This window comes from Isoptericola dokdonensis DS-3, from assembly GCF_001636295.1.
Classification (GTDB): domain Bacteria; phylum Actinomycetota; class Actinomycetes; order Actinomycetales; family Cellulomonadaceae; genus Isoptericola; species Isoptericola dokdonensis.
Genome location: NZ_CP014209.1, coordinates 2,854,173 through 2,911,843 on the forward strand (window position 1 = coordinate 2,854,173; position 57,671 = coordinate 2,911,843).

Sequence of the window (57,671 nt, forward strand, 5' to 3'; positions counted from 1 at the left end):
GGCTGGCCAACCCCGCGCAGGACGTGCGGGTGCTGCTCGAGGTCGACGAGACCTCGTACGGCATGGGCAACCACGGCACCAGCCACCCCGTGACGTGGTGCCAGGAGATCGACGAGGGTCGGTCCTGGTACACCGGCATGGGCCACGAGGGCGGGGCCTACTCCGAGGCCCCGATGCTCGCCCAGATGCGCAACGGCCTCGCGTACTCCGCGGGTCTGGTCACCGCCGACTGCTCACCGCCCACGAAGGACGCGCAGGGCTCCTGGAGCGACGTGACCCCGTGGCCGCTGGTGCCGATCAACGCGGCGCTGACCTCCGACGGTCGCGTCCAGTCGTTCGGCAGCGTCTCCTCGGGCTGCACCGACAGCACGCCGTACGACTTCGGCGGGAACTCGTGCGTCACGCAGGGCGGCCAGATGGAGATCGACGTCTGGGACCCCGCGGAGCAGCGCACCATCGACAACGTCGCCGACTCCGTCGTGCCGAACCACACCTACACCGACCTGTTCTGCTCGATGCAGGTCCAGCTGCCCCACCGCGAGGCCACCCTGACGGTGGGCGGTGACGACGGCCTCGGCGGCAACGCGCCGAACGACGCGGCCCTCGGTGTCACCAGCTACACCACCAACCAGGGCCTGCGGGACGAGGCGCCGATGCACTACCCGCGCTGGTACCCCACGGGGACCACGCTGCCCGACGGCTCCGTCGTCGTGCAGGGCGGCAGCCTCAAGGGCGGCCCCGGCGGCCCGGGCGTGCTCACCCCGGAGATCTACACCCCGGACGAGGGCAGCTCGTGGAAGCTCCTCACCGGCGCCACCAGCGCGGCGGCGTACGGCGACGGCGGCAACGGCAACGGGCCGGACGAGAACCGCTGGTGGTACCCGCGCGCCTTCGTGGCACCGGGCAACGGCAACGTCTTCAACATCACCGGCACCCAGATGTACGAGCTCGACGCGTCCGGTGACGGCGAGGTGATCCTGCGGGGCACGCTGCCCGCGGCGGTCGCGAGCCAGGGCGGCCTCGGCAACCCGGTGGGCGCCACGTCCACCGCGACGATGTACCGGCCGGGCAAGATCCTCCAGGTCGGTGGCGGCTGGTGGGCCAACGGCGGGGGCCCGGCGGGCGCCCGTGCGGGCTTCACCGTCGACATCACCGGCGGCACCGACGCCCCCGTGGTCGAGGCGACCCAGCCGATGACCCACGCCCGGCACTGGGCGACGTCCACCGTGCTGCCCGACGGCGACGTCATCGTCACCGGCGGCTCGCGGGACAACAACGGCAACGGCGGCTACGTCACCAACGCCGAGATCTGGGACCCGGAGACGGGCGAGTGGACGGTCGTGGACGTGCCCTACGAGCACGCCCGCCTCTACCACTCGACCGCGCTGCTCCTGCCGGACGGTCGCGTCATGGTGGGCGGCGGCGGCACGCCGGGCCCGCGCAACTACACCGACGTCGAGTTCTACTCCCCGGCGTACCTGTTCGACGGCGACGAGCCGGCCGTGCGCCCGGAGGTCACGGGGGTCCCGCGGTCCGTCGGCTACGACGGCGTCGTGGACGTGCAGGCCGACGTCGACGTCTCGCGCGTCACGCTGGTCCGCAACGGCTCGGTGACGCACGGGTTCAACAACGACCAGAACTTCCAGGACCTGGCGTTCAGCCAGGACGGCGACACCCTGAGCATCGAGACCCCGGTCGACGGCACCTACGCCCCGCCCGGCGCCTACATGCTGTTCGTGTTCGACGCCGACGGCACGCCGTCGGTGGCGGACATCGTCCAGATCGACCCGGAGGTCGAGATGGACGTCCGGGCCGCGCACCTGGTCGACCAGTTCGAGTACCCGCGCCTGCCCGCCGAGTGGCGGTCGGCGAACCCGCCGGCGGTCGTCGACGTGGCGCCCGGCAACGGGCGGATGTCCCCGTGGGAGATCGACGACGCGGTCCAGCTGGTCCGTGCCGCCGCGCCCAGCCAGGGCGGTCTCGGTCTGACGGGCTACCACCTCGCCGTCGGCGCCGACGGCAGCCTGACGCGCACGGTCAAGGGTCTCGACCCGGGCCGTGAGTACCGCGTCTCGCTGCGCTACGCGCGGGACAGCCGGTCCGCCGGCACCGCTCCGGGCACCGCGCAGCTCACGGTGGGCGACCTGTCGGCCACCCTGAGCGCGGGCGGCGACCTGTCGTCGCAGACCCGGTTCGGCTCGTACGTCGGGACCTTCGTCGCGGACGGCCGGTCGCAGGACCTGACGTTCGCGGCCGGGGACTCCGGCGCGGGCGTCATGATCGACGACCTCGTGATCGTGGGCGTCGACCCGGGCGCCTCCGACGTGCCGGTGCGGTACGAGTTCGAGGAGGGCTCCGGCACGACGGCCGCCAACACCGGCACGGACGGGTCGGTGGGCGCCGCGACGCTCACGGGCGGGACCGGCTGGAGCGCCGACGGCGTGCACGGCGGTGCGGTGAACCTCGCCGGCGGCGGCAACGCCAACGCCGTCGACCTGCCGGACGACCTGCTGCTCGGCGCCGAGGACTTCACCACGTCGTTCTGGGTGAAGCCCGACACGAAGGGCAACTGGATCGGCCTGTTCCACGTCGGGGACGGGCTGGCGGACGCCGGGAGCTTCTTCCAGCTCCAGATGCAGACGCAGGCGTCGGGTGCCACCGGGCTCGCGGCGACGTTCAAGGCCAAGGGCAGCCCCGTGCAGGAGCGCGTCTACGCGACGCCTGTGCAGGACGTCACGGCCGGGGAGTGGAACCACGTCGTGTTCACGCGGCAGGGTGCCACCGGCACGCTCTACCTCGACGGTGAGCCTGTCGCGTCCCGGGACGACCTGACGATCGACATGACCGACGTCGGGCCGACCGCGAACAACTGGCTGGGTCGCAACGGCTACCCGGACCCGGCCCTCGACGGCCTGATGGACGACGTGCGCGTCTACACGACGGCCCTGACGGACGCCGACGTCGCCGCCCTGCACGCCGACGGCACCGCGCTCGCCACGACCACCACGGTCGCCGTCGAGCCGGGCTCCCCGTCACCGTTCGGCGAGCCGGTCACCGTCTCGGCCGAGATCGCCGCCGCGTCCGGCGCCGCCCCCACGGGTGTCGCCGAGCTGTGGACGGACGGCTCCCGCGTGGGCGGGCAGGTCGACGTCTCCGGCGGCGCGGTGCTGTTCACCGACGTGGCGCTCTCCCCGGGCGACCACGAGGTCGAGGTGCGGTTCCTCGCCGACGAGGGGTGGCGCGACTCCGCGCAGACCGTGGAGCACACGGTCGAGCGGCCGCCGCCCGGCGAGGGCACGCCGATCCACTACACCTTCGACGAAGGTCAGGGGTCGACGGCCGCCAACACCGGGCTGGACAGCTCCGTCGGGGCGGCGACGCTCACCGGGGCGACCGGCTGGGTGGCCGAGGGCCGGTTCGGCCCCGCGCTGAACCTGCCGGGCGGGGCGTCGGGCACGGGCAACCACGTCCGGCTGCCGGACGACATCGAGGCGGGGATGGACGACCAGTTCAGCGTCTCGTTGTGGGCCCGTCCGGACGCGCTGCCCATGTGGGTGCCGCTGCTCCAGATCGGCAGCAGCACGGACACGTTCTTCCTGCTGCAGTCCAACACCCAGGCGAGCGGCGCCACCGGCTTCGCGGCGACGTTCAAGGCTCCAGGCACCCCGGGCAGCGCCCAGGAACGTCTGGTGCTCGGCCAGGGCGAGGACCTGCCGCTCAACGAGTGGACGCACGTCGTGTTCACCCAGAGCGGGTCCGTCGGAAAGATCTACTTCGACGGCGAGCTCCAGGCGACGCGCGACGACTTCACCCTCGACATCGGTGACGTCGGCGTCGACGGCCGGACGACGATGAACCTCGTCGGCGGCACGAGCTGGCCGGACGGACGCTGGGACGGTGCCGTCGACGACTTCCGGATGTTCGGCTACGAGCTGACGTCGGAGCAGGTCGCCGACCTCCACGCCGGTCCGCCGGCGAACGCGGCACCCGTGGGTGCCGCCGACGCCTACGGGACCCTCGAGGGCGAGGCCCTGACGGTCGAGGCGCCGGGTCTGCTGGCGAACGACACCGACCTCGACGGGGACGACCTGACGGCGACGGGGCTCACCCAGCCCGCCGGCGGGACGGTCGCCCTGGAGGAGGACGGCGGGTTCACCTACACGCCCGACGACGGGTTCTTCGGGACCGACACCTTCACCTACACGGCGTCGGACGGCACGGCGACGTCGGCCCCCACGACCGTGACGATCACGGTGACGGAGGCCGAGCAGCCGCCGGTCAACGCGGTGCCGGTGGCCCTCGACGACGCGTACGACGCCGTGGGTGGCGAACCGCTCACCCTGCCGGCGCCGGGCGTGCTCGCCAACGACACCGACGCCGACGGCCAGGTCCTGACGGTCGTCGGGGTCCGGCAGCCCGCCAACGGCGAGGTCGTGGTCGGGGCGGACGGGTCGTTCACCTACACCCCCGACGCCGGGTTCTCCGGCAAGGACGTCTTCACCTACCGCGCCACGGACGGTGCGGACAGGTCCTCGCGGGCGTCGGTGACGATCACGGTGAAGTCGCCGGCGGTCACGGCCGTCGCCGGGGTCGCCCTGCCGATCACCTACGGCACGGCGGGCACGGTCTCGGTGGCGGTGTCGCCGGACACGGCCACGGGCGTCGTCCAGCTGCGCGACGGCTCGACGACGATCGCGAAGACCCGGATCGCGGACGGGGTGGGGACCATCGTGCTCCCGGCGGGGTCGATCCTGCCGGGCGTCCACGACCTCGTCCTGCGCTACCGCGGCGACGACGACCACCAGCCGTCGACGTCGACGGTGCGGGTCGTCGTGGAGAAGGTGGTGCCGACCCTCGAGGTCTCGGCCACCAAGGTGAAGAACACCGCGGTCGTCGACGTGGTGCTCACCGCGCCGTACGACGTGCCGGTCACGGGTGAGGTGCGGGTCGCCGTCGACGGCGGGCCGACCCTCGTCGGCACCGTCGCGGACGGCCGGGTGTCCTTCACGCTGCCCCGTCAGGGGCGTGACCTGACCCTCACGGCGTCCTACCTGGGCAGCGACACCGTCCTGGCGTCGCAGACCCGGACGACCGTCCGGGTGCAGTGAGAAACGGCGTGGGCCCGCAGGATCGCTCCTGCGGGCCCACGCCGCTGTCCGCCGTCCGGCCGGCCACCCTCGCAGGTGGCCGGCCGGGCGGCTCAGTCGTCGGCGAGCGACGCGACGACGCCGGCGCGGCTGTCGTCCTCGCTGGCCAGCACGCCGCCGTTGGCGACGATGTCGGGGGTGATCTCGCTGAAGACCATGCGGACGTCCTGGCGGCGGGCGCCCAGGATGTCGACGGCGCTGTCGGCGACGGCCTGGGCGAACTCGCGGCGCTGCTCGAGGGTGCGACCGCGCAGCAGCTCGACGGTGATGTTGGGCATGTCTGTCCTCCGGTGATGGCCGCCCGTCACTCCGATGTTCACGGGTGCGACCGTGGTTCATTGACCTGAACCACAGTACGCGGCCCGCGGCCCTCAGTCCATGTTTCCGACCTCAGTTCACACTCTTGACATCCGCTCGGCCGGCTGGTTCGGTGGGCGGACCGCCTCGCACCACTCGGGAGACTCGATGAAGAGCACGACCGTCGTCCGCCGCGCGACCCTGACGGGGATCGCCGCCACCGGGCTCCTGGCCCTCGGGGCGGCCCCCGCCCTCGCCCACGTGACCATCACGCCGTCGACCACCTCCCCGGGCGCCACCACCGTGCTCCGGGTCGAGGTTCCGCACGGCTGCGACGGCTCCGCGACCACCGGGATCTCCGTCCGCCTGCCCGCCGGCGTCACCGACGCCAACGCGGCCAGCACCGACCGCTGGGCGGCCGAGGTGTCCTCCGACGCCGTCACCTTCACCACCGACGACCCCCTGCCCGACGGCGAGACCGCCGTCGTCGAGCTCAACGTGAACCTGCCCGACGAGCCCGGCACCACCCTCGTGCTCCCCGTCGTCCAGACCTGCGAGGAGGGCGAGGCGGCCTGGACCGAGATCGCCGAGGACGGGCAGGACCCGGAGGAGCTCGACCATCCCGCACCCGTCGTCGTCGTGGCCGGCACCGCCACCACCGGTGGCGCGGACGCCGCGGGCACGACCGACGATGACGCGTCCGGTGAGCCGGACGTCGCGGCGGAGGCCGATGAGCACGCGGGTCACGCCGGGCACGGTGCGGGCGACGGTGCGGGCGACGGCGCGGCCGGTGACGCCGAAGCCGCGGCCGCCACGGGCGACGACGGTGCGATCGGGCCATGGGTGGTCGTCGGCGCGGTCGGCGTCCTCGTCGTCGGCGGTGTGGTGGGCCGCGTCGTCCTGCAGCGCCGCCGCACGTCGGCGCCGTGAGCGCGGTGGGCACCGCCCGTCCGCCGGGTGCGGCGCGCTCGCTCGTCGCCGCGACGTGCGGCGGGCCGGGCGTCGTGCACCGCGCCCGAGCGCTCCTGGCGCTGCTCCTGCTGGCCGTCGCGCTCGTCGTCGGCACGGGCGGCAGCGCCGCGGCGCACGCGACGCTCGTGGGCACCGACCCCGCCGAGGGTGCCGTGCTCGAGGTCGCCCCCGAACGGGTCACGTTCACGTTCGACGAGTCGGTGATCGGCGTGCCGGCCGGCATCACGGTGTTCGACGCGACCGGCGCGGAGGTGCCGTCGGAGGCGTCGGTGGACGGCTCCCGGCTGTTCGTCGACCTCACCGGGGACGTCCCGGACGGCACGCTCGTCGTCCTGTGGCGGCTGGTGTCCGAGGACGGCCACCCGATCGGCGGGTCCCTGAGCTTCGCCGTCGGCGCCCCGAGCGCCGTGGTGGACGTCCCGACCGCCGAGGCCGAGGTCGCCTCCGAGCCGCCCGCCCTGCTCGGCGCGGTGCGCGGCCTCGGGTACGTCGGCCTGCTGGCGGCCGTGGGCGTGGCCGTCTTCGTCGTGCTGTTCCTCCCGGCGGGCCCGGTCGCCGACCGGTCCCGCGCCCGGCTGAGGGTGGCGGCCCGGGTCGCCGCCGTGGCGGGTGCGCTCGGCTGGCTGCTCGCGGTGCCGCTCGTCGCGCTCTACCAGCTCGGTCGGCCCGCGAGCGCCCTCGGCGAGCCTGCGACCTGGTCGGCGCTCGCCCGCGCCGAGCTCGTCGTGCCGGCCGTCGTCGTCGGCGGCCTGGCCCTGGCGGCCGGCGCCCTGCCCCGGTCGGGTGCTCCCGGTCGCGCGCGCACGGCCCTGGTGCTCGGCTGCTGCGCCCTGGCGGTCACCGCACCGGCCTTCACCGGGCACACGCGGGCGGCGACCCCCGAGGCGCTCGTGATCGCCGTGGACGTGGCGCACCTGGCCGCCGGCTCCGTGTGGCTCGGTGGCGTGCTCGCGCTCGGGCTGGTGCTGGGCGACCTCGCCCGCGGCGACACGGGCGCCGCCGTCGTCGCACGGTTCTCGGCCGTGGCCGCCGGGCTCCTGGCGGTGCTCGTCGTGGCCGGGGCGGTCCTCGCGTGGCGGATCGCCGGGAGCTGGGAGGCGCTGACGTCGACCTCCTACGGCACCGGCCTGCTGGTCAAGGTGCTCATCGCGCTCGCCGCCGTCGGCGTCGCCGCGTGGAACCGGTTCGTGCTGCTCCCGCGCCTGCGCACGGCTGCCGCCTCGGCCGGCCGGCGCTCGCCGTCCGAGCTGCTGGTCCGCACGACCCGCGTGGAGGCGGGGCTGCTCGTCGCGGTGCTGCTCGTCACCGGCTTCCTCGTGGACCGCAGCCCCGAGCCCGTCGCGGCGGCGAGCACCGCCGAGGTCGCGGGCCAGGAGGTGCAGCTCGACGCGATCACCGCGGAGGTCGTCCTGACGCCCCTCGCCGTCGGACCCGCCACCCTCACGATCGAGATGACCGACGCCGCCGGGGCACCCGCCGAGGGGTACGAGGCGCCGCGGCTCAGCCTCACGTCGGGGGACGTGGACCTCGGGGCCGTGCCGCTCGTCTCCCTCGGTCCGGGCGTCTACTCCGGCGAGGTCCTCATCCCCACCACGGGGGAGTGGGACGTGCAGGTCTCGCTGCGCACCACCGAGTTCGACAACCCCGTGCGGACGGCGACGTTCGACGTCCCCTGACGTCAGGCGCCGAGCAGCCCCCGGCGGGTGGCCACCGCGACGGCCTCGGCCCGCCCGGACACGGCGAGCTTCGCGAGGATGTTCGACACGTGCACGCTCGCCGTCTTGGTCGAGATGAACAGGCGCTCGCCGATCTGCCGGTTGGACAGGCCCTTCGCGACCAGCGCGAGGACCTCCTCCTCCCGCTCGGTGAGCGCCGACGACGTCCGCCGGGCACCCGGCAGCGCGACGCGGGCTCGGCGTGCCCAGGCCTGCGCGGCCTCGGCCAGCGGCCGGGCGCCCGTCCGCTCGGCCTCCGCGAGGGCCTCCAGCGTCTCGCGGGCTCCCGCCTCGACGTCCCCGGCGGCATGCAGCGCCTGCGCCCACCGCAGCCGGGACCGGGCGACCTCGTACCGGTAGCCGTAGCCGAACGCCGCCACGGTGGTCTCCCACACGACGGGGTCGGCCTGCTTGCCGCCCGTCGCCGCCACGACTCTGGCATGCTCGGCCTCCGCCCGGCACAGCCAGGCCTGCCCCTCCGGGCCGAGCGACCCACCACGGGGGCGGCCCCGCTCCGCGGTGGCCCGCGCGACCTCCAGCAGCTCGTCGGCGCGGTGGCGGCGGTCCACCTGCACGACGGCGCCGTCCGCGGCGTGCGACTCCTCCGCGGCGCCCGCCAGGGCGGCCAGGGCGAGCGCCGAGATCCAGATGCGGCCCAGGAAGTACGTGCTCCAGATGGCGCCCAGGTGGTCCACCACCGCGGCCGCCACCTCGACGGCCTCGTCGTGCCGGCCCGCCCAGGTCAGCGCGTCGACCTGGCAGCCCCCGGCGACGAGCGCGACGAAGCCGTCGACCTCCCACCGGTCGCGCAGCGCGGCGGCACGGTCCAGGACGTCGTCGTCGCCGCGCGCCACCGCCGCGTACTGCTGGGCGGCGGCGATCATCGTCGCGTCGGCGGCGGGGACGCCCGCGGGCACCTCGGTGGGGCGCAGGTCGCCGGTCGTGTACCGCAGGATCGCGTCGAGCTGCTGCATCCAGATGCCGTGCATGCTGCGGATCGTGGCGGTCTCGCGGGCGCGGGCGAGCCCCTGGCCGAGCACCTCGCACGCCTGGGCGAGCCGGCCCGCGTAGTAGTGCGTCATCGCGAGGTTCGACCAGCAGCGGATCTCGGTGCTGAGGTCGCCCACCTCGCGCGCCCGCTCCAGCGCGGTGCGGACCAGGCGCGCCGCCGTGTCCGGGTCGTCGACCTCGATGATCGCCAGCGACGCCAGCGCGTCCGTCTCGGCCTGCGGGGCGTCCACCTCGTGCGCGACGGCGACGGCGCGCTCCAGGTACTCGCGGGCGCGGTCGTCCTCGTCGCGGTTCAGCTCGACCCGGCCGCGCACGGCCAGCGCGACCGCCAGGTCGGCCGACGGCCCCGGTCCGTCGTCGGCGTCCAGGACGGCGAACGCGAGGTCCGACTCGGCGGCGGCGGCGTCGATCTCGTCGAGCTCCATGAGGTAGCGCGCGAGGACGACCCGCACGGACGCCTGCCGCCCGGGGTCGCCGTCGAGGGCGGCCACGGCCCGCCGGGCGAGCTGCACGGCACGGGCGGCGCGGCCGTGCCGGGAGGCTGCCCCGGCCGCCGCCAGCGCCACCGCGACCCGGTCCGTCCCGACCCGCTGCTCGGCGTCCGGGACGGACTCCCACAGGGACAGCACCTGCTCCAGGTGCCGGAGCTGCTCCGCGGGGGCCAGGAGGTCCTGGGCGGCAGCCGCGGCGTCGTACGACGCCGACAGCGCGGTGGACAGGTCGTGGCCCTGGAGCGCGTGGTGCGCCCGCTCGGCGGGCGACCCGAGGGCCGGGTCGTCCTGGAGCGCGGCGAGGTACGCGCGGTGCGTGGACGCCCGCTCGCCGGGCAGCAGGTCGAGGTACAGGGCCTCGGCGAGCAGCGCGTGCCGGAACGCCAGGTTCGCCTGCTCGACGCCGAGCACCTGCTGGGCGACCGCGTCGCGCAGGGCGTCGACGGCGCCGCCGTCGTCGAGGCCGGGGGTGCGGGCGGCGGCGGCGAGCAGGAGGTCCTCGCGGACCTGGCGGCCCCCGACCGACGCGAGCCGGACGACCTGCCGGACGGGATCGGGCAGCCGTTCGAGCCGTGCGTGCAGGATGTCCGCCAGTGACCACGGCAGCGTGCCCGCGGGGCCGGCGGCCAGCAGCTCCTCGGCGAAGAACGCGTTGCCCTCGGACCGGCGCAGGACGGCGGCGAACTCCGCCTCGTCCAGCGGCCCGTCGTTGACCGCGGTGGTGAACTCCCGCAGCTCGTCCGGCGTGAACGTGCCGAGCTCGACGTGCTCCACCCGCTCCAGCCGGTGCAGCTCCGCCAGCAGCGGGCGCAGCGGGTGGCGGCGGTCGACGTCGTCGCTGCGGTACGTGCCGACCAGCAGCAGGTGCTCGGAGCGCAGCCGGGTCGCGAGGAACCGCAGCACGTCGCGGGTGGACGGGTCGGCCCAGTGCAGGTCCTCGACGACCAGCACCAGCGGCGCACCGGACCGCCCGGCCGACGCCAGGGCCCCGGCGACGCCGTCCAGGAGCGGGAGCCGCTCGGCGTGGTCGTCGCGGCCCGCCGACGGCGTGCGGTTCGGGTCGAGGAGCCGGGCGAGCGCGGGGCGCTCCGCGACGGCCTGCGCGACGTCGGGCTCGTCGCGCAGCAGCCCGAGCGCCTCGGTGAACGGCAGGTACGGGATGCCCACCTCGCCGAGGTCCACGCAGTGCGCGACGACGGACCGCCCCCCGGCCTCGGTCGCGAGGGCCGCGAGGTGGTTCACCAGCCGGGTCTTGCCGACACCGGCGTCACCGCCCAGCAGGAGGACGCCCGGTTCGCCGGCGGCCGCGTCGTCGAACGCGCGACGGAACCGGGCGACCTCCTGGGTCCTGGCGACGAGCGGGATCTGGGACGAACGTCGCACCCGTGCATCGTCCCACCCGCCCCCGACAGGGGCACGGTCTTTCCCGCGCCTGCACAGCGAGCTCGCCATGCGCACCCCGTTGGAGGTCGAGCAGGCCTACTACGCTGCACACGAATTAGACCAGCCGGTACCTGCCGGCCAAGGATGCCGATAGAAACGAATCCCAGGCCGATTCAAGGACTAGATCCTCACGGTTCAGGTGTCAACCAAACTCGGGGCAGATCCGGGTGGCCTCGACCTCGACGTGCTCGTCGGTGACGAACAGGGCCTCGGTTCTGGCCTTCTGTGTCCGTCAGGAGATCGGCGCCAGTGTGCAGGTTCCGCCGCGGAGTCTTCGATCGGACCCGCAATGCCGGTGTGCTCGCGTCGCACCCCGACCGTCGCGCCGCCTTTCGTCAGGTCCCCGGTCTAGTCCAGCACGAGCATCGCACGGGCGTCGCCGAGGGTGATCGATCACGTAGCCCCGCACGTCGTTCCGTGCGCCGTCGGCATCCCAGGCCGCCCCGCCCACCAACTGCTGCAACCCGTGCGGCGAAGAGTGCCCGACATGCTTAGTGATCGTCCAGCAGTTCTTCCGCTCCAACGGCACCTATGACAGAATCGCGCCATGTCAACGAAGCGTAACATTTTACGGGTGACTGGACTTGCTGTTGCAGTCGGGGTCGTCGTAACAGCTTGCTCAGACCCGCTCGACGACACCACCGTGTGTGGGACTGTGGGCTTCAACGAAGTACAGGCAATTATAGACCCTGCCTCAACCGCGGGTGGCTTGGATGTGTTGCGGGCTAGCGGTGTCCAGATCGAAATGATCGATGACGTGCAGGATGCCCCGGAATATGTCGAACGCGTTATCGCCCTCGAATATGAGAGCGGATCCGACGGCACCGAGACGGCATACTTCCTTGCGTCCGCCCCGGACGGTGAAGTTGTTATACCTATAAACGAATCGGCGCGGTCCGACTTCAATGAGACCCGGCATTCTCCCGAGGAGCTTTCCGAGGCGACTTCTTGGTTCGAATCCACGGAGTATGATCTACTTTCGGCCGCCGATGGCTGCTTCCTTGACTATTAGTTCATAATCGACCCTGGGGTGTACGGAATCGTGCTACCGTGCAACCCGGGAGTTCGATGTTGTCATGTCTCGCCATTGGGAACTTCTCGCCATCCTGGTAGGCAATTCCCCAGTCGGTCCACTCGTAGCCGTCCAACGGTGCTGAGTCTCCAGGCGCTTCAGCGCTCCAGCCGTCGCCTCGGCCGCGGGTCACAGGCTCTTCGTTGGTTGTACTCCTCGACTGGCGAGGGCACGGGGCTGCCGGACTCCTCGCCAGCCATGCGCGAGTGGAGGCTCCGCCATCGTGCCGGTTCCCCCGGTTGGGGCGCCCCGTGGTCGAGCATCTACGCAGGTCTTGTCCTGCGGTGCCCGCCCGGTGCGGCGGCTCGCGCTGCGGCAGCTCGGGTCCGCAGCCGCCGCCAGAGCGACGGGCGGGCGTAGGCGGCGTCGAGGAGCTCGCGGTGGTAGGCGAGCTCCGCCTCGAGCGCCGGGCCGAACAGGGGCTGCGACATGATCCGTCTCCTTCGTGGTGTCCTGCGTCCACGATGTCGCTGAGGCGCCGGCGCGCGGATCGTCCGGTCGCCCAGTTCTCCCGGTACCGGGTACCTCAGATCGACCCGCCGGGCGGCTGAGGTACCCACCTCACGGTCCGATGTCGAGAACGCGCGCCGTGCTCCGTCCCCCGGGTGCAGGCACAGTAGGGACGACGAGAGGGAACCGACATGGCCAAGTACCTGTTGCTCAAGCACTACCGCGGCGGCCCGGAGCAGCGCCCGTCCGCCCAGGAGCCGATGGAGTCGTGGACGCCGCAGGAGGTGTCCGACCACATCGCGTTCATGCAGCGCGTCGCGGACGACCTCGCCGAGCGCGGGGAGTTCGTCGACGCCCAGGCGCTCGCCCCGACGGGCACGTTCGTCCGGTACGACGGCGAGGGTCGACCCCCGGTGACCGACGGCCCGTTCGCGGAGACCAAGGACGTCATCGCGGGGTGGATGATCATCGACGTCGACTCGGTCGAGCGGGCGCACGAGGCCGCCGCCCACCTGTCCTCGGCGCCGGGGGCCGGCGGGAAGCCGCTGGAGGAGTGGATCGAGGTCCGCCCGTTCCTCACGGAGCTGCCGACGGAGGTGCAGTGACCGGACCGGTCGACCGTCGCGCCGACCGTCGCGACGGCGCGCCGCAGGGTCCGGGAGCCGGCGCGGTGGAGGACCTCCTCCGCCGCGCCGGCCCGCGGGCGCTCGCGGCGGTCGTCCGGCGGGGGGCGGGCTTCGCCGACGCCGAGGACGCCGTGCAGGAGGCGCTGCTGGAGGCCGGCACCCGATGGCCCGCCGACGGGGAGCCCGACGACCCCGTCGCCTGGCTCGTCACCGTGGCCTGGAGGCGCTTCCTCGACGCGCGGCGCGCGCACGAGGCGCGGCAGCGCCGCGAGGAACGGCACGAACGGCTGGTCCCGCCGGGCCCGACCGAGCAGGACGACGACACCCTGCTGCTGCTCAGCCGGTGCTGCCACGCGTCGCTCAGCGCGGCCTCGGCCGTCGCGCTCACCCTGCGCGCCGTCGCCGGGCTGACGACGGCGCAGGTGGCCCGTGCGTACCTGGTGCCGGAGGCGACGATGGCGCAGCGCATCAGCCGCGCCAAGCGGACGCTCGCCGGCGCGACCTTCGACCGGCCGGGGGACGTCGGCGCCGTGCTCAAGGTGCTCTACGTGATGTTCTCCGAGGGGCACTCCGGCGAGATCGACCTCGCGCTCGAGGCGATCCGGCTGACCCGGCAGCTCGCCGCGGCCACCGACGACCCGGAGGTCGACGGACTGCTCGCCCTCATGCTCCTCACCGAGGCCCGCCGCGGGGCCCGGTGGACCGACGGCGGCGCGCTGGTGGCGCTCGCGGACCAGGACCGCTCGCGCTGGGACACCACGCTGATCGCCGAGGGGGTCGCCCTGGTGCAGGGCGCGCTGGCCCGGGACCGCCTCGGCGAGTACCAGGTGCAGGCGGCGATCGCGGCACTGCACGACGACGCGGCGGCGCCTGCGGAGACGGACTGGCCGCAGGTCCTCGAGTGGTACGACGAGCTGCTGCGGCTGACGCCGTCGCCGGTGGTGGCCCTGAACCGGGCGGTCGCGGTGGGGGAGGTGGACGGCCCGCGGGCGGGTCTGGCGGTGCTGGACGGGCTCGACCCGGCGCTGCCCCGCCTCGACGCGGTGGCGGCCTACCTGACGGAGCGGGCGGGCGACCTGGCGGACGCGGCACGCCGGTACGCGCGGGCCGCGGCGACGGCGACGTCGGTGCCGGAGCGCGACCACCTGCTGCGGCAGGCGGCACGTCTGAACGCGGCTGCCCGGCGGGACTCCACGGGCGCCCCGACCGGCGTTCGAGACGAGGGTAGGCATACCTAAGAACCGGTGCTACGGTGACGCCAGGTCCTGACACGTTGTCACGACAGTCCGTCATGTCGCGCCCTGGGAGGTCGCCCCATGTCCGCTCTCGCCCCCGAGGCCACGCTCTCCACGCTGCTGCGCGAGGGCACCCGCGCCGAGCACCAGCAGGCCGAGAGCGAGGGCTTCGTCTCCCGCCTGATGTCCGGCGGGCTCGACGTCGCGGCCTACGCGGACCTCGCCGCCCAGCAGCTCGTGGTCTACACCGCGCTGGAGGAGGCGAGCGCCGCCGTCCGCCCCGACCTGCGCGGCGCCACGCTGGTGTTCGACGAGCTGACCCGGGTGCCCGCGATCGAGCGGGACCTCGCCCACCTCCACGGCGAGTCCTGGGCGGCCGCGATCGAGATCCTGCCGTCGACGCAGGCGTACGCGGCGCGGCTGCGCGAGGTCGGCGGGCTGCTGCCGCAGTACGCCGCGCACGCCTACACCCGCTACCTCGGCGACCTGTCGGGCGGGCAGATCATCCAGCGCATGATGCAGCGCCACTACGGCATGGGCGCCGCCGGGCTCGAGTTCTACGACTTCCCCGAGATCCCGAAGGCCAAGCCGTTCAAGGACCTCTACCGCGAGCGCCTGGACGGGCTCGCGCTGACCGCCGCCGAGGTCGACGTCGCCGTCGCCGAGGCGCAGGAGGCCTTCCGCCTCAACCGGGCGATGTTCGTGGAGCTCGGTCTGCGGCACCCGGGCGCCTGACGCCCCTCGCCCCGGCCACCCGTCCGTGGCGGAGGCGGCCTGCGACCGGTCGCGTGTGACCGGGGGCACAGGATTCCGCGCGCCCTCGTCCTTGCTCGATCAGGCAAGCCTCATCTAACTTAGGCAAGGCACACCTCAGCCTTGCGCACCACGTCAGGAGCTCGACGCATGACCCCGGCCGCCCGCCTGCGATCCGTCGCCGCTCTCGTCGCCGCCTCCGCCGTCCTGCTCGCCGGCTGCGGCGCGGCCGGCCACGGCAGCACCGGCACCGCCGTCGCCTCCGGCCCCACGCTCACCGAGCTCGCCACCAGCGACGACCTGCTCGCCGACCCCCGCGAGTGGACCGGCGAGGTCGTGCTGGAGGCCGCCGAGCAGCCCGTCGAGCCCGTCGTCGCCGACGCGCAGCCGCAGCTCCCCGCCACCGTCACCGACACCCAGGGCACCGAGGTCACCGTCACCGACGTCAGCCGCGTCCTCGCGCTCGACCTCTACGGGACGCTGTCGCGGACGGTGTTCGAGCTGGGCCTGGGGGAGAACGTCGTCGGCCGGGACACCTCCTCGACGTTCCCCGAGATCCTCGACCTGCCCGAGGTCACGTCCAACGGGCACGAGCTCACCGCCGAGGCGATCCTCGAGCTGGCGCCGACCGTCATCCTCACCGACACCACGCTCGGTCCGTGGGACGTGGTCCTCCAGATGCGCGACGCCGGCATCCCCGTCGTCGTCATGGACCCGCACCGCTCCACCGAGAACGCCGACGACCTGACCCGGGCCGTCGCCGCCGCCCTCGGTGTGCCGGAGGCCGGCGAGCAGCTCGCCGAGCGCACGCAGGCGCAGATCGACGCGACCGTCGCCGAGGTGGCGGCGCTCGCGCCCACCGCCGACGACGAGAAGCTGCGCGTCGTGTTCCTCTACGTGCGCGGCCAGTCGGGCGTCTACTACATGTTTGGCGACGGCTCGGGGGCCGACTCCCTCATCGAGGCGCTGGGCGCCGTCGACGTCGCCGGGGAGATCGGCTGGAAGGGCATGCGCCCCGTCAACGACGAGGGCCTGGTCGCCGCGCAGCCGGACGTCGTCCTCATGATGAGCAAGGGCCTGGAGTCCGTCGGCGGCGTCGACGGCCTGCTGGAGCGGCTGCCGGCGATCGCGCAGACCCCCGCCGGGCAGAGCCGGCGCATCCTCGCCATGCCGGACAGCCAGGTGCTCGCGTTCGGGCCGTCGACCACCGGCGTCCTCGACGCCCTGGCCCGCGGCCTCTACGCGCCCGGGAGCCTCGGATGACGGCCCCCGCCGACGCGCCCGAGGCGCGCACGTCCCGGCCGCTCGCCGCGGGCACCCCGCTGCCCCCGGCACGCACCGCCCGCGTCACCGCGCTGTTCGTGGGCCTCGCCGTCGCCCTCGTCGTGCTCGCCGTCGTCTCCGCCGGGTCCGGCCAGCTCCACGTGCCGCCCGCCGAGGTGCTCGGCGCGCTCGCGCACGGCCTCGGCCTCGACCTCGGCCCCGAGCCGACCCACCCCAACGGGTACACGGCCCTGTGGACGATCCGCTTCCCGCGCGTCGTCATGGCCGTGCTCGTCGGCGCCGCGCTCGCCGCGGCGGGCGCCGTCATGCAGGGGGTGTTCGGCAACCCGCTCGCCGAGCCCGGCGTCGTCGGCGTCTCGTCCGGTGCCGCCGTGGCCGCCGCCGCGACCATCGCGCTCGGCCTCACCGCGCTCGGCCCGTGGACGACGGCGGCCGCGGCGTTCGTCGGCGGCCTGATCGCGACGTTCGCCGTGTACGCGATGGCCCGCGCCGGCGGCCGCACGGAGGTCGTCACGCTGGTCCTGACCGGCGTCGCCGTCAACGCGATCTGCGGCGCGGGGCTCGCCCTGTTCACCTTCCTCGGCGACACGCAGGCCCGCGAGGAGATCGTGTTCTGGCAGCTCGGCTCCCTCAACGGCACCCGCTGGGTGTACGTCGGGATCGTCGCGCCGTTCGTCGTCGCCGGGCTCGTCGGGTCGCTGCTGCTGGCCCGCCGCCTCGACCTGCTCGCCCTCGGGGAGCGGTCCGCACGGCACCTCGGCGTGGACGTCGAGCGGCTGCGCGTCGTGGCGGTCGTCGTGGTCGCGCTGCTCACCGCCGCCGCGGTGGCGTTCTGCGGGATCATCGCGTTCGTCGGTCTGGTCGTGCCGCACCTCGTGCGCATGGCCGTCGGCCCCGGCCACCGGGTCCTCGTGCCGGCCAGCGCGCTCGGCGGGGCCGTCCTGCTGCTCGCCGCCGACCTCGTCGCGCGCACCGCCGTCCCCTACGCGGAGCTGCCCATCGGCATGCTCACCGCCCTCGTCGGCGGGCCGTTCTTCCTGTGGCTCGTGTACCGCACGCGCCGGCAGGCCGGGGGCTGGGCATGAGCGCGAGGAGCCCGCGCGCAGGGACGCCGAGGGACGAGGTGTACCCGGAGCGGGGCACCGCAGCGGTCGTGCCAGGCGAACACGGCATGAGCGCAGGGACGCCGCTGGTGGAGGTCCGCGGCGCGGGTGTGCGGATCGGGGACGCGACGCTGCTGGACGGCGTGGACGTCGACGTCCGCACGGGCGAGATCCTCGTCGTCGTCGGCCCGAACGGTGCGGGCAAGTCCACCCTGCTGGCGGTGCTGTCCGGCGACCGCGTGCCGGACGCGGGCACGGTGGCGTGGGAGGGCGAGCCGCTGGCGTCGCTGCGCCCGCGCGAGCTCGCCCGGCGCCGGGCGGTGCTGCTCCAGGAGAACCACGTGAGCTTCCCGTTCCGGGTGGTCGACGTGGTGCGGATGGGCCGCGCGCCCTGGGAGGGCACGTCGTCGGCCGACGCGGACGACGCGGTGGTGGCGGCCGCGCTGGCCGCGGCGGACGTGGCGCACCTCGCCGACCGCCGCTACCCGACGCTGTCCGGCGGGGAGAAGGCCCGTGCCTCCCTGGCGCGGGTGCTCGCGCAGGAGCCGCGGCTGCTGCTGCTGGACGAGCCGACCGCCGCGCTCGACGTCAAGCACCAGACGCAGGTGCTGGCCCTGGCGCGGCGGCACGCCGACGCCGGTGGCGCGGCCGTCGTGGTGCTGCACGACCTGCCGCTGGCGGCGGCGTGGGCGGACCGCGTGGTCGTCGTCGCGCGGGGCGGGATCGCCGCGGACGGCGCCCCCGCCGACGTCCTCACCTCGGATCTCCTGTCGACCGTGTACGACCACCCGGTCGACGTCCTCACCCACCCCGTCACGGGCGCGCTGCTGGTGCTGCCCCGGCACGGGACGACCGTCCAGGAGGTGGCCGCGCCGTGAGAAGGCCCGCCGCACTGCTCGCCCTGCTGCTCACCGCCGTGCTCGCCACGACCCTCGCCGTGCCCGCGCTCGTGCCGGGTGCCGCGGCCCCCGCGCAGGCGGCGGCGAACGTGTCGGTGTCCGGCGTCGACGGCGCCGCGCGCGCCTCGGCGGACGGCGCGACGACGCTGCGGCTGTCCGGCTCGGGCTTCCAGTCGGTCGCGAAGGGTTTCGGCGGGATCTACGTGCTGTTCGGCTGGGTGTCGGGCAGCGGGTGGGCACCGAGCCAGGGCGGTGCGACGGGCCAGACCCTGCGCTACGTCCCGGACGCGGAGACCGGCGCGAACGCCGGCTACCAGCGGTTCGTCGCGTTCCCCGGCTCGGACACCGCGTCGGAGGCCAACGGCGGGCTCGTCGCGAAGGACGGCACCTGGTCGGCGGAGCTGATCGTGCCCGGCCCGGTGTTCACGGCGCAGGACCGGGCGGGCAGCCCGGTCGAGGTGAACTGCCTGGAGGTGACGTGCGGCGTCATCACGATCGGCGCGCACGGCGTCGCCAACGCGAGCAACGAGACGTTCACGCCGGTCGAGTTCGTCGGGGCCGCCTCGGACGACGCCGCGTCGGGTGCGGGTGGCCGTGCCGACGGCGGGGCGGGCTCCACCGACGACACCGAGGACGCCGAGGGCACCGGGGACTCCGCCACCGACGACACGACCGGTGGCGCCACGGATGCCACGGGTGGTTCCCCGGACGCCACCGGCGGGCAGGCCGCCGCGGGCACCCCGTCGCCGTCGGCCTCCGCGGAGGCGGGGCCGGCCACCCTCGGCTTCGACCAGGCCACGGCGGTCGCGGGGCGGGTGCTGAGCTTCGCGGGCCAGGGCTTCCAGCCGGGCGAGCAGGTCGTGGTGGTGCTCGACGACGGCGCGATCGCCGTCGGGCCCCTCACCGCCGGGACGCACGGGGAGATCGCAGGGCTCATGGAGCTGCCCGGCGACCTGCGCCTCGGCACCCACGTGCTCAAGGTGACCGCCGCGTCGTCGGGCAAGCAGCCGGAGGTCGAGGTCGTCGTGACCCGCGACCCGGCGGAGGCCGAGGCGCAGGACGCGCTCGTCGCGTCGGCCGCCGGGGCGGGTGCCGCGACGACCGGTGCGTGGGGGAGCGGCTGGTCGTGGGGCGAGCTCGCCGCGGGCGCCGGGCTGCTCGTCCTGCTGCTCGTCGTGCTGTCGTCGGCCATCACCGCGACCCGTCGGCGGCGCGCCGCCCGCGCGGCCACGGCCCCCGCGCCTGCGACCCCGCAGGACCGGCCATGAGGACGGCACGTCGCGGCACCGCCGTCCGCGCCGGGCTCGTCGCGTTCGTCGCCGCCCTGACGCTCGGTGCGGTCGTCCCCGGCGCCGCCGCGGACGACGAGCTGCCGCCGCCCGTGCGCGTCGGCGGCGACGTCGAGGTCGAGGTGACGATCCCCGACGTCGGGCAGGGCGAGCCCACGCCCCCGCCCACGACGGGTGCCGCCGAGCTGACGGACGCCGAGCTGCGCTGGGGGATCAACGCGGAGTCGGGCACCGGCTCGCACCTCGCCGGTGCCTGCAACTTCGTGATGGCGGGCGTGCCCGGCACGACCGGCGACGCGGGCGGCAGCCGTCTGTGGTCGGCCTCCGACGCCGACCTCTACCGCGCCGCGCAGGGGGACGTCGAGATCCTCGTCCCCACCGCGGACGGTCGCGGCGAGCGCCGCCCCACGTACGCGACGCGCTGCCAGGACCCGCAGGGCGACCCGGTGGTGCGGGGGACGACGACGAGCGGGGCGGAGGTCGTCCTCGACGGCGGCACCGGCACCCGCGCGCAGGACGGCAGCGTCGACATCTCCTGGACCGGCACCTTCACCGTGGTCTTCTACGGCGGCCTCACCTACTGGTGGGCGTCCGACCCGCACCTGGTGCTGGACGAGCACGGCGACGGTGCGCTCACCGCGACGGTCGGCGGGTACGGCACGTCCCGCGAGGACATGACGAAGTGGTCGCGGCTGACGGAGCGCGAGGTCGAGCTGGCGAGGTTCGACGACGGCCGGTTCGGTGCGACGTCGGGCGTGCTCGAGCCCGAGTGGTGCGGCGTGGACGTCCGCGGGCTCGTCGAGGACCAGTCGCTCGCGAGGGTGCAGGGCGCGGCCTGCGGCGGGTCCTTCCCCCGGTCGTTCGTGAGGTTCCAGCAGGTGACCGGGCAGGCGCCGTTCTGGTACTCCACGACGCCCGAGGCCGGGAACGCGGCCAAGGTGCCCTACCCGATGACCGTCAGCTTCGACGCGCGGGACAGCGGCGGGCGCACCGACGTCCCGGACCTCCCCGACGACGCCGGCTCCGACGAGCCCGGCAGCACGCCGTTCGTCCCGCAGGACCTCCCGAGCGTCGACGGTACGACGGGCACGCCGTCGGGCTCCGGCTCCGGTTCCGGCCCGGGCGCCGGTGCGGCGCCCGGTCGTGCCCCGACCACCCTCGGGGCGCCCGTGCGCGCGGCGGTCCCCGCGGCGGGCGCCCTACCGGTCGTGTTCCCCGCGACGGCCGCCGGCACCCTCGGCCTCGGTGCCGACGACCTCGTCCCCTCCCTGACCTCCACCGAGCGCGCACCGGGCGACCTGCTGCCCTGGGGCGTCGCCGTCCTCGCGTTCGGTGCCTCCGCGAGCGTCGTCGGCTTCCGCCGCGGCTGGCTCGTCCTGCCGTTCACCTGAGCGGCACCACAGACCCCCAACCCCCGCCTCATCCCACTCATGGAAGGCATTGAACTGATGACCACCACCACTCGTCGGGCCGCCGCCGGGCTCGGCGTGCTCGCCCTCGGGCTGGGCACCGCCCTCGTGACGGTCGCCCCGGCCCAGGCCGCCGAGTCCCGCGACGTCGTCGCGGAGTCCGGCTCCGTCTCCTGGGGTTTCCGGGAGAGCTTCCGCCGCTACGTCGGCCTCCAGACGGCGGCGCTGCCGCCGGTCGGCGCGATCCCCGTCGGCGAGCGCATCACGCTCCGGGCCCCGGCCGAGTTCGACCTCGACGGCACCCCCGCCGCGACGGTCGACACCACCCCGCCGAACGAGACCCTCCCGTACCTGCTGCCCGTCGCGGGCGGCAGCGTCACCGACGCCGAGAACCTGTCGGTCACCTCCACCGGCGGCGCCGTCTTCGCGTTCCCGTCGCACGCCTTCACCGTCACGGTGGAGAACGTCGGCATCGAGGTCACCGGTGGCACGGGCCAGGTCGTCGGCGACCTCAGCGTCGTCATCCCGGAGAACAACCTCGGCTACGACGCCGGCACCTACGGCGGCGACGACGTCGTCCTCGGCGACGTCGCCACCACGACCGTCGCGGTCGAGGGCGACGAGGTCTCCGTCACCGCGGACGGCGTCACGCTCACCGCCGACGGCGCCGCCGCCCTGCAGGACTTCCTGCAGGCGGGTGCCGAGCTCGACGACCTCACTCTCACCGCCGAGCTCGACGGCGCGCCGGTGCAGGAGTGGAACCCGGCCGTCCAGGTCTCGCAGACCTCCGGCTTCGACCCGTCGGCCACCTCGACGGTCACCGTGACCGGCTCGGGCTTCGACCCGCTGGCCAACGTCAACGCCGGCGGTCGCCCGCCGGTCGCGAAGGACCAGCCGACCGGCGTCTACGTCGTGTTCGGCAAGTTCGCCGCCGACTGGCGCCCGTCCGACGGCGCCGCGTCGTCGGCCCGCACGGTCGTCTCCCAGAAGTGGGCGCTGCCGGAGCCGTCGTACTCGCAGGTGAAGGCCGCGTTCCCGAACGTCGCCGGCCAGCTCGTGCTCATGAACGAGGACGGCTCGTTCTCCGCCGACCTCGAGGTCGCGACCGACGACTCCGCCTCGGGCGTCTACGGCGTGTACACCTACGCGGCGGGCGGCGCGGCCGCCAACGCGGCGCAGGAGCTCGCCACCCCGGTCACGTTCGTGGCGCCGGGCGCCTCGGGCGAGGGCGACGTGGGCGTCGACGTCGACGTGCCCGAGTACGTCGAGCCGGTCGACCCGGGCGCGTTCTCGTGGACGATCAGCGGCACCGGCGCGGTCAGCCTCGGCACCGCCGCGCAGGGCGAGAACGCCTTCACGGCGACCGGCTCGCTGCACGCCGTGACCGTGTCCGACACGCGCCCCGAGGGCACGTGGACGATCAACGGCCAGGTCACCGACTTCGTCGGCGGGTCGTCGTCGTTCTCCGGTGCGGCGCTCGGCTGGGCCCCGGAGGTCACCTCCGGCGACGCCCTCGCCGGCTCGGCCGTGGCGGCCGGCTCGGACCCGGGCCTCACCGCGACGTCGGCGCTCGCCTCGGGCAGCGGCGAGAACGGTCAGGCCGACGCCGTCCTCGGCGCCGACCTGACCCTCTCCATCCCGCTGGACACCCCGGCCGGTGACTACGCGGGCGTGCTCACGCTCACCGCGGTGGGCTGACGCACCCGTGCGCACCCGCCTCACCCGCGCGCTCGCCCTGGCGGCCCTCGTGGCCGCCGGGGCGGGCGCCGCCTCCGCCCTCCCGGCCGCCGCCTCCGCCGTGGCTGCCGTCGTCGTGCCCGCGGCCGCCGCCGACGACCTCACCTGGGCCCTCGCCCCGGGTGCGGGGCCGCGTCCCGACGCCGCCGCCGTCGGCGCCACCGGACGGGACCGCGCCAACTACGCCTACGTCGTCGACCCCGGTGACGAGGTGCGCGACACCCTGGTCGTCACCAACCGGTCCACGACGCCGCTGGACCTCACCGCCTACGCGACCGACGCGCTGACCACCCGCGACGGCGGCCTCGACCTGCTGCCCGCCGGCACCGAGCCCACCGACCTCGGCTCCTGGCTCACGCTCGACGTCCCCGGCGGCGAGCTCTTGATCCCCGCGGGCGCGTCCGTGCGCGTCCCGTTCGTGCTCGCCGTGCCCGACGACGCGAGCCCCGGCGACCACGCCGGCGGCGTCGTCACCTCCCTCACGCAGACCGTCGGCGACGGTGCGCTCGCTGTGGACCGGCGCCTCGCGCTGCGCGTCCACGCCCGCGTCTCCGGCGCGCTCAGCCCGGGTCTCGAGGTCCGCGACGTCACGGTGCGGTCCACCACCGGGGTGAACCCGCTCGCCCCTGCCACCACGACCGTCACCTACACGCTCGCCAACACCGGCGACGCGCGGATCGTCGCGACCGAGGCCGTCACCGTGGCGGGCCCCGGCGGCAGCGCGCCGCAGCAGGCCGCCGCCGAGCTCGGGGAGCTCCTGCCCGGCGCCGAGGTCGACCGCACCGTCGAGGTGGCCGGGGTGCGACCCCTGCTCCGCGTCGCCGCGGACGTCCGCGTCGACGGCGCCGTCGTCGGCATCGGCGGCGGCGGAGCCACCAGCGCCGCGGGCACCGACGCCGGGTGGTCCGTGCCGTGGGCCGCGCTCGCCGTCCTCGTCCTCGTCGTGGCAGGCGTGGTGACCTGGTTCGTGCGCCGTCCGCTCGCGCCGGAGCCCGCGCCCGCGGCGGCCGCGGAACCGCCGGCGGGAAGCACGGGCAGCGTCGGCGAGCACGGGTCGACGACGTCCTCCGCGCGAGCCTGACCGGCGCGGAGCGCGGCCGCCGGTCTCGTCAGACGTCTCGGCGTCGGACGACGACGCACGCCAGGGCGACCGTGGCGGCGGTCCAGCCCACGACGGCGACGACGCTCCACACGAGCGCTCCCGGACCGCTCGCGACGTCCGGCACCTCCAGCACCGAGGACTCGGGCCCCGGCAGCGTGCGGGCGAACCACCCGACCGCGGCGACGGGGATCGCCTGCAGCAGCGCGGGGACGACGAAGACGAACCCGAGGGTCGCCGCGACCCCCGCGATGCTCGAGCGCAGCAGGAGACCGGCGGAGAGCGCGATCGCGGCGACCGCTGCCTGGAACAGTGCCGTCCCGGCGAGCACCCGCGCCACGGCGGGGTCGGTCAGCCCGACGGGCGGGTCGCCGCCCATCAGCACCGAGCCGAGCAGGAACGAGACCAGTCCCGAGGCGAGCGAGATGAGGAACGCTGTCACGACGACCACCACGACCTTCGCCAGCACGACCGGCGTCCGGCGCGGCACGACGGCGAACGTCGTGGTGGCCGCGCCCCGCTCGTACTCGGCGGTGCCGACGAGCGTGCCGAACGACACGAGCAGGAGCAGCGGCACGTAGTTGGTGTCCGCCACCGCGCCGAGCACCGTGGCCAGCGCCTCGGTGTGGTTCGTGACGTCGGGGCGCCTGGTGAGCACGGTGATGACCGCGATGCCGACCGGCAGCAGGAACGCGAGCCCGACGAGCCACCGCGTCGAGCGCAGGCTCGAGGCCTTGAGAACCTCGGACGCCAGGAGGCCGCCGAACGTGAGCCGTCCGTGGACGACCTCGGGGGCAGAGGAAACGGTCGGGACGGTCATGACGCCTCCGGTGCGGTGTACTCGACGGCGTCCTTCGTGAGGGCGAAGAACGCCTGCTCCAGCGACGCCTGCTGCGGGACGAGCTCGGCGAGCACGGTGCCCGTGCGCAGCGCCAGGGCACCGACGTGCTCGCTCGGCACACCGGTCACGGTGAGCACGTCGTCGTCGGCCCGGTCGACGCCCGCGCCGGCCTCGGCGAGGGCGTCGGTCAAGGGGCCCGGATCGTCGGCGGTGCGGACGCGCACGCTCCCTGTGGTCGCGCTCGCCACGACCTGGTCCAGCGGCCCGGCCGCGACGAGCCGCCCACGCCCCAGGACGACGAGGTCGTCCGCGGTCTGCGCCATCTCGCTCATCAGGTGGCTCGAGACGAGCACCGTGGTGCCCTCCGAGGCCAGGGACCGCACGAGCTCGCGCACCCAGTGCACGCCGTCCGGGTCGAGCCCGTTGACGGGCTCGTCGAGCACGAGCGTGCGCGGCGTGCCCAGCAGGGCCGCCGCGATGCCCAGGCGCTGGCCCATGCCGAGGGAGTAGGTCCCGATCCTCCGGTTCGCCACCGTGGTCAGGCCCGTGAGCTCGAGCACCTCGTCCACACGTCGCGCCGGCAGCCGGTGCGTCAGCGCGATCGACCGGAGGTGGGCGCGCGCGCTCCGCCCCGGGTGGACGGCGTGCGCGTCGAGCATCGCTCCGATCGCCGTCAGCGGGGCAGGGTCGTCGGTGAACGGACGCCCGTCGACCCGGACCGTGCCGCTGGTCGGCCGGTGCAGGCCGAGGATCATGCGCATGGTCGTCGACTTGCCTGCGCCGTTGGGGCCGAGCAGTCCGGTGACCCTGCTCGTGCGGACGGTGAAGCTGAGGTCCTCCACCGCGACCTTGCCGCCGTACCGCTTCGTGACGTTCTCCAGCTCGATCACGAGTCGTGCCGGCGGGTCGTTCTCTTCTCGACCGCCATGCGAGCTCCTCACCGTCGGGTGCGTCCCGCCCGTGCGGCGAACGCCCAGGCGCAACCTACCGAGCGTGACCAGACTCCGCGCGACGGGGTGCGGCGACATCGGCGCACGGGCCTCGGTAGGGTGCGACCCATGCTCGCGACCGGACGGCTGACCGCCGCTGCCCTGACCTGTGGTGCGGCGATCCTGCTGTTCGCGGTGCACGAGCGCCCGCTCGGCTACGTCCCGCTCGTGCTGGGGGTGCTGCTCGGGCTGCTCGTCGACCGGAGGCTGGGCCGCGACCTCGGGCTGATCGCGCTGGGCATGGGGATCGTCTCCGCCATCCCGTTGAAGGCCGACCTGACGGACGCCGGGATGCTGCGGTTCACCGTCGCGCTGTCGCTGGCGGTGCTCGTGCCGTGGGCCCTGTCCAAGTACGTGTTCAAGGACGACGACGGCGCCGGTGCGGTGCGGTTCCCCGTGGCGACGGGCAACCCGTGGACGCGCGGGCAGTGGATCTACCTGGGCGTCGTGGTGCTCATCGGGTACCTGCTGCTGCCCTGGTACTTCCTGTCGTCCGGGGCGTACCTCAACTGGCCTTCCCTGGAGAACGACGGCGACATCGCCCGCCTGTTCGTGGGCGTCAACGCCGTCGGCATCTGGGACGAGCTGTTCTTCATCTGCACCGTGTTCGCGCTGCTGCGCCGCCACTTCGGGCTCCAGGTCGCGAACGTGCTCCAGGCCGTGGTGTTCGTGTCGTTCCTGTGGGAGCTCGGCTACCGCGAGTGGGGGCCGGCGCTGACGATCCCGTTCGCGCTCGTGCAGGGCTGGATCTTCGCGCGCTACAAGTCTCTGCCCTACGTCGTGGCGGTGCACCTGCTGTTCGACGCCGTCGTGTTCGCCGTGCTCGTGCACGGCCACCACCCCGAGCTGTTCGACATCTTCGTCACCGCCCCCTGAACCGGCCGCCGGCGGTCGAGCGTCTCTGTTCGTGCCTCATCAGCCGGTGATGGGGCACGAACAGAGACGCTCGATCACGCGGGATGCCGGGTGGCTCACGGTCAGAGCCCGGCGAGCAGGTCCTGCATGCGCCCGATCTCCGCCTGCTGGCCGGCGCCGATGTCGGTGGCGAGCTCGTCCGCCCGCTCGTCGGTGCCCTCGTTCAGCACGGTCACCGACATCTCCACGGCGCCCTCGTGGTGCTGGATCATGCCCTCCAGGTAGAGGCGGTCGAACTCCGCCCCCGACGCCGCCGCGAGCTCCGCCATCTGCTCGTCCGTCAGCATGCCCGGCATCGACATGGCGCCGTGGTCGTGCTCCGCCGCGCCGTCGGGCAGGCGCGGCCCGGAGCCGTCGCCCTGCTCCAGCTCCACCGGCACCGGCAGCTCCCGCTCCTGGAGCCACGCCGCCAGGCCGTGGATCTCCGCCGCCTGGACGTCGCGGATGCGGTCCGCGAGCGCCAGCACCTCCGGGTCCTGCGCGCGGTCCGGCGCGAGGTCCGACATCTCCAGGGCCTGGAGGTGGTGGTGGATCATGTCGGCGAAGTAGTCCATGTCGACCTGGTTGTGCGTCGCGGACTCGACGCCGGGCTCGAAGTCCTCGGGCGCCACGGTGGACGCCGTCTCGCCGGGCCGGCCGGGCTGCACGACGGTGCTCTGCGGCGGCGTCACGGCGGGGTCGTCCGACCCGGTGCAGGCCGCCGTCGTCACGGTCGCCGCGAGCAGCGCGAGGGTCGCGACCGTGCGGCGGGCCGCACGGCCACGAGGCCCGGCCACCCCCCGACCCGTGCCGGTGGACTGCCTGAACGTCGCCTTGACCTGCATTGTCACCACCCTGTTAATTCCCTGCGTGCCCACTGGTGAGGAAGGTCACAGTAGGTGAGAGTGGGGGCACACTACCAAGGAGGTGTGACGCCTGTGCGTCCAAAGACATCGCAGCAGAGCCGTCGTGCACTCGGGGCTGGAGCGCTCGCCGGTGTGATCGCCGTCGGCTCAATCGCCCTCGCCGCGCCCGGCTACGCCGAGCCGTCGGACGGCACCGAGCTGCCCGCCCAGAGCATCGTCGCTCTGGACGACTCGGCCGTGCCGGACTCGCTCAGCGTGCCGGGCACGTCGGACGACTACCGCATGGACCTGCTCGCGAACATCCCCAAGAACGGGGACTTCGCGGCGGAGAACGCCTACAGCTCGGACCTCGCCTTCCAGGGGAAGTACGCGTTCGCGGGCAACTACAACGGCTTCACGATCTACGACATCAGCAAGCCGAAGTCGCCGAAGCAGGTCGTGCAGGTCCTCTGCCCGGGCTCGCAGAACGACATCTCGGTCTACGACGACATCCTCGTGCTGTCCACGGACTCCTCCCGCAGCGACGACTCGTGCGCCAGCACGGCCCAGTCCGCCACGGTCAAGGACTCGTGGGAGGGCCTGAAGATCTTCGACATCTCCGACGTGCGCAACCCGGAGTACGTCGCCGCCGTCGAGACGGCCTGCGGCTCCCACACCCACTCCCTCGCGCCGTCGAAGAACGGCCGCGACGTGTACGCGTACGTGTCCTCGTACAGCCCGAACGGGGCGTTCCCCGACTGCCAGCCGCCGCACGACCTCATCTCGATCGTCAAGATCCCGCTGCGGGCGCCCGCGCAGGCCGCGGTCGTGTCCACCCCGGTGCTGTTCCCCGAGGGCGGCTACACCAACACCTCCGGCTGCCACGACATCACGACCTACGTGAAGCTCGACCTGGCGGCCGGCGCGTGCATGGGCGACGGCATCCTCATGGACATCTCCGACCGGGAGAACCCGGTGGTCGTCGACACGGTGCGCGACACGGAGAACTTCGCGTTCTGGCACTCGGCGACGTTCAACAACGACGGCACCAAGGTCGTGTTCACCGACGAGCTCGGCGGCGGCGGCGCGGCGACCTGCAACCCGGACGTCGGCCCGACGCGCGGCGCCAACGGCATCTACGACATCGTCGTCGACCGTGACGGGCCGAAGGCGAAGAAGCCCGGAAAGGGCCACGGCCACGGCCACGGTCACGGGAAGCCGCAGATCGAGGACCTCGAGCTGGAGTTCGCGAGCTACTACAAGATCCCGCGCACCAACACGAACTTCGAGAACTGCGTCGCGCACAACGGCTCGCTCATCCCGGTCAAGGGCAAGGACATCATGGTCCAGGCCTGGTACCAGGGCGGCATCTCCGTGTACGACTTCACCGACTCGGAGAACCCGAAGGAGATCGCCTGGTTCGACCGTGGACCCCTGTCCGCGGAGCGGCTGATCCTCGGCGGGTCGTGGTCGGCGTACTACTACAACGGGTACGTCTTCTCGAACGACATCCAGCAGGGCTTCGACGTCCTGGAGATCAGCGACCGTGCGGTCGGCAAGCAGAAGACCCACACCTACCGCGAGTTCAACCCGCAGCAGCAGATCAGCTTCCGCTGACCTCCTGCACCGCCCGGTGACCCGGGCACGGCGGCCCGTCCTGCGACGCAGGGCGGGCCGCCGTCGTGCGCGCCCCACCCTCCCGGGTGGGGGCCGTGAGACGGGCGGCGGGCCAGCGGGCCGCGCTCGTAGGCTGCGGGCATGAGCACAGGGACGCGGGACGTGCGGGTGTGCTTCGTGGGCGACTCGTTCGTGGCGGGCGTGGGCGACCCGTCCGGGCTCGGCTGGGTGGGGCGGGTCGTGGCCGCCTCCGCGGCGCGCGGCCTGCCGCTGACCGCCTACAACCTCGGGGTGCGTCGGCAGACGTCGGTCGAGGTCGCGGCGCGGCTGCCGGTGGAGGTCCCGCCGCGGCTCGCGGCGGCCGGCGAGCCGCGCGTCGTGCTCTCGTTCGGCGTCAACGACACCGTCATGGAGGACGGCGCACCGCGCGTCGACCCGGGTGCCACGGTCGAGGCGCTGCACGCCGCGGTCCGGGCCGTCGCGCCGGTCCCCGTGCTGCTCGTGGGGCCGCCCGCCGTGGTCGACCCGGCCCAGGACGCCCGGGTGCGGCACCTGACCGCCGCCCTGCGGAGCGTGTGCGCCGAGACCGGTGTGCCGTTCGTCGACGCCCACGCCGCGACGGCGGCCGCCCACCGGTGGCACCGGGAGGTCGTCGCCGGCGACGGCGCACACCCGGGAGCCGACGGCTACGCGCTGCTCGCCGACGCCGTGGCGGGGCCGATCCTGGACTGGCTGGGCGCGCCGGTCAGCGACGTCGGCGCAGCCGGGACTCCAGCAGCGGCACCGTGACGGCGACCAGCGTGAGCGCGGCACCCGCGTAGGTCGCCGGGCCCGGGGGCGTCGCGCCCGGGGTCAGCAGGTCCAGCACGAGCGCACCCGTGACCTGCCCGGCGATCATCCCCAGGCCCAGCAGCAGCACCCCGATCCGGTGCACCACCGCCGCCTGGACGGCGATGAACACGATCCCCAGCAGCCCGCCCGACCACAGCACGAGGTCCGCGGGCAGGTCGGTCGGCAGCGTGCCCGTCGGTGGCCCGGCCACCAGCACCGACACCCCGAACGCGACCGTCAGGACGGCGGTGCCGACGAGGAAGTTGCCGAACGTCGCCGCCGCGACCCCCGCGAACGGCGCGGAGCCCGGCTCCTCGGCGGCGGCGCGCACCGTGCCGTTCACCGCCTGCTGCCACGCCTGGAGGGCCCCGGCCACCGCGGGGACGACGGCGAGCCACAGCCCGTCGACGCGCCCGACCGCCCCGGACACCGCGACGGCGACCGCGACGATCGTCAGCACCGGGCCCAGCGCACGACCCAGCGTGACCAGCCGGACGCCGCCCGGCGCGATCCCCAGCCGGTCCACCAGCAGCGAGCTCGTGGACTGGCCGGCCACGACCGCCACCATGAACAGCGCCACGCCGAGCGTCGCCACCGTGAGTCCCTGCGCGGCGACGTAGCAGGCGCCTGCGGCGCCGCCCAGCACCTCCCACCAGCGCAGCCGGCGCGCCCGCAGGGCTCCCACGACCTGGCCGACGGCGGCCCGCGCGGCGGGCCAGCAGACGACGGTCAGCGCGAGCAGCACCAGGCCCGAGCCGAACGAGATGACCGCCGCCCCGAACCCGGATCCCACGTGGACCGCCAGCGTGCCGTTGACCCGGGTCTGGAGCGCCGCGCCCACGCCGCCCCCGACGGCGGCGGTGACGCCGACGACGGTCGACCGGGCTGCGTTGCTCACCGGGGGAGTGTAGGCACCGCCGGCTCCCGCGTCGGCGACCCGCCCGGCCAGCCGCCGCCGGGGCGTCCCGCGCCGGTGGCAGCATGCGGTGCGTGAGCACCGACACGCGCGCCGCCCGCCACGCCCGCACCGACGAGGTGCCGGTGGGGCACGGTCACGCGCACTCCCACGGCGGCCCGGTGCCGCCCGCGCCGTGGCGCACCCGCGTCGTGCTGGCGCTCCTGGTGATCCCTGCCGTCGTGGCGACCGCCCTCGGCCTGTGGGCGCTCTGGCCCTCCGCGGCCGCCGTGCCCGACCGGGTGCCCGTGGTGGTCGAGGGCAGCGAGATGGTCGTGGCGACCGTCGTCGGGCCGCTCGCGGAGAGCAACGGCGACACCTGGCCCACGACGGAGGACGCCACCGCCGGGGACGTGGAGATCCGGCTGGCCGACGGCTCGACGTCAGGGATGCAGGCGGACGCGCGGTTCGGGCTGGAGCCGGGCGACCGGGTGACCGCGCTGTTCATCGGCGACTTCGCCGAGACCGTCTCGCCGTACGTGTTCATGGACCATCAGCGGGACGTGCCGTTCGGCCTGCTCGCGGGCGCGTACGTGCTGGTCGTGCTGCTGGTGGCGCGCTGGCGGGGACTCGCCGCGCTGGTCGGGCTCGCCGCCGCGTTCGCCGTGTTCGTCGGGTTCACGTTCCCCGCGCTGCTCGCCGGCGAGGACGCGATGGGGGTCGCCCTGGTGACGTCCGCGGCGGTGATGCTCGTGGTCCTCTACCTGGCGCACGGGTTGACGGCCCGGACCACGGTGGCGCTGCTCGGCACCCTCGCGGGGCTCGCGCTCACCGCGGGGATCGGCGCGTGGGCGACCGGCGCCGCCCGGATCACGGGGGCGTCCGACGAGATGGCGCAGAACCTGCCCCTCATCGCCCCGGGGGTCGACCTGCGGGGCATCGCGCTGTGCGGGCTCGTCCTGGCGGGCATGGGTGTGCTCAACGACGTCACCATCACCCAGGCGTCGGCCGTGTGGGAGCTGCGCGCGATGGCGCCGCACGCGCCGCGGCGCGTGCTGTTCGCCCGGGCGATGCGGATCGGGCGTGACCACATCGCCTCGACCGTCTATACGATCGCCTTCGCCTACGTCGGCGCCGCGCTGCCGCTGCTGCTCACCGTGTGGCTGCTCGACCAGACGCCGCTGATGTCCCTGACGTCGGGCGAGATCGCCGAGGAGGTCGTGCGCACCCTGGTCGGGTCCATCGGCCTCGTGCTCGCCATCCCCATCACGACGGCGATCGCCGCCGTCGTCGTGCCCGGCCATCTCTCCGGGCACGACGACGCCGGTGCGGACGTCGGGTCCGACCTCGGCGAACCGCCGGTGACGTCGTCCGGCGACCGGGAGCCGCGCCTCAGGTGAGGTGGTCGAAGTCGCCCCGCACCCAGGCGGCGTGGCGCTCGGCGGAACGCAGGACGACGGCGCGGGCGTCCTGCGCGATCACCCCGTCGAAGTTGTTGTAGAGCCGTTCGAACGGCCACCGGGCGACGTGCTCGGCGACGCGCAGCGCGACGGCCCCCGACAGTGGCAGCCGGTTGGGGTAGCTGCGCATGAAGCTCACCGTGGTGCGGTCCGGATTGGCCATGATCGTGTCGCCGCTGAGCAGCACGCCGCGCCCGTCGGCGCCGCCCGCCCAGTGCACGACGACCGATCCGGGGAAGTGCCCGCCGGGCTGGCTGAGGGTGACCCCGGGGAGGATCTCGCGCTCGCCGGACCACGCCTCGACCTGGGGTCCGGTGCGCGCGACCCACCCGGCGTCGGCGGCGCTGACGAGCACGGGGACGGGGGAGCCGGGCGCGCCGAGCCGCCGGCTCCACTCGACCTGCACCCCGTACATGTGCGGGTGGCTGGCCACCACGGCGACGACGCCGGGCGGTCCGGCGATCTCGCGGACGGCTGCGACGGCCGCGTCGTCGACGTAGCCGAGCGGGTCCCACAGCAGCGACCCGGCGTCGGTGCGCAGGAGCTTGGCCTGCTGCCCGATGCCGACGCCGGGCTGGGTGGCCAGGGCGTGGAGGTCGGGCTCGAGCTCGGTGATCTCGATGCTGCGGCCGGCGGCGAGCTCGTCGAGGGTGGCCCAGGCCGTGCCGGTGGCGGGCACCCACTGGCGTTCGTCGGCGCAGATCGCGCAGGTCTCGGGACGGTCGGCGTGTTCGACGCCGCAGGTGAGGCAGATCCAGAACTGCTCCGTGCTGGTCATGCGGACAGCGTGGCACGGGCGTCGGACACCGGCCGCCGGGATGGGTTGAAAATGATTCTCATGCATGACAGGCTCGCTCACGCAATTGCGACTGGTTCTCATTCGCTGCGCGACGCCGTCGCGCCCACGAGACGGAAAGACACCCGATGACACCCCGCACCCGCGCCGCCGCGTCCCTGGCGCTCGCCCTGCCGATCGCCCTCCTCGCCGCCTGCGCCGACGAGACCGAGCCCGCCGCCACCCCGGCCGATGCGAGCGCCGACGCCACCGACACGGCCGAGGAGCCCGCCGCCGGCGAGGTCGCCACGCAGACGGCCCGCCTCGCCCTCACCCACGACGCCGGCATCGTCGTCCTCGACGCCCAGACCCTCGAGCAGGTCGGCGACGTCGACCTGCCCGGCTTCAACCGCCTCAACCCGGTCGGCGACGGCCGCCACCTCGCCGTCTCCACCACCGGCGGGTTCCAGGTCCTCGACCTCGGCACCTGGGGCCAGGGCCACGACGACCACTTCCACTGGTTCACCGCCGACCCCGTCCTCACCGACGTCACCTACGACGCCACCACCCCCGGCCACGTCGTCGTGCACGACGGCGTCACCGCGTTCTTCGACGACGGCACCGGCACCGTGCAGCTCGTCGACGCCGCCGAGGCCGCGACCGGCGCCGCCGGCGAGACCGTCGAGCTGCCCGTCCACCACGGTGTCGCCGTGCCGCTCGCCGACGGGACCCTGGTCGTGACCGACGGCACCGAGGAGGAGCGCTCCGGCGTCCGCCTCCTCGCCGCCGACGGCACCGAGCTCGCGGCCACCGACCAGTGCCCGGGCGTGCACGGCGAGGCCGTCGCCGCCGACGACGCCGTCGTCCTCGGGTGCACCGACGGCGCGGTCGTCGTCGCCGGTGGCGAGATCACCAAGGTCGAGACCCCCGACGAGTACTCCCGCATCGGCAACCAGGCGGGCAGCCACGAGTCCCCGATCGTGCTCGGCGACTACAAGACCGACCCCGACGCCGAGCTCGAGCGGCCCACCACCGTCAGCCTCATCGACACCCGCGACGCGAGCGTCCGGCTCGTCGAGCTGCCCGCGTCGTACTCGTTCCGCTCGCTGGCCCGCGGCGACGACGGCGAGGCGCTCGTGCTGACCACGGACGGCGCGCTGCAGGTCATCGACCCCGCCTCCGGCGAGATCACCGCGTCGATCCCCGTCGTCGACGCGTGGGAGGAGCCCACCGAGTGGCAGGAGGCGCGTCCTGCCCTCCTCACCCTCGACGGTTCCGTCTACGTGACCGACCCCGCGAACCAGCAGGTCCACGCGGTCGACCTCGTCGAGCAGCGCGTCTGGGCGAGCGCCGACCTCGACGTCGTGCCCAACGAGATCAACGGCGTCGACGGCCTGCCCGCCGACGACCACGAGGACGAGGCGCACGCGGAGGACGACCACGCGGAGGACGAGCACGCGAACGAGGAGCACGACGACCACGACCACTGATCCTGGCCGCGGCGTCCTGCGACGACGTCGGACCTCACCTGCCGTCCCGGGGTGAGGTCCGACGTCGTCGGTCGGTGCGGTGCTGCGGAACCTGCGGCGTCGGCCCGCGACTCCGCCTCGCGGGGGATCCGCCGCCGCCGTCCGGTCCCTACGCTGGGCGGATGGCACCACCCCTGACGACGCTGCGCCTCTGGTTCGCGCTCGACGCGGACTTCGAGCGGTGGCCCGCCGACCCCCGCGCCGCGTACCGCCGGGACGTGTGGCTCGGGCTCACCCTCACCGTCCTGGCCGTGCTGGGCACCGAGGTGGCCCGCTCGAGCGGCACGCTGTGGCAGGACCAGGAGCAGCCGACCTGGGTGCTGTACCTGCTGACCGTCGCCGGGACCCTGCCGCTGACGCTGCGCCGCCGCTACCCGCTGGCCGTGCTCGCCGTCGTCTACACGCACTTCCTGCTGGTCGGGCTCACCGTCCCGGCCGTCGTCATGACGCCCGTCCTCCAGGTCGTCTACTTCATGACGCTCTACGCGGCCGTCGCGTGGGCGCGCGACCGTCGCGCGATGCTCCTCGTCGTGTCCGCCAGCCTGCTGGCGATGTTCGGCTGGCTGTTCTGGCAGCTCGCGATCAGCACGGCCCTGCAGGAGTACCTCGACGAGGCGGGCCTGCTCGACGACCCGCCCGGCCTCATCGCACCGCTCACGGCCGTCCTCGTGAGCAACTGGCTGACGAACGTCGCCTACTTCCTCGGCGCCATCGCCGCCGGCCAGCTCTCCTGGAACTCCGCCCGACGGCGCGCCCAGCTCGCCGCGCAGGCCCGCACCATCGCGCTGCAGGCCGAGGCGCTGCAGGAGCAGGCCGTCGTCGCCGACCGGCTGCGCATCGCGCGCGAGCTGCACGACGTCGTCGCGCACCACGTGTCCGTCATCGGCATCCACGCCGCCGCGGCGGGCCGCCTGCTCGGCAAGGGCGCCGCCCCCGACGACGTCCGGGCACCGCTCGCGACCATCGAGACGGCCTCCCGCGACGCCGTCGAGCAGATGCGCGGACTCGTCGGCACCCTGCGCGGGGCCGACGGCGGTGGCGAGCCGCGCGCCGGCCGGTCGCCCGAGCCCGGCCTCGCCGACGTCGCCGCCCTCGCCCGCGCCGACGACGGCCTCGACGTCACGTACCTGCTGGTCGCCGACCCGCCCGACGTCGTCGAGACCGTCCCCGCGCCGCTGGGACTCAGCCTCTACCGCACCGTCCAGGAGGCGCTCGCGAACGTGCGCAAGCACTCCACCGCCCGGTCGGCGCGCGTCACCGTGCGCGTCGACGCGCGACCCGTGCCGGACGACCGACGTTTCGCCCACGGGTACGTCGAGGCCGAGGTGATCGACGACGGCCGCGCCCGCCCCGGCTCCGGCGGCAGCGGGCTCGGGCTCATGGGCCTGCGGGAACGGGTCGCCGCCCACCATGGCCTCGCCGAGATCGGCCCGCGCGTCACCGGCGGCTACCGTGTGCGGGTCCGCCTGCCGCTGCCCGAGGAGACGCCGTGACGTCCGTCCTGCTCGTCGACGACCAGCGCCTCGTCCGCTCCGGGTTCCGGCTCCTGCTGGAGGCGGAGGACGACCTGGAGGTCGTCGGGGAGGCCGCCGACGGCGCCGCCGCCGTGGAGGCCGCCCGCCGCCTGCGCCCCGACGTCGTCCTCATGGACGTGCAGATGCCCGTCATGGACGGCATCGAGGCCACCGGTCGGGTCGTCGCGGAGGGCACCGCCCGGGTGCTCGTGCTCACCACGTTCGACGACGACGCGTACGTGTTCGACGCGCTCTCGGCGGGGGCGTCCGGGTTCCTGCTGAAGAACGCCGACCCCGACCACCTCGTCGACGCCGTCCGCACCGTCGCGTCCGGGCACGCCCTGCTGTCCCCGGAGGTGACCCGGCGGGTCGTCGAACGGATGGTTGCGTCCGGCGCCGCTCCCCGGACCGCCGACTCCGCCCCGGGGGCGGGGAGCGACGGCTCCGGGCGGACGACGGGTGCCGCCGACCGGGTCGGGCCGTCCGCCGGTCCGGGCCGCCGCGACGACGGTGGGGCGCAGGGCCCCCCGGCGCGGGCCGCAGGTCAGGCCGCGGCCGACGGCGGACCGGTGCCGACCGCTGCCCCCTCGGACCGGGCCGGGGGCGGCGCGCCGCCGGAGCTGGACCGGCTGACCGCGCGCGAGCACGAGGTGCTGGAGCTCGTGGGTCGCGGCCTGTCGAACGCCGAGATCGCGGCCGCGCTGTTCCTCGGCGAGGCGACGGTCAAGACCCACGTCTCCAACGTGCTCGCCAAGCTGCACCTGCGCGACCGTGTCCAGGCGGTCGTCTACGTCCACCGGCACGGCCTCTCGGGGTAGGCCGCGCCTGCCGACGGGCGAGGTGCTGCGGAACCTCACAGATCGGCAGGTGGCCCGGCTCCACCGTGAGGGGGACGCCGCAGGTTCCGTCCTCCGACGGATCCGCCGAGCGACGCCGGTCCGTAGCGTGGTCGCCATGACCAGTCTCGAGGTCCACGACCTGACCAGGACGTTCGGCGACCGCCGCGCCGTCGACGGCATCTCCTTCACCGCCACGGGCGGGCTGCTGACGGGGTTCGTCGGCTCGAACGGCGCCGGCAAGACGACGACGATGCGCATGATCATGGGCGTCCTCGCCATCAGCTCGGGCGAGGTGCGGTTCGACGGCGCCCCGGTGACGCGGGCGGACCGGCGCACGTTCGGGTACATGCCGGAGGAGCGTGGCCTGTACCCGAAGCAGCCGGCGCTGGAGCAGCTCGTGTACCTGGCGCGGCTGCGCGGCATCCCCGCGACGGCGGCCCGCACCGAGGCGCTGGACCTGCTGGACCGCCTCGGCCTGGCGGACCGCGCCAAGGACCACGTGGAGAAGCTGAGCCTCGGCAACCAGCAGCGTGTGCAGATCGTGGCGGCCCTCATGGGGACGCCGCGGGCGCTGGTCCTGGACGAGCCGTTCTCGGGCCTCGACCCGACGGCGGTCGACGGCATGGTGGACCTGCTGCGCGAGCACACGGCCCGCGGCGTGCCGGTGCTGTTCTCCTCCCATCAGCTCGACCTCGTGGAGCGGCTGTGCGAGCGGCTGGTCATCCTGCGCTCGGGGCAGGTCGTCGCGGACGGCACCCCCGGTGACCTCCAGGAGGCCGGGACGGTGCGGCACCGCCTCGTCATGGACGGGGACGCCGGCTGGGTGCGCGGCGTGCCCGGCATCCACGCGGTCGACGTCGACGGCCCGGTCGCGCTCGTCGAGGCCGCCGACGACGCCGCGGTCCAGCGGCTCCTCGCCACGGCCGTGGAACGCGGCCCCGTCCACGAGCTCAGCCCCGTGCGACCCTCCCTGGCCCAGATCTACCGTGAGGTGACGGCATGACCACCCTGACCCCGACCCCGCAGCACCAGGCGTCCGTCGTCGACCCGGACGGCAACCGTGGCGCGTGGCTGCTGGTGATGCAGCGCGAGATCGTCGTGCGCGCCCTCAACAAGTCGTTCGTCATCGGCCTCGTCGTGTCGATCGGCGTCCTCGCGGCGCTCGCCGGGTTCTTCGCCTGGCAGGGCTCCCGCGTGGAGACGTCCACGGTGGCCGTGTCGAGCGCGGACACCACGGGGGCGGCCGCCGTCGCGGCGGCCGCCGAGCTCGCGGAGTCCCAGGACACTGGCGACGAGATCGTCGTGCTGGAGGTCGCCGACGACGACGCCGCGCGCGCCGCGCTCACGGCCGGCGACGCGGACGCCTGGCTGCACGAGGGCGACGACGGCTGGGTGCTCACCGGCGAGGGCACCCCGGACGGCACGCTGACCCGTCTGGTCGGCGCCGGCGTGGAGACGCAGGTGGTGGGCGCGAACGCCGCCGCCGCGGGCACCTCCGTCGAGGAGCTGAGCGCTGGCGCGACCCTCACGACGGAACAGCTCGACCCGGGGGCGATGGACTCCCAGACGCTGTTCTTCGCGTCGTTCGCGCTGTCCCTGCTGTTCTTCACGGGCGCGATCACCTCGGGCAGCATGATCGCCGGGTCCGTGGTCGAGGAGAAGCAGTCCCGGCTGGTCGAGATCATCGCGACCGCGGTGCCGCTGCGCCAGCTCCTGGTCGGCAAGATCCTGGGGAACTCGGTGATCGCGCTCGCGCAGAACCTGCTGTTCGCCGGGGTGGGGCTGATCGCGATCGCGGTGTCACCCTTGAGCCTGGCGCTGCCCGCGCTGTCGACCTCGCTGATCTGGTTCGTCGTGTTCTTCACGGTCGGGTTCCTGGCGCTCGCGGCGCTGTTCGCGGTGTCGGGCGCGCTGGCGAGCCGCCAGGAGGACCTCCAGCACACGATGACGCCGATGATGGTGATCATCTCGGCGGTCTACTTCGTGACGTTCTCGGCGTCGGGCACCTTCCAGACGGTGCTGTCGTTCGTGCCGCTGGCGAACGTCGTCGCGATGCCCGTGCGGGTGCTGTCGGGCGAGGCGTCGTGGTGGGAGCCGGTGGTCTCGCTGCTCCTGCTCGCCGCGTTCGCGGTCGCCGCGCTGCTGGTGTGCGAGCGGGCGTTCCGGGGTGCGCTGCTCCAGACGGGCGGCCGGGTGTCGTGGAAGCAGGCGCTGCGCTCCCAGGCCTGACGGCGACCGGTGCGGCACCCGGGCGGGTGCCGCACCGGTCCGCCCCCGCACCGGGGTAGGGGTATCCCCCGGTCCTTCTCCGGGACACCCCCCGAATACCCCTGAGCGGGGGTCCGGGCGGCCCCCGCGCGGCCTAGCGTCGCACCCATGACCGCCGTCGACGCCGCTCGTCTGCAGTTCGCGCTGCTGGCCGGCATCCACTTCCTCTTCGTCCTGGTGACGTTGGGGCTGGGGCCGGTGGTCGCGGTGCTCCAGACCCGGTGGGCCCTCACGGGACGCGAGGTGTTCGAGCGGGCGACCCGGTTCTGGGGCCAGCTCTACCTCGTGAACTACGCGCTCGGCATCGCCGCCGGCATCGTCATGGAGCTGCAGCTCGGCCTGCACTTCCCGGGGCTGCTGGAGGTCGCCGGGGGAGTGATCGGGGCACCGCTGGTGGTGGAGACGATGGCGGCGTTCTTCCTCGAGTCGACCTTCCTCGGGATCTGGGTGTTCGGCTGGCACCTGCTGCCCCGCGCGGTGCACACGGCCGCGATCTGGGGCGTGGTCGTCACGGGATACCTGTCGGCGTTCACCGTCATGGTGGCGAACGGGTTCCTGCGCCACCCGGTCGGGTACGTCATGGAGGACGGCGAGGCGCACATCGCCGACGTCGGCGAGCTCGTGACGAACCCCGCCGCCGTCGTCTCGGCCGTCCACGCGCTCGGCGCCTGCCTGGTCGCGGGCGGGTTCCTGCTCGTCGGGGTGAGCGCGTGGCACCTGCGCCGCACCGCTCCGGACGGCGACGACGACCTGTGGCGGCGCTCGCTGCGGACCGGCCTCGTGACGGGCACGCTCGGGGCGTTCGTCGCCATGGCGTCCGGTTTCGCCCAGTTCACGTACTTCCAGGACGTCGAAGCGGCCCAGGAACCGGTGGTCGGTATCGCTTACGGGGTCATGGACCTCGTAGCCTTCATGACCTTTCTCTGCGGCGCCGGCATGCTCCTGCTGCTCGTGCGCGGCGCGCTGTTCCGGCTGTGGACGCCGGCGCGCCACGGCCTGTACCGCGTGCTGACGGCGCTGATCGCCGTCCCCTTCGCGACGGCGCTGCTCGGCTGGGTCGCGCGCGAGGTGGGTCGCCAGCCGTGGGCGATCGTCGGGGTGCTGCGCACCGAGGACGCCGTCTCCGACGCCTCGTTCGCGACCGTCATGACGTCCCTCGTGGTGCTGGTGGGCGTCCTGGGCGCCCTCGCCGTCGCCGACTGGACGGTGCTCGCCCGCCTCGCCCGCCGCGGCGACGACCGGCTCGCGCTCGGCGCACCTCCCGCGGACGTGCTCGCCGACCCCGACCCGACGGCCGACGTCCTCGCCTTCGGAGGTGCCCGATGAACGCCACCGGATGGGGTGTCCTGCTGGCCGTGCTGCTCGCGGGATGGATGCTGGTCGACGGCGCCGCGCAGGGTGCGCTCCAGCTCTCCCGCACCGTGACCGCGGGCGCGCCCGGTCCGGCCGCCCGGGACCACCGCCGTCGCGCGGTGCTCGGAGTCGTGGGCCCCCTGCTCCTGCTCGGCGAGGTGTGGCTGGTGGCCGCGGCTGGGGTGCTCGTCGGCGCGTTCTGGGAGGTCGAGTCCGCGCTGTGGGCGCACGGCTACCCGCTGGTCGTGGCGCTGCTCGTCGCCTGGGTCGTGCGCGACGCCGCCGTGTGGTTGCGCAGCAGGTCGGACCGACCGCGGTGGCGCGCCGGCTGGGACGTCGCCGCGCAGGTGGCGGGCCTTGCCCTGCCTGCCGCCGCGGGAGCGCTCCTCGGCACCGCGTGGTCGCTCTTCGCCCTGCCCGCCGGCCAGAGCGTCACCGGCCCGGGCGTCGTCCCGTTCCGGGCCGCCCCCGTCCTGCTCGCCGCCCTGTGCGTGCTCGGTGCGAGGGTCCACGGCGCGCTGGTCCTCGCGGCCAGGATGCGCGACGTCCCCGGCGTCGCGGACCGTGCCCGCGTCCAGGCCGGCGCCGCCCTCGGCCTGTTCTCCGTGGTCGCCGCGCTCACCGCGTTCGCCGCTCTCGGCGCGTTCGGGGGCGGCGCGCGGGCCGCCGTCGTCGCGGCCCTCGCGCTGCTCCTCGGGGCCGCCGTCGCGCTCGCAGCACTGTTCGACCTGGACCGCGGGGCCACCCGGGCGGTCACGGTCCGGTCGGCGGGGCTCGTGGCCGTCGTGCTGCCCGTCGCCGCGACGGTGGCCGTGGCCGGTCCGGGTGTCGTCGCGGCGGCCGCGCCGTCGCCCGTGCTCGCCGGCCTGACCTGGCCGGTCCTGGCTGCCGTGGTGCTGGTCGCCGTCGTCCAGTGGTCCGCCTGGCGGCTCCTGCGCGGCCACCGTGCCCCGCAGGTCGCGTTCCTCTGAGGCGCCCCGTGCGCGACGACCGGGTGCGAGCGCGACGACGCCGGGGCTACGGTGCGGTCGTGGCCCGACGCCGTGACCGGGACCTCGTCGCGTTCGACGTGTCGTCCGACGCGGCGCCCCCGTCGTCCGCCGCGGCCCCGCCACCACGTCCGGGGCCGGTCGCTCGCTGGCGCGCCGCCGACCCCACGGCCCGACGGCGTGCCGCCCGGCGGGTCGCCGTCGGGGCGCTCGTGGTGGTCGTGGCGGCGGGCGTCGGCGTGGCGACGGTGGCCGAGCAGCGGGGCGAGCGGCTGCGGGCCGCGCCCGGTGGGGTGGTCTCCCTCGACGGCCCGCTGGCGCCCGTGTGGGGTGCGACGGTGCACGACGTCGCCGCGGTGCTGCCCGCCGGCGGGCTCGCGACGGTCGAGGGCGAGCAGGTGGTGGCCCGCGACGTCGCCACGGGCGCGCTGCGCTGGCAGGTCGTGCTCGGGGCGGACGTCACGTGCGGCCCGCGGCCCCGACCGGGCAGCAGCGCCGAGTGGGCGACGCCCGCCGGCCTGGTGACCTGCGTGCACGGCACCGGCGCGGGCCGCGCGGTGACCGTCCTCGACACCGACGGTGGCGTCGTCGGAACCCGTGCCCTGCCGGCACCCGACGACGGCGGTGCGGCGCCCGTCGTCGTCCCCGGCGCGGACGGCTCGCTGGTGGTCGCCCACCACGACACCCGCCTCGACGACGTCCTGGAGTTCGCGACCTCCCAGGACGCGTTCGAGCAGATCCCGCGGGTGGTGCCCGACGACGTGAGCGCCCGCGTCGTCGTCGTCGACGCCCTGACCGGCCGCACGCGCGCGGAGGTCCCCGTGCGGGTCGACGCCCGCTTCGACGGCCTGCGCTGCTACCGGCAGCGGCCCGTGACGCCGGAACCGACCGGGCGGGGCTCCGCCTTCGTGTCCGACCTGACGTTGCCCGCGCCGGTCGCGAGCCCGAGCGTCGTGCTCTACGAGGGGTGCGGCGTCGCCGGCGCGGCCACCTACGACGGCGTCGACCTCGGCGTCGCCGCGCCCGACCGGCTGACCGTCTGGGTGGCGGGCGACCCCCAGCAGCCGGACCGGGACGGGTTCGTCACCGGCGACGGCACGCGGGTGGTGTCGGCGGGTGGCGACGTCGCGCTCGACGTCCCGGAGGGCGACCTGCTGGCCGCCGCCGCGACCGACGGCCGGTCGTCGCTGCGGTTCGCGCGCGTCGGCTCCGGGTCCCTCGTGGCCCTCGACGGTGAGACGGAGCGGTGGCGGGCGGCCGCGGCCGATCCGTGGGTGCTCGCCGCGACACGCGACGTCGTGGTCGTGGGCGGGCAGGGGGTGGTGGTGGCGTTCGCCGCGGACGGCGGCGCCCCGCTGTGGCAGGTCGCGCCCGAGGGGCGGGAGTGGTGGCCGGTGGGGGCGGTGACGGACGGCCGGACCGTCGTCACCGGGCGCGTCGAGCTGCGCGACGGCGTCCCCTTCCCGTCGCTGCTGCGCGTCGACCTGTCCACGGGGGAGTGGACCACCCAGGAGCTCCGTGGCGACCAGCCGGTGCTGCCCGTCGCCGTGGACGGCCACCTGCTGCTGCTCGACGTCACCGCCGTGGACGCCACCCGCCGCTACGACGTCACCAGCGTGCGGGTGCTGGCGCCGCGCTGACGGTCCGCGCACGAGCCGCGGTCAGGCAGTAGGTTGCGCCTGTGGCACGACGGCGCGACACCGGCACGGTCTCCTTCGACGTCTCCTTCGACGCGGACGACACCCTGGATCCCGGCGTGCCCTCGCCGCGACGACGGACCGGCGGGCGCTGGCGCGCGGCGACCCCGCGGCAGCGGCGGCGGGCCGGGCTGATCGGCGGCGGGCTGGTCGTGCTGGTCGTGGGTGGTCTGGCGACGACGACGGCGGTCTCGGCGCACGCGGACGCCCAGCGGCTGCGCGAGGCGCCGGGCGGCGTGCTGTCCCTGGAGGGCCCGCTCGTCGAGTCCGTGCGGACGGACGCCGACGACCTGGCCGCGGTGCTCGACGCCGGGGTGCTCGCGCTGGTCGACGGCGCCGACGTCGTCGCGTGGGACGTCGCCGCGGGCGAGGAGGTGTGGCGCACCGAGGTGGGCGGGTCGCCCCGGTGCGGGCCGCGCCCGCAGCTCGGTGGCGCCGTCGACTTCGCGACGCCGGTGGACACCATCACGTGCCTGCAGGACGACGGCGCCCGGGTGACCGTGCTCACCGCGGACGGCGACGTCACCGGGACGCGGGACCTGCCGGCCGACGGGTACGGGCGCGAGCACCAGGTGGTGGCGCCCGCCGCCGAGGGCGGGCTGCTCGTCGTCGAGCACGACCCCGGCCTGCCGGAACGGGTCGAGATCCCCGCGGACGACTCCGGCGACCCGTGGCTCGTGCTCGACGAGCTGGAGCGCCAGGTCACGCAGGGCACCGCGCACGTCGAGGACGCCCTGACCGGGGACGTCCGGTTCGAGCTGCCGGTGAGCCAGCCGGGGGGCCGCGGGGCGGGCTACTGCTACGACACGTACCTCACGAACGACGCCTCGGTGGGCGGTGAGTCGGAGGCCACCCTCCGCCCGGCCGACGTCGTCGCCACCCCGCACCTCGTGATGTACGAGCGGTGCGGTGCGAGCGCGCGGGGCACGGCGGCGGGGGCGCCGTTGGACGTGGGCGAGGGGATCGACAGCTACGGGAGCATCGGGTGGTTCGTCGGCCCGGGTGCCAGCAGCGTCCAGACGGCCACTGACGGCGAGCTGGTCGTGCCGGACGGCTCGACCACCAAGGTGGTCGACGCGTCCGGGGACGTCGTGCTGCGTGCGCCTGCACAGCTCGCGGCGCCGTCGGCGACGGACGGGAGCCCCGCCGGGCTGTGGATCGGCACACGCGACTACGCGTACCTCGTCGCGCTGGACGAGACCGGCGAGCAGGTGTGGCAGACCGACGGCGGGGACATCTCGCTGCTCGCGCAGACGGCCGACACCGTGGTGATGGCGAACTGGGAACGGGTGGTCGGCCGCGACCCGGCCGACGGTGCCGAACGATGGCGCGTCCCCCTGATGGGGACCGATCTCCTTGGCGGCGCGGTGAGCCGCGACTGGAACCCGCGGGCGATGGTGACGGACGGCCTGCGCGTCATGGTCCTCGTCGAGAGCTACAGCGAGGACGGGAGCGGTTCGTTCGGGCTCCTCACGGTGGACCTGGCCTCCGGGGACCACGAGATCGACATGCTCGACCTGGACGGCCGCGACGGTATCGCCGACGGCGGCGAGCGCGGCTGGGTGCTCCCGTGGCTCGTCGCGGTCGACGGCCACCCCGCGCTCCTCGGGATCGGCCTCGACGAGGCGTACCGCTACTCCGTCACCTCGGTCGCGACCCTCGGGTCGCCCTGAGCCGGTCTGTGGCTCGACGGCGTCACCCCGGTGAGCGCGCTCCGGCGGGGTTAACGTCGGAGGGTGGGGCGCAGGCGCCGTCCCGAGGGGGCGTTCACGTTCGAGCTCGTGCCCGACGAGGCCGAGGTCGTCACCACCGACGTGCCCGGGCCCGGGGTCGACGACGACACGGGCGACGGGAGGGCCGGCGGTGCGCGCCGTGGCGCCGTGGGGCGGGCCTGGCGTGGCACGCACCGGCACACCCGGTGGGGGGTCCTCGTGGCGACGGTCGCGCTGGTGGGCACGGGACTGGTGGTGGACGCCGTGATGGACCGGGGCCGCGAGGCGGCGCTGCGGGACGCCGCGGGCGGCGTCGTCGATCTCACCCTTCCTCCGCGGGAGGTGTGGCGCGTCGACGGGGTGGCGGACGAGCCGGCGCTGCCGGGCGGTCTCGCCGCCGTCGCGGGGGACGTCGTGGCGGTGCAGCGGGCCGGCGAGCTCCTCGGGGTGGACCTGGCGTCGGGCGAGCCCCGGTGGACGGTCGACCTGGTGGACCGGCCGGGGGTGTGCGGGCCGGGCCTCACGTTCTGGTCGGACACCGCGGAGATCACGCAGGCGTCGCGGGTGGTGTGCCTGGGGGAGTCGCGCGGCGGGGGCACCTCCGTGATGGTCGTCGAGTCCGACGGCACGGTGCTGGTGCGACGGGAGCTGCGGGACTCCTTCGACCTGGCGATCCCCGGCCCGGAGGCGTCCGTCCTGACGGCGCAGTGGGTGGGTGCCCCGGGGGACGTGGACGTCGAGCTGCAGGGCGACCCGATGACCGACCTCACGGTCGTGGGGGAGATCGACGAGGGCTACGACCTGCGCGTGCGGCTCGAGGACGCGGTGACGGGCGAGGAGCGCTGGTCGCGCACCGTGCCGTTCGGGGAGGTGCTGGACGAGGAGCAGTGCGTGCGGTGGTCCACCGGGGGCCGGACGGCGGAGCTGGAGCGGCGGGGTGTGGTCGAGCACGCGGTGAGCGAGCGGCTCGTCGGGGTGGCGGGGTGCGGGGTCCTCGCCTACTTCACCCCGGACGGCCACCCGCTGGACCTCGGCCTGTTGACCGAGACGGACGAGGAGACGGTGCGTCGGGTCCGGCCTCTGGCGGACGGCGGGTTCGCGGTGTCGGCGGGCGGCTGGGGCGCGAGCACGTGGGAGCACCACGTGTTGGACGACGCGGGCCGGCTGCGCTTCGTCGTGCACGGGCGCCTGCTCGACCCGTGGGCGACGTCGGGCGACGCGGCGGACCGCTGGCTGGTCCGGCAGGACGAGGCGACGGTCGCGCTGGACGCGCAGGGGCGGGAGGTGTGGCGGGCGCAGGTCCCGGCGCTCGAGCTGCTCGCCCGCACGGCGGGGGTCGCGGTGGTGCTGGACGACCGGGACCGGGTGGTCGGTCTCGACCTCGCCGACGGCGCCGTGCTGTGGGTGCGCGACGACGTGGCGACGCCGGAGCCGGAGTCGTCGTCGGGGGATCGCCGCACGGGGGAGATCCAGTCGGTGTTCACCGACGGGTCGGTCGTGGCGACGGTGGCCCCGTCGTACACCGACGCCGCGGTGGTGTCGGCGTGGCGGGCGCTCGACGTGTCGACGGGGGAGGACCTGTGGTCCGTCGACCTCGTGCAGGAGGGCTGGGGGGTGGACCTCGCCGTGGACGGCCACCTGCTGCGCTGGTGGCCGACCGGGCTGGCGGGCATGTCCCCGTGATCCGGGGTCAGCCGGCGAGCAGCAGGTAGAGGTCGCGGCGCGCCTTGTCGAGGATCTCGACGGCGGACGCGCCCTGCTCGGGGGTGCCGGTGCGGGCGACCTGCTCGACGGCGCCGTGGAGGTCGCGCAGGGCGCGGTGGACCTCGTGGCCGCGGTGGCGGGGGCCGCCCTCCCAGGGGGTGCCGAGCTCGTCGCGGTGCTCGGCGACGTGCGCGCGGCCCGTGTCGGTGAGGGTGGCGAGGCGTCGGCCCTCGTCGTCGGACAGGGTCACGAGGCCCTCGTCCTGGAGCTGGGCGATCGCCGGGTAGACGGCGCCGGGGCTGGGCCGCCAGGCACCCTGGGAGCGCTCGGCGAGCTCGGTGATGATCTGGTAGCCGTGGCGGGGCTCCTCGTCGAGGAGCAGCAGGATCGCGGCGCGCATCTGGCCGCGTCCGCGGCGCGGGCCGCGTCCGCCGGGGCCGCCGGGGCCGAAGCCGCCGGGGCGGGGGCCGCGGGGGCCGGACTCCCAGCCGGCGTCGAAGCCGCCGCGTCGCCCGCGGCCTCCGCGGGGGTGGTCGCCGCGGCGTCGTTCGGCGTGGGGGAGGTCGAAGGGGTCGGTGAAGGGGGTGCTGTTCGGGGTGCGCATGGGTGGTTCCTCTCGGGACGGGGTCGACGGGCGGAGCGCCTCGCCGACGTATCGAAGATACATCAACGATATATCGTTAGCAACAGTCGAGACGTGTCGCGGCACGGATCGGCGCCCGGATGTCTCCGGCGGATGGTTGGCTCGGTGGCGTGACCGGCTACGACGCCTCCTTCCTCGGCCCCGACGACGCCCTCGCCGTCCCGCTGCCCGCGCCACGCGTGGTCCCCGGCGTCGCGCCCCGCGAGCTGCGCCGGCTCGACCACCCGCACTTCACCGTGCTCCTCGACCCCGCCCGGCGTCTCGCCGCCGCCACCGCCTGCACGATCGACGGCGCCCGGCTCCGGCCCCTGCCCCGCTCCGGCACCTGGCGGCTCGACCCGCAGGCGCCCGCCGACGAGCAGGCCGGCCCCGAGCTCTACGCCCGCAACGCCCTCGACCGCGGCCACCTCGTGCGCCGGCTCGACCCCATGTGGGGCACCGTCCCCGAGGCGCAGGCAGCCGGTCGCGCCACCTTCGTCTACTCCAACGCCGCCCCCCAGGTCGACCGGTTCAACCAGTCCAAGGAGCTGTGGAACGGACTCGAGGACCACGTCCTCGCCTTCGCCGACGTCCACGACCACCGCGTCGTCGTCCACACGGGGTGCGTCTCCGACCCCACCGACCCCGTCTACCGCGGCGTCGCCCTCCCGCGCCGCTTCTGGAAGGTCGCCGCCTGGGCGGCCGCCGCAGCGGCACCGTCCGACGACCCTGCAGGTCGAGGAGGCGTGTCGGCGCTCGCCGACGACCGCGAGTCAGCGCAGGCGGGCACGAGTCAGCGCGGACCGGCACGAGTCAGCGCAGGCGGGCGCGAGTCAGCGCAGACCGGCGCCAGTCAGCGCAGCCAAGCGCGAGTCAGCGCTGGCGACCGCGAGTCAGCGCAGGCGGGCACGAGTCAGCGCGAACTGGCACGAGTCAGCGCGACCACCGAGCCACCGATGCTGCGCGCCGCGGCCTTCGTGCTGGACCAGTCCCCGCAGCTCGACGTCGCCGACCTGCGTGCAGCCACCGCCCAGGCCCTCGCCGTCGGGGACGTCCCACCACTCGGCCCCTACCGGACCTTCCAGGTCCCGGTCGCGGACGTCGAACGCCTCACGGGCCTCGACCTCGGCGCCCTCGTCGCCGCGGACGTCCTCGCCGGGGAACCCGCTGCCGGCCGTCGCGACGTCGTCGAGCCACTGCGCGTCGGCACCGTCCCGAGAAGCTGGTCGCCGGTCACCACCCCCGCGGACCTCACCCTCGCCCCCTGACCGAGTCAGCGCGAGCTGCCGCCACTCAGCGCACACTGGCGCGAGTCAGCGTAGGCCTCCGCGAATCAGCGCAATCCTCCGCAAGTCAGCGTTGGACGCCGACGCAAGCCTGGAGGGCGTCGCAGGGTGCCGCGCGACGTCGTCGAACCCGGAGTGAAGGGCGCCCTGGCGCCCGTGAACGCGACGTCGCGCGGCACCCTGCGACGCCCGGACCCGGTAGTGCGCGCTGACTCGCGCCGGTGTGCGCTGACTCGCGCCGGTGTGCGCTGACTCGCTGGAGTCTGCGCTGACTTCGCCAGGCAGGCGAGCAGCGCGGACGATGGCGCCCCCCTACGGTGAGGTGCATGGACGTCATGCTGGTGGCGGTCGCGTCCGTCGCCGTGATCATCGCCGTGTCCGCGCTCGCACCCCGGGCGGGGGTGGGGGCGCCGCTGGTGCTGGTCCTGATCGGCCTCGGCGTGAGCTTCCTGCCGGCGGTCCCGGCGTTGGAGGTGGAGCCGGAGATCATCCTGGCCGGGGTGCTGCCGGCGCTGCTGTACGCGGCGGCGGCGTCGTTCCCGTCGATGGACTTCCGCCGCGACTTCGGGGCGATCTCGGGGCTGAGCGTGCTGCTGGTGGTGGTGTCGGCCGTCGTGCTGGGCTTCGTGTTCTCGTGGATGATCCCTGGCCTGGACCTGGCGGCCGGTATCGCGCTGGGTGCGATCGTCAGCCCGACGGACGCGGTGGCGACGTCGATCATCAAGCGCCTGGGCGCTCCCGCGCGCGTGGTGACGGTGCTCGACGGCGAGGGGCTGCTGAACGATGCGACGTCGCTCGTGCTGCTGCGGTCGGCGGTGGCGGCGACGGCGGCGAGCGTGTCGTTCTGGTCCGTCGTCGGGGACTTCGTGTGGGCGGTGGCGATCGCCGTCGTGAGCGGTGTGGTGGTGGGCCTGGTGGGGCTGCGGGTGCGGCGTCGGCTGCCGACCCCCGCGCTGTCCACCGGGGTGTCGTTCCTGGTGCCGTTCGCGGCGTACTGGCCGGCGGAGGCGCTGGAGGCGTCGGGGATCGTCGCCTCGGTGACGGCGGGCCTGGTGACGGGCACGCTGTCGGCCCGCTACCTGACGCCGCAGGTGCGGTCCGCGGAGAAGACGAACTGGCGCACGGTCGAGGGGCTGCTGGAGGGCGCGCTGTTCCTCGTCATGGGTCTGGAGTTCTTCGCCCTGGTCACGGACGTGCAGGCGGAGCACGGGTCGTTGTGGCAGGCGCTGTGGGTGGCGGTCGTCGCGGCGGTGGGCGTGATCGCGATCCGGGCGGCCTTCATCCTGCCGCTGCTGCGGCTGCTCGCGCGCCGACGCCGGCGTGGCGAGGAGATGCGCGGCGCCCTCACGACCATGCAGGACCGGCTCGACGCGAAGCTGGCCCGGCGTGACGACTCACGGCCGATGACGTCGGCGGACGCCGTGGACGTGCTGCACGCCGCCTGGCCGGAGGAGGACCAGGAGCGCCGTCGGCGCCGCCAGGAGCAGTGGGAACGCCGGGTCGCGGACCATCCGGAGGAGGCGCGGCACCGCCAGCGGCTGCTCGACCGTCTCGACCAGTTCCGGCGTCGGCTGACGCGGCGGGTCGCGGACATCGACTACCTCGCGGCGGCGCCGCTCGGGCCGAAGGAGGGGGTGGTGCTGGTGTGGGCCGGCATGCGGGGCGTGGTGACGCTGGCCGCGGCGCAGACCCTCCCGCAGGACTTCCCGCAGCGGTCGCTGCTGGTCCTCGTCGCGTTCGGGGTGGCGGTCGGCACGCTGCTCGTGCAGGGCGGGACGTTGCCGTGGGTGGTGCGTCGGCTCGGGCTCGCCGGGGTGGAGTCGCCGACGGCGGCCGACCACGCGGCCGGGCTGCGCGCCGTCGTGCACGACGCCGCCACGGGCCTGCTCGACGGGGCGCCCGCCCGCCCGGACGGGACGCCCTACGAGCGGGACGTCGTCGCGACCGTCCGCGGCGCCGTCGTGCGAGAGGAGTCGGAGCGGGACGAGGACGCCGCCCGGTCCGACGAGCTGTCGGCGCAGTACTTCGAGCTGCGGGTCCGGGTGATCGAGGCGCAGCGTGACGCCCTGCTGCGGGCCCGCGCGGACGGCACGTTCGACTCGGCGCTGCTGTCCCGCGCCCTGGACCTGCTGGACGCGGAGCAGATCGCCGTCGAGATGCGCGGCGAGACGCTCTGACCCGGACGCCGCACCTGCCCTGTTGCCGCAACGAGCGTGCAGACCTGGCACCCCATCGGGGCGGATGGGGTGCCAGGTCTGCACGCTCGTCGCGTCGACGGGGCCGGCGCCGTCAGGCCGTCTTGATCTCGCCGCGGGTCACCCGGGCGATGCCGACGGCCAGCGGGATCCCCACCCACACGAGCGTCGACGTGGCGATCTGCGCCCACATCTCCCCGCCGCTGGACAGGTCCAGCTGGGCGGCCATGGCCGGGTCGGTCATCAGCGGTGCGCTCGCCGTCGACAGGTCGATCCACGGCCACACGTCGGCCCACGCCGTGACGAACACCGCCACGGTGCTCACGACGACGGGCAGCACCAGATAGGTGACGATCGCGGTCGGCGTGCTGAGGAACGCGAGACCGAACGCGACACCGCTGAGCATCCAGATCGCCACCATCACCAGGGTGCCCCAGGTGACCGTGCCCATGCTCCAGTCGGGGGTCGCGTCACGGAACGTCACGACCCACAGGTGGGCCAGCGCGGCGATCCCGACGGCGACGACGTAGAACGCCACACCGGACCCGACAGCGGTCACGGCCTTCGCCCAGATGACCCGCAGGCGCCGCGGCTCCAGGGTGAAGGTCGTCAGGGCGGTGCGCTGCGACCACTCGGACGTCGCCGCGAGGATCGCGACGATCGGCAGCAGCATCGCGAGCGGCGTCGAGCTGCCGATGAGGAACGCCTCGAACGGCACGTTCCCGTCGCCGACGGCGCCCATGACGAGCATGACGGCGGCGGTGACGGCCGCGATGACGATGAGCAGCCAGCGTCCCGCGCGGGTGTCGAGCTGCTTGCGCCACTCCACCAGGACGAGACGGCCGAACGTGACGGCCGGGACGTCGCTGCGGCTGGTCAGCGTGGGCGGCGGGGACAGGGTGCGGTCGACGGTGGTCATGCCGTCACCTCCTCACGGGCGTGCTCGGCGGTGAGCTCGAGGAACAGCTCCTCGAGGCCGCGCGAGGAGGCCTCGCGCAGCTCGACGACGACGACGCCGGCGCTCGCCGCGGTGCGGGCGACGTGCTCGGCGTCGGCGGTGGCGACGACGCCGCCACCGGTGCGGTGCTCCACCTCGGTGCCGGCAGCGCGCAGGGCGGACACGAGCGCGGCGTCGTCGGTGGACCGGACGTACGTGCCGGCGCCACGCAGCAGCTCGTCCTTGGTGCCGTCGGCGACGATGCGGCCCCGGCCGATGACGACGATGCGGTCCGCGACCTGCTCGATCTCCCCGAGGAGGTGCGACGACAGCAGCACGGTGCCGCCGTCGGCGGCGTACCCGCGCAGGAGGTCGCGCATCCACCGGATGCCGGCGGGGTCGAGGCCGTTGGCGGGCTCGTCGAGGATGAGGACCTCGGGCTCCCCGAGCAGGGCACCCGCGAGGCCGAGGCGCTGCCGCATGCCGAGCGAGTACGTGCCGACGCGGCGGGACGCCTCGGCGGTGGTGAGCCCGACGACGTCGAGGACCTCGTCGACGCGGGAACGGCCCACGCCCGTCAGGAGCGCGGCGAGCGCGAGGACCTCGCGGCCCGTGCGGCCGGCGTGCTGCGCGGAGGCGTCGAGCAGGACGCCGACGCGGCGGCCCGGGTTGGTGAGCGCCGCGTACGGCAGCCCGAGGATGCGCGTCGAGCCCGACGAGGCCGGGGTCAGGCCGCACATCATGCGCATGGTCGTCGACTTCCCGGCGCCGTTCGGGCCGAGGAAGCCGGTGACGAGACCCGGCTCGGCGGTGAACGACACGTCGTCCACGGCCAGGACCGGCCCGTACCTCTTGGTCAGGTGCTCCACGGTGATCATGGCTCCAGCCTCCCGGGCGGGCGGCCGCGGCGGATCACCCGGACGGTGGGTCCTGCTCCGTCGGCCGGATGGACCCGGGTCATCCTTTCGGCGGATGCCGGCCCGGCAGGCCGAGCCCGACGTCGGATGCCACGGCGGGGTGCCCGACCTACGCTCGCTGGGTGCCCGAACCCTCCGACCCCACCCCTGCCGACCGGCCGGCCCGCCCGACCGCCCCGACGGGGTCCGGCCTGCCGGGCGGACCGACGGCGCCGCCGCGGGCCCCGGGTCGCGCCGCACGGATCTGGTCGGAGACGTGGCGCCTCGGGCTCGCGCTCCTCATGAGCATGGTCGTCACCGGGTTCGTCGTCGTGGAGGTCGAGGCGCAGCGGATGGCGATGACGGGCGAGCAGCTCGCGCTCGACATCGCCGTCGGGATGCTGTGCTTCGGCCTGGTCCTGCTGCGGCACCGCTGGCCGACGGCGGTCGCCCTGGTGGTGTGCACCGCGGGAGCCGTCTCGGTGTTCGCCGTCGGCCCGATCACGCTCGCCGTCGTCTCGCTCGCGACCCACCGGCGGTGGTGGCGTATCGCCGTCGTCGCCGTGGTGTACACCGTCGCCCTGTGGACGTACGAGCAGCTCTACCCGTCCGTCGAGCCGATGCCGTGGGCCGTGTCGATCGTCGGCGGGCTCGGGATGTTCGCCCTGCTCGTGTGGATCGGCGCCTACGTCGGGCTGCGCCGCGAGCACATCGCGTCCCTGTACGAGCGGATCGCGACGGCCGAGCGCGAGCAGGCCAGCCGTGTCGCGCAGGCCCGCGCCAACGAGCGGGCACGCATCGCCCGCGAGATGCACGACGTCCTCGCCCACCGCATGTCGCTGGTCGCGATGCACGCCGGGGCGCTCGCGTACCGCTCCGACCTGCCGCCCGAGCAGGTCGCCGAGACCGCGGCGCTCGTCCGCGACTCCGCCCACGAGGCCCTCGGCGAGCTGCGGGAGGTCCTCGGTGTGCTGCGTGGGCTCGACGGTCCCGCACCCGGAGCCGACGACGCCGAGGCGCGCCCCGAACGCCCCCAGCCCACCCTCGCCGACCTCGACGAGCTCGTCGTCGCGACCACCGCCGCCGGCACCCCGGTACGCGTCACCGACCGGGTGCCCGATGACGCCGCCCTGCCCCTCGCGGCGTCCCGCAGCGCCTTCCGCATCGTCCAGGAGGCCCTGACCAACGTGCGCAAGCACGCCCCCGGCATCACGGCGTCGATCGTGCTGCGCGGCGCCCCCGGCCAGGGCCTGTGGATCACGGTGAGCAACCCGACCCCCGCCCGCGAGCCCGCCGCACCCGGCGCCGAGACCCGACCCCCGACGTCCGGGCTCGGCCTGCTCGGGCTCATGGAACGCGCCGAGCTCGCCGGCGGCACCCTCACCGCCCGCGACGCCGACGGCCGGTTCGTCGTCCAGGCCTGGCTACCGTGGGCGCCATGAACGTGGTGAACGTCGTGGTCGTGGACGACGACCCCCTGGTCCGTGCCGGGCTCCGCCTCATCCTCGGCGGGACCCCGCAGGTCGACGTCGTCGCGGACGCCGCCGACGGTGCCGACGCCGTCGACGTCGTCCGCCGCACCCGACCCGACGTCGTCCTCATGGACATCCGCATGCCCCGGCTCGACGGGCTGGAGGCCACGCGCCGCGTCGTCGCGCTCCCCGACGCACCGCGCGTCATCGTCCTGACGACCTTCGACACCGACGACATGGTGCTCCAGGCCCTGCGCGCCGGAGCCGCCGGGTTCCTCCTCAAGGACACCCCGCCCGAACGGCTCGTCGCCGCGGTCCTCGCCGCCGCCGACGGCGAGCCCACCCTCTCGCCGTCCGTCATGACCCAGCTCATCGCGCGGGTGTCCGCCGAGGTGCCCGACCCGGCCGTCCGCCCCGGCTCCGCCGCGCAACGCGTCGCGTCCCTCACCGACCGGGAGCGGGAGGTCGCCGTCGTCCTGGCGCGCGGGCTGTCGAACGCGGAGATCGCCGCCGAGCTCTACCTGAGCGTCCCCACCGTGAAGACCCACCTGTCGCGGATCCTCGACAAGCTCGGCGCCGCCAACCGTGTCCAGGCCGCCATCGCCGTGCACGACGCGGGCCTCACCGCGTAGCCGAGTCAGCGCACGTCGGCGCGAGTCAGCGCAACCGGGCGCCAGTCAGCGCAAGCGAGCGCGAGTCAGCGCAGTTTTGCGCGAGTCAGCGCACGGCGGCGCGAGTCAGCGCAGGTTGCGGCGAGTCGGCGTGCGCTGGCTTCCGGACGGCGGAGGGAGCCGCGCGTCGTCGCGTTCACGGGCCCCAGGGGGCCCTCCACTTCGGGTCGGACGACGACGCGCGGCACCCTCCGCCGTCCTTCGTCGTCACGTCGGGCTTGTGGTCTCGACGACGACGACGCGCGGCACCCTCCGCCGTCCTTCGTCGTCACGTCGGGCTCGTGGTGTCGACGCCGGCGGGGGCGGGGCGGTCGTGCACGGACGTGCGCTGACTGAACGAGGTTCACGCTGACTCGCGCCGATGTGCGCTGACTCGCGCCGTCGTGCGCTGACCGCGTCAGAGGCGGGCGCGGAGCCAGGCGATGTCGGTGCCCATGTCGCCCTTGGTCTCGCAGATGACGGGGGCGCCGGCATCGCGGACGACGCCGACCAGGAGGTCCTCGGGGATCTCGCCGACGCCGAAGTTGGTGTGCCGGTCGGCGCCCGACCCGGCGGCGTCGCGGGAGTCGTTGGCGTGGACGAGGTCGATGCGACCGGTGATCGCGGTGACGTCCGCGACGACGGTCGCCAGGTCCAGGCCCCCGGCCCAGGCGTGGCACGTGTCGAGGGTGAATCCGACGTCGGACCCGCCGTCGGCCTGCTGGATCGCGGCCCACAGCTGCTCGATCCGGTCCAGGCGGCGGGCCATCGAGAAGTCGCCGCCGGCGGTGTTCTCCACCAGCACCGGGACGTCCGTCTCGAGGGAGTCGATCGCCTTGCGCCAGTTGTCGAACCCGGTGGCGGGGTCGTCCTTCGCGGTGACGTGCCCGCCGTGCACCACCACACCCTTCGCGCCGATCTCGCCCGCGCGGGTCATCACCTGCTGGAGCAGCTTGCGGCTCGGGATGCGGATGCGGTTGTTCGGCGACGCGACGTTGATGACGTACGGCGCGTGCACGAACACGTCGATCCCTGCGGCTGCGACGTCCGCGCGGAACGCCTCGGCACCGCCGTCGTACTCCAGCGGCGGCACCTTCCACGACTGCGGGTCGGAGACGAACACCTGCACGACGTCGGCCTGGAGCCGGCCGGCCTCCGCGACGGCGTCGTCCAGGGACACGTGGGCACCGATCTGCAGGCTCATGCCCGCCAGCCTAGGCGGCACCACCCACGCTCGCGGGATGCGTCACGCCGGGACGCTCCGAGGTACCTCAACTGTCCGACGCGCGCGCGTGTCCGCTGCTACGTTGCAGGCCTCACCAACGGAGGAGTCGCGGGATGGTCTGGGGTAGTGGCTGGTTCACCGTCATCTCGCTCGTGCAGCTGCTGGCGCCCCTGGTGACGGCGACCGCGCTCGTGGTCATCGCGGTGACTTTCGTCCGTCGCGCCCGCGCCGCCGCCCCGGTGGACCCGACCGACCGCCCCGGTCTGATGGAACAGCGGCTGGAGCACCTCGACCGGCTGCACGCCGCGGGGCGCATCACCGACGACGAGCGCAGCGCGGCCCGCGCCCGGCTGCTCGGCGAGTTCTGAGGCGGCCGTGGAACCCTCCGACCTCCTGGACGCCTACCACTCGGGCGACATGACAGGTGACGACGTCTTCATCGAGGACCCCGCGTTCGTCGACCCGACGTTCGTCGACCCGTCGGGCGGCGCGTTCGGCAGCCTCTTCGCCCTCGTCGCCGTGCTCGTCGTCATCAGCGTGATCGTGGGCGTCGCGATGTCGGTGCGGCGTGCCGCCAAGCTCCGTGACGCGGGGATCGACCCGCTCGACCCCACGACGGACCTGCAGATCCGGTACATGCAGCGCACGGCACCGTCGCCGGAGACCCGTCGTCCGACCCCCGACGTCCCGCCCGCCCCCGCCCAGGCATCGACCCCGCGGCCGGTCGAGGAGCGGCTCGCCGAGATCGACCGCCTGCACGAGGCGGGCACGATCACGGCGGCGGAGCGCGACGCGGCCCGCGCGCGGGTCATCGAGACCATCTGACGCAGCCCCCCGCGGTCGCCCGGCACGATCTGGAGCGAACGGCGCGCGCGTAGGCTGGGACGCATGCCCAGCACTCCTCCGCTCGCGTACGTCGTCGCCGGTTCCGAGGCCACCGGCGGCGCCGGCATCCAGGCCGACCTGAAGACGTTCCAGCAGCTCGGCGCGTACGGCGTCGGCACGCTCACCTGCATCGTCTCGTTCGACCCGCAGAACGACTGGGGTCACCGGTTCGTCCCGGTGGACCCGCAGGTCATCGCGGACCAGATCGAGGCCGCGACGGGCACGCACGACCTGGACGTCGTGAAGATCGGGATGCTCGGCACCCCCGCCACGGTGGACGTCGTGGCGCGGTCGCTGGCGGCGCAGCCGTGGCGGCACGTCGTGCTCGACCCGGTGCTGATCTGCAAGGGCCAGGAGCCGGGCGCCGCGCTGGACACGGACACGGCGCTGCGGGAGCAGGTGCTGCCGCTGGCGACGGTCGTCACCCCGAACCTCTTCGAGGCGCGCACCCTGGCGGGCATGGACCGGATCGGTTCCGTCGAGGAGCTGGTCGAGGCGGCCCGCCGCATCCACGCGCAGCTCGACACCCCGGCCGGGCCGCGGTACGTCGTCGCCAAGGGCGGTGCAGAGCTGCCCGGGCCGGACGCCGTCGACGTCGTGTTCGACGGGCAGGAGGTCACCGTCCTGTCGGCGCCGAAGATCGGCGAGGAGCGGGTGTCCGGCGCGGGCTGCACGTTCGCCGCGGCGATCACCGCCGAGCTCGCGAAGGGCGCGGACGT

47 protein-coding genes (2 of these 47 cut by a window edge) are annotated in these 57,671 nt (G+C 74.6%); 35 read left to right on the forward strand and 12 right to left on the reverse strand.

Annotated features, from left to right (window positions below; translation table 11 throughout):
• A protein-coding gene (locus tag I598_RS13215; RefSeq protein WP_068203359.1) for a LamG-like jellyroll fold domain-containing protein crosses the window boundary here: on the forward strand, nt 1-5,108 show its 3' portion. Its footprint begins 562 nt before the window's first position; only the last 5,108 of its 5,670 coding nucleotides appear in the window; its start codon lies beyond the left edge, outside the window; it ends in the stop codon at nt 5,106-5,108.
• A 92-nt stretch (nt 5,109-5,200) separates the two neighbouring features.
• On the opposite strand, the gene I598_RS13220 is transcribed toward I598_RS13215, so the two are convergent.
• Nucleotides 5,201-5,425 carry a tautomerase family protein gene (locus I598_RS13220; RefSeq protein ID WP_068203360.1) on the reverse strand — a complete coding sequence of 75 codons (225 nt, stop codon included), beginning with the start codon at nt 5,423-5,425 and terminating at the stop codon, nt 5,201-5,203.
• Nucleotides 5,426-5,612: 187 nt separating this feature from the next.
• Here I598_RS13220 and I598_RS13225 point away from each other — a divergent pair, with 187 nt between their 5' ends.
• Nucleotides 5,613-6,374 carry a YcnI family protein gene (locus tag I598_RS13225; protein ID WP_068203361.1) on the forward strand — a complete coding sequence of 254 codons (762 nt, stop codon included), beginning with the start codon at nt 5,613-5,615 and terminating at the stop codon, nt 6,372-6,374.
• On the forward strand, nt 6,371-8,092 hold the full coding sequence (locus I598_RS13230; RefSeq protein WP_198155698.1) for a copper resistance CopC/CopD family protein: 1,722 nt from the start codon (nt 6,371-6,373) through the stop codon (nt 8,090-8,092). The genes I598_RS13225 and I598_RS13230 overlap by 4 nt, the downstream gene beginning before the upstream one ends.
• A gap of 2 nt (nt 8,093-8,094) precedes the next feature.
• On the opposite strand, the gene I598_RS18330 is transcribed toward I598_RS13230, so the two are convergent.
• Nucleotides 8,095-11,016: an ATP-binding protein gene (locus I598_RS18330; RefSeq protein ID WP_068203362.1), complete on the reverse strand. Its 2,922-nt coding sequence runs from the start codon at nt 11,014-11,016 to the stop codon at nt 8,095-8,097.
• Between the two features lie 607 nt (nt 11,017-11,623).
• Between I598_RS18330 and I598_RS13240 the strand changes: the two genes are divergently transcribed.
• The gene (locus I598_RS13240) at nt 11,624-12,088 is read left to right on the forward strand and encodes a hypothetical protein (protein WP_157557240.1); all 465 of its coding nucleotides are present in this window, start codon (nt 11,624-11,626) and stop codon (nt 12,086-12,088) included.
• Nucleotides 12,089-12,411: 323 nt separating this feature from the next.
• On the opposite strand, the gene I598_RS17695 is transcribed toward I598_RS13240, so the two are convergent.
• A complete protein-coding gene (locus tag I598_RS17695) occupies nt 12,412-12,579 on the reverse strand; it encodes a hypothetical protein (protein ID WP_157557241.1) in 168 nt (55 codons plus the stop codon).
• A 210-nt stretch (nt 12,580-12,789) separates the two neighbouring features.
• Here I598_RS17695 and I598_RS13245 point away from each other — a divergent pair, with 210 nt between their 5' ends.
• The 10 genes from I598_RS13245 (at nt 12,790) to I598_RS13290 (ending at nt 24,014) form a co-directional block, all read left to right on the forward strand.
• On the forward strand, nt 12,790-13,203 hold the full coding sequence (locus tag I598_RS13245; RefSeq protein ID WP_068203364.1) for a YciI family protein: 414 nt from the start codon (nt 12,790-12,792) through the stop codon (nt 13,201-13,203).
• Between the two features lie 65 nt (nt 13,204-13,268).
• Nucleotides 13,269-14,462, forward strand: a complete 1,194-nt coding sequence (locus tag I598_RS13250) for an RNA polymerase sigma factor (protein ID WP_068205285.1) — start codon at nt 13,269-13,271, stop codon at nt 14,460-14,462.
• A 78-nt stretch (nt 14,463-14,540) separates the two neighbouring features.
• Entirely contained in the window at nt 14,541-15,194 is a 654-nt protein-coding gene (locus I598_RS13255) for a biliverdin-producing heme oxygenase (protein ID WP_068203365.1), read from the forward strand.
• Between the two features lie 168 nt (nt 15,195-15,362).
• Entirely contained in the window at nt 15,363-16,475 is a 1,113-nt protein-coding gene (locus I598_RS13260) for a heme/hemin ABC transporter substrate-binding protein (protein WP_068203366.1), read from the forward strand.
• Nucleotides 16,472-17,581 carry a FecCD family ABC transporter permease gene (locus I598_RS13265; protein WP_068203367.1) on the forward strand — a complete coding sequence of 370 codons (1,110 nt, stop codon included), beginning with the start codon at nt 16,472-16,474 and terminating at the stop codon, nt 17,579-17,581. The genes I598_RS13260 and I598_RS13265 overlap by 4 nt, the downstream gene beginning before the upstream one ends.
• 86 nt (nt 17,582-17,667) lie before the next feature.
• Nucleotides 17,668-18,477 carry a heme ABC transporter ATP-binding protein gene (locus I598_RS13270; protein ID WP_068205286.1) on the forward strand — a complete coding sequence of 270 codons (810 nt, stop codon included), beginning with the start codon at nt 17,668-17,670 and terminating at the stop codon, nt 18,475-18,477.
• The gene (locus tag I598_RS13275; RefSeq protein ID WP_068203368.1) at nt 18,474-19,766 is read left to right on the forward strand and encodes a hypothetical protein; all 1,293 of its coding nucleotides are present in this window, start codon (nt 18,474-18,476) and stop codon (nt 19,764-19,766) included. The genes I598_RS13270 and I598_RS13275 overlap by 4 nt, the downstream gene beginning before the upstream one ends.
• Entirely contained in the window at nt 19,763-21,178 is a 1,416-nt protein-coding gene (locus tag I598_RS13280; protein ID WP_068203369.1) for a hypothetical protein, read from the forward strand. Before I598_RS13275 ends, I598_RS13280 begins: the two co-directional genes overlap by 4 nt.
• Before the next feature lie 57 nt (nt 21,179-21,235).
• Nucleotides 21,236-22,894: an HtaA domain-containing protein gene (locus I598_RS13285; protein ID WP_083973278.1), complete on the forward strand. Its 1,659-nt coding sequence runs from the start codon at nt 21,236-21,238 to the stop codon at nt 22,892-22,894.
• 7 nt (nt 22,895-22,901) lie between these two features.
• Nucleotides 22,902-24,014, forward strand: a complete 1,113-nt coding sequence (locus I598_RS13290) for a DUF916 domain-containing protein (RefSeq protein ID WP_068203370.1) — start codon at nt 22,902-22,904, stop codon at nt 24,012-24,014.
• Between the two features lie 28 nt (nt 24,015-24,042).
• Here the strand turns inward: I598_RS13290 and I598_RS13295 are convergent, their stop codons facing one another.
• Nucleotides 24,043-24,852, reverse strand: coding sequence for an ABC transporter permease (locus I598_RS13295; protein WP_068203371.1), 810 nt, complete (start codon nt 24,850-24,852; stop codon nt 24,043-24,045).
• Nucleotides 24,849-25,763, reverse strand: coding sequence for an ABC transporter ATP-binding protein (locus tag I598_RS13300; protein ID WP_068203372.1), 915 nt, complete (start codon nt 25,761-25,763; stop codon nt 24,849-24,851). The genes I598_RS13295 and I598_RS13300 overlap by 4 nt, the downstream gene beginning before the upstream one ends.
• 168 nt (nt 25,764-25,931) lie before the next feature.
• On the opposite strand from I598_RS13300, the gene I598_RS13305 reads away from it, so the two are divergent.
• The gene (locus I598_RS13305; RefSeq protein ID WP_068203373.1) at nt 25,932-26,738 is read left to right on the forward strand and encodes a CPBP family intramembrane glutamic endopeptidase; all 807 of its coding nucleotides are present in this window, start codon (nt 25,932-25,934) and stop codon (nt 26,736-26,738) included.
• Between the two features lie 101 nt (nt 26,739-26,839).
• Here I598_RS13305 and I598_RS13310 read toward each other — a convergent pair whose 3' ends face one another.
• On the reverse strand, nt 26,840-27,553 hold the full coding sequence (locus I598_RS13310) for a DUF305 domain-containing protein (RefSeq protein WP_157557242.1): 714 nt from the start codon (nt 27,551-27,553) through the stop codon (nt 26,840-26,842).
• A gap of 141 nt (nt 27,554-27,694) precedes the next feature.
• Between I598_RS13310 and I598_RS13315 the strand changes: the two genes are divergently transcribed.
• Nucleotides 27,695-29,218, forward strand: coding sequence for an LVIVD repeat-containing protein (locus I598_RS13315; RefSeq protein ID WP_068203374.1), 1,524 nt, complete (start codon nt 27,695-27,697; stop codon nt 29,216-29,218).
• A 141-nt stretch (nt 29,219-29,359) separates the two neighbouring features.
• Nucleotides 29,360-30,007: a GDSL-type esterase/lipase family protein gene (locus I598_RS13320; protein WP_083973284.1), complete on the forward strand. Its 648-nt coding sequence runs from the start codon at nt 29,360-29,362 to the stop codon at nt 30,005-30,007.
• On the opposite strand, the gene I598_RS13325 is transcribed toward I598_RS13320, so the two are convergent.
• Nucleotides 29,964-30,947 (reverse strand): DMT family transporter, encoded by a 984-nt coding sequence (locus tag I598_RS13325; RefSeq protein ID WP_068203376.1) that lies wholly within the window; start codon nt 30,945-30,947, stop codon nt 29,964-29,966. The two genes, I598_RS13320 and I598_RS13325, sit on opposite strands and share 44 nt — an antisense overlap.
• 92 nt (nt 30,948-31,039) lie before the next feature.
• On the opposite strand from I598_RS13325, the gene I598_RS13330 reads away from it, so the two are divergent.
• Nucleotides 31,040-32,344, forward strand: a complete 1,305-nt coding sequence (locus I598_RS13330) for a YibE/F family protein (RefSeq protein WP_232314162.1) — start codon at nt 31,040-31,042, stop codon at nt 32,342-32,344.
• Here I598_RS13330 and I598_RS13335 read toward each other — a convergent pair.
• Nucleotides 32,337-33,182: an MBL fold metallo-hydrolase gene (locus I598_RS13335; protein WP_068203377.1), complete on the reverse strand. Its 846-nt coding sequence runs from the start codon at nt 33,180-33,182 to the stop codon at nt 32,337-32,339. The genes I598_RS13330 and I598_RS13335 overlap by 8 nt on opposite strands.
• 146 nt (nt 33,183-33,328) lie before the next feature.
• On the opposite strand from I598_RS13335, the gene aztD reads away from it, so the two are divergent.
• The 10 genes from aztD to I598_RS13385 all read left to right on the forward strand — a co-directional run bounded on the left by aztD (nt 33,329) and on the right by I598_RS13385 (nt 46,763).
• A complete protein-coding gene (aztD, locus tag I598_RS13340; protein ID WP_068203378.1) occupies nt 33,329-34,669 on the forward strand; it encodes a zinc metallochaperone AztD in 1,341 nt (446 codons plus the stop codon).
• A gap of 161 nt (nt 34,670-34,830) precedes the next feature.
• On the forward strand, nt 34,831-36,201 hold the full coding sequence (locus I598_RS13345; protein ID WP_068203379.1) for a sensor histidine kinase: 1,371 nt from the start codon (nt 34,831-34,833) through the stop codon (nt 36,199-36,201).
• Nucleotides 36,198-37,040: a response regulator transcription factor gene (locus I598_RS13350; protein ID WP_068203380.1), complete on the forward strand. Its 843-nt coding sequence runs from the start codon at nt 36,198-36,200 to the stop codon at nt 37,038-37,040. Before I598_RS13345 ends, I598_RS13350 begins: the two co-directional genes overlap by 4 nt.
• 136 nt (nt 37,041-37,176) lie before the next feature.
• On the forward strand, nt 37,177-38,064 hold the full coding sequence (locus tag I598_RS13355; RefSeq protein ID WP_068203381.1) for an ABC transporter ATP-binding protein: 888 nt from the start codon (nt 37,177-37,179) through the stop codon (nt 38,062-38,064).
• Nucleotides 38,061-39,290 carry an ABC transporter permease gene (locus tag I598_RS13360; RefSeq protein ID WP_083973288.1) on the forward strand — a complete coding sequence of 410 codons (1,230 nt, stop codon included), beginning with the start codon at nt 38,061-38,063 and terminating at the stop codon, nt 39,288-39,290. Before I598_RS13355 ends, I598_RS13360 begins: the two co-directional genes overlap by 4 nt.
• 147 nt (nt 39,291-39,437) lie before the next feature.
• Nucleotides 39,438-40,655 (forward strand): cytochrome ubiquinol oxidase subunit I, encoded by a 1,218-nt coding sequence (locus tag I598_RS13365; RefSeq protein WP_068203382.1) that lies wholly within the window; start codon nt 39,438-39,440, stop codon nt 40,653-40,655.
• Nucleotides 40,652-41,653, forward strand: a complete 1,002-nt coding sequence (locus tag I598_RS13370) for a cytochrome d ubiquinol oxidase subunit II (protein ID WP_068203383.1) — start codon at nt 40,652-40,654, stop codon at nt 41,651-41,653. Before I598_RS13365 ends, I598_RS13370 begins: the two co-directional genes overlap by 4 nt.
• Nucleotides 41,654-41,712: 59 nt before the next feature.
• Nucleotides 41,713-43,311 carry a hypothetical protein gene (locus I598_RS13375; protein ID WP_157557243.1) on the forward strand — a complete coding sequence of 533 codons (1,599 nt, stop codon included), beginning with the start codon at nt 41,713-41,715 and terminating at the stop codon, nt 43,309-43,311.
• A gap of 41 nt (nt 43,312-43,352) precedes the next feature.
• Nucleotides 43,353-45,041, forward strand: a complete 1,689-nt coding sequence (locus I598_RS13380; protein ID WP_068203385.1) for an outer membrane protein assembly factor BamB family protein — start codon at nt 43,353-43,355, stop codon at nt 45,039-45,041.
• 63 nt (nt 45,042-45,104) lie between these two features.
• Nucleotides 45,105-46,763 carry an outer membrane protein assembly factor BamB family protein gene (locus I598_RS13385; protein ID WP_068203386.1) on the forward strand — a complete coding sequence of 553 codons (1,659 nt, stop codon included), beginning with the start codon at nt 45,105-45,107 and terminating at the stop codon, nt 46,761-46,763.
• A gap of 7 nt (nt 46,764-46,770) precedes the next feature.
• Here the strand turns inward: I598_RS13385 and I598_RS13390 are convergent, their stop codons facing one another.
• Nucleotides 46,771-47,388 carry a PadR family transcriptional regulator gene (locus tag I598_RS13390; RefSeq protein ID WP_083973290.1) on the reverse strand — a complete coding sequence of 206 codons (618 nt, stop codon included), beginning with the start codon at nt 47,386-47,388 and terminating at the stop codon, nt 46,771-46,773.
• Between the two features lie 149 nt (nt 47,389-47,537).
• On the opposite strand from I598_RS13390, the gene I598_RS18155 reads away from it, so the two are divergent.
• Nucleotides 47,538-48,674 (forward strand): DNA/RNA non-specific endonuclease, encoded by a 1,137-nt coding sequence (locus I598_RS18155; RefSeq protein WP_232314163.1) that lies wholly within the window; start codon nt 47,538-47,540, stop codon nt 48,672-48,674.
• 344 nt (nt 48,675-49,018) lie between these two features.
• Nucleotides 49,019-50,869, forward strand: a complete 1,851-nt coding sequence (locus I598_RS13400; protein ID WP_068203387.1) for a cation:proton antiporter — start codon at nt 49,019-49,021, stop codon at nt 50,867-50,869.
• A gap of 112 nt (nt 50,870-50,981) precedes the next feature.
• Here the strand turns inward: I598_RS13400 and I598_RS13405 are convergent, their stop codons facing one another.
• Both I598_RS13405 and I598_RS13410 read right to left on the reverse strand, forming a co-directional pair.
• On the reverse strand, nt 50,982-51,806 hold the full coding sequence (locus I598_RS13405) for an ABC transporter permease (RefSeq protein WP_068203388.1): 825 nt from the start codon (nt 51,804-51,806) through the stop codon (nt 50,982-50,984).
• Nucleotides 51,803-52,702: an ABC transporter ATP-binding protein gene (locus I598_RS13410; protein WP_068203389.1), complete on the reverse strand. Its 900-nt coding sequence runs from the start codon at nt 52,700-52,702 to the stop codon at nt 51,803-51,805. Before I598_RS13410 ends, I598_RS13405 begins: the two co-directional genes overlap by 4 nt.
• A gap of 161 nt (nt 52,703-52,863) precedes the next feature.
• Between I598_RS13410 and I598_RS13415 the strand changes: the two genes are divergently transcribed.
• Complete coding sequence (locus tag I598_RS13415; RefSeq protein ID WP_068203390.1) at nt 52,864-54,162, forward strand: sensor histidine kinase; 1,299 nt, start codon at nt 52,864-52,866, stop codon at nt 54,160-54,162.
• Complete coding sequence (locus tag I598_RS13420; RefSeq protein WP_068205291.1) at nt 54,159-54,824, forward strand: response regulator; 666 nt, start codon at nt 54,159-54,161, stop codon at nt 54,822-54,824. The genes I598_RS13415 and I598_RS13420 overlap by 4 nt, the downstream gene beginning before the upstream one ends.
• A gap of 436 nt (nt 54,825-55,260) precedes the next feature.
• On the opposite strand, the gene I598_RS13425 is transcribed toward I598_RS13420, so the two are convergent.
• Entirely contained in the window at nt 55,261-56,046 is a 786-nt protein-coding gene (locus tag I598_RS13425) for a deoxyribonuclease IV (protein ID WP_068203391.1), read from the reverse strand.
• A gap of 134 nt (nt 56,047-56,180) precedes the next feature.
• On the opposite strand from I598_RS13425, the gene I598_RS13430 reads away from it, so the two are divergent.
• The 3 genes from I598_RS13430 to I598_RS13440 form a co-directional block, all read left to right on the forward strand.
• Nucleotides 56,181-56,435, forward strand: a complete 255-nt coding sequence (locus I598_RS13430) for an SHOCT domain-containing protein (protein ID WP_068203392.1) — start codon at nt 56,181-56,183, stop codon at nt 56,433-56,435.
• A gap of 7 nt (nt 56,436-56,442) precedes the next feature.
• Nucleotides 56,443-56,892 carry a hypothetical protein gene (locus tag I598_RS13435; RefSeq protein ID WP_068203393.1) on the forward strand — a complete coding sequence of 150 codons (450 nt, stop codon included), beginning with the start codon at nt 56,443-56,445 and terminating at the stop codon, nt 56,890-56,892.
• Nucleotides 56,893-56,955: 63 nt separating this feature from the next.
• Nucleotides 56,956-57,671: the 5' portion of a hydroxymethylpyrimidine/phosphomethylpyrimidine kinase gene (locus tag I598_RS13440; RefSeq protein ID WP_068203394.1), read on the forward strand. 109 nt of this gene lie beyond the right edge of the window; 716 of the gene's 825 nt are visible here — the first part of the coding sequence; it begins with the start codon at nt 56,956-56,958; its stop codon lies off the right edge, out of view.

Excerpts from the sequence above, each read along its gene's own strand:
- I598_RS13355 (WP_068203381.1), top strand. The coding sequence starts at position 37,177 with ATGACCAGTCTCGAGGTCCACGACCTGACCAGGACGTTCGGCGACCGC.
- I598_RS13370 (WP_068203383.1), top strand. The coding sequence starts at position 40,652 with ATGAACGCCACCGGATGGGGTGTCCTGCTGGCCGTGCTGCTCGCGGGA.
- I598_RS13400 (WP_068203387.1), top strand. The coding sequence starts at position 49,019 with ATGGACGTCATGCTGGTGGCGGTCGCGTCCGTCGCCGTGATCATCGCC.
- I598_RS13240 (WP_157557240.1), top strand. The coding sequence starts at position 11,624 with ATGTCAACGAAGCGTAACATTTTACGGGTGACTGGACTTGCTGTTGCA.
- I598_RS13410 (WP_068203389.1), bottom strand. The coding sequence starts at position 52,702 with ATGATCACCGTGGAGCACCTGACCAAGAGGTACGGGCCGGTCCTGGCC.
- I598_RS13360 (WP_083973288.1), top strand. The coding sequence starts at position 38,061 with ATGACCACCCTGACCCCGACCCCGCAGCACCAGGCGTCCGTCGTCGAC.
- aztD (WP_068203378.1), top strand. The coding sequence starts at position 33,329 with ATGACACCCCGCACCCGCGCCGCCGCGTCCCTGGCGCTCGCCCTGCCG.
- I598_RS13245 (WP_068203364.1), top strand. The coding sequence starts at position 12,790 with ATGGCCAAGTACCTGTTGCTCAAGCACTACCGCGGCGGCCCGGAGCAG.
- I598_RS13280 (WP_068203369.1), top strand. The coding sequence starts at position 19,763 with ATGAGGACGGCACGTCGCGGCACCGCCGTCCGCGCCGGGCTCGTCGCG.
- I598_RS13255 (WP_068203365.1), top strand. The coding sequence starts at position 14,541 with ATGTCCGCTCTCGCCCCCGAGGCCACGCTCTCCACGCTGCTGCGCGAG.
- I598_RS13335 (WP_068203377.1), bottom strand. The coding sequence starts at position 33,182 with ATGACCAGCACGGAGCAGTTCTGGATCTGCCTCACCTGCGGCGTCGAA.
- I598_RS13420 (WP_068205291.1), top strand. The coding sequence starts at position 54,159 with ATGAACGTGGTGAACGTCGTGGTCGTGGACGACGACCCCCTGGTCCGT.
- I598_RS13320 (WP_083973284.1), top strand. The coding sequence starts at position 29,360 with ATGAGCACAGGGACGCGGGACGTGCGGGTGTGCTTCGTGGGCGACTCG.
- I598_RS13225 (WP_068203361.1), top strand. The coding sequence starts at position 5,613 with ATGAAGAGCACGACCGTCGTCCGCCGCGCGACCCTGACGGGGATCGCC.
- I598_RS13405 (WP_068203388.1), bottom strand. The coding sequence starts at position 51,806 with ATGACCACCGTCGACCGCACCCTGTCCCCGCCGCCCACGCTGACCAGC.
- I598_RS13270 (WP_068205286.1), top strand. The coding sequence starts at position 17,668 with ATGAGCGCAGGGACGCCGCTGGTGGAGGTCCGCGGCGCGGGTGTGCGG.
- I598_RS13295 (WP_068203371.1), bottom strand. The coding sequence starts at position 24,852 with ATGACCGTCCCGACCGTTTCCTCTGCCCCCGAGGTCGTCCACGGACGG.
- I598_RS13220 (WP_068203360.1), bottom strand. The coding sequence starts at position 5,425 with ATGCCCAACATCACCGTCGAGCTGCTGCGCGGTCGCACCCTCGAGCAG.
- I598_RS17695 (WP_157557241.1), bottom strand. The coding sequence starts at position 12,579 with ATGTCGCAGCCCCTGTTCGGCCCGGCGCTCGAGGCGGAGCTCGCCTAC.
- I598_RS13430 (WP_068203392.1), top strand. The coding sequence starts at position 56,181 with ATGGTCTGGGGTAGTGGCTGGTTCACCGTCATCTCGCTCGTGCAGCTG.
- I598_RS13285 (WP_083973278.1), top strand. The coding sequence starts at position 21,236 with ATGACCACCACCACTCGTCGGGCCGCCGCCGGGCTCGGCGTGCTCGCC.
- I598_RS13260 (WP_068203366.1), top strand. The coding sequence starts at position 15,363 with ATGACCCCGGCCGCCCGCCTGCGATCCGTCGCCGCTCTCGTCGCCGCC.
- I598_RS13425 (WP_068203391.1), bottom strand. The coding sequence starts at position 56,046 with ATGAGCCTGCAGATCGGTGCCCACGTGTCCCTGGACGACGCCGTCGCG.
- I598_RS13265 (WP_068203367.1), top strand. The coding sequence starts at position 16,472 with ATGACGGCCCCCGCCGACGCGCCCGAGGCGCGCACGTCCCGGCCGCTC.
- I598_RS13365 (WP_068203382.1), top strand. The coding sequence starts at position 39,438 with ATGACCGCCGTCGACGCCGCTCGTCTGCAGTTCGCGCTGCTGGCCGGC.
- I598_RS13390 (WP_083973290.1), bottom strand. The coding sequence starts at position 47,388 with ATGCGCACCCCGAACAGCACCCCCTTCACCGACCCCTTCGACCTCCCC.
- I598_RS13305 (WP_068203373.1), top strand. The coding sequence starts at position 25,932 with ATGCTCGCGACCGGACGGCTGACCGCCGCTGCCCTGACCTGTGGTGCG.
- I598_RS13345 (WP_068203379.1), top strand. The coding sequence starts at position 34,831 with ATGGCACCACCCCTGACGACGCTGCGCCTCTGGTTCGCGCTCGACGCG.